This is a genomic window from Paraburkholderia kirstenboschensis, from assembly GCF_032806925.1.
GTDB lineage: Bacteria > Pseudomonadota > Gammaproteobacteria > Burkholderiales > Burkholderiaceae > Paraburkholderia > Paraburkholderia kirstenboschensis.
Genome location: NZ_CP136513.1, coordinates 2,472,134 through 2,529,804 on the forward strand (window position 1 = coordinate 2,472,134; position 57,671 = coordinate 2,529,804).

Sequence of the window (57,671 nt, forward strand, 5' to 3'; positions counted from 1 at the left end):
CCATCGATGCGCCGTGCTTGCCGTGCACTTCGTGTTGCAGAGTACCGTTCTTCAGCGGCACCTTGAACATGTTGCGGCGGGCTTGTTCCATCGCCTTCTGAACAGCGACAGGCACTTCCTTCGCCTTGCCCTTGCCCATACCGACGCGGCCATCACCGTCGCCGACCACGGTCAGTGCGGCGAAACCGAGAATACGGCCACCCTTCACAACCTTGGTCACGCGGTTGACCGAAATCATCTTTTCGCGCAGGCCGTCGTCGCGTTCGTCAGCCTGAACTTTCGCTTGCATCTTTGCCATGACGAATTCTTCCCTTAGAACTTGAGTCCGGCTTCGCGCGCCGCATCAGCCAGCGCTTTCACGCGGCCGTGGTAACGGAAACCCGAACGGTCGAAGGCGACGGATTCGATGCCGGCAGCCTTAGCCTTTTCTGCGATGCGCTTACCGATCAGCGTAGCAGCAGCGACATTGCCGCCCTTGCCCGTTTGATCAGCCAGTTGCGCACGCACTTCGGCCTCGAGCGTCGACGCGCTGGCGAGCACCTTGGTGCCGCACGGCGAGAACACTTGCGCATAGATGTGCGTGTTCGTGCGATGCACGGCGAGACGCGCGACCTGCAGCTCAGCGATCTTGATACGCGTCTGACGAGCGCGGCGCAGGCGAGATTGAGTCTTATCCATGATTGCGCACCCTTACTTCTTCTTCGTTTCTTTGAGGATCACGACCTCGTTGGCGTAGCGCACACCCTTGCCCTTATAGGGCTCCGGCGGACGATAGCCGCGCACTTCTGCAGCGACCTGGCCAACTTTCTGCTTGTCGATCCCCTTGATCACGATTTCGGTTTGCGACGGGGTTTCAGCCTTCACGCCTTCCGGCATCTGGTGCACCACGGGGTGCGAGAAACCCAGCGACAGGTTCAGCTTGTCGCCTTGCGCCTGTGCGCGGTAACCGACGCCAACCAGCGTCAGCTTGCGCTCGAAACCCTTCGTCACGCCGTTCACCATGTTCGCCACCAGTGCGCGCATCGTGCCCGACATCGCATTCGCTTCGCGGCTTTCGTCAACCGGCTCGATCTTCAGAATGCCGTTGTCGTTCACCACTTTCACGAGGCGGTTAGCCGCCTGCGTAATGGTACCCAGCGGGCCCTTGACGGTAATGCGATCGTCGCTCAGGGCCACTTCTGCGCCTTGCAGCGCGATCGGGCTTTTACCTACTCGAGACATGTTTCTCTCCTTTCGGCCTTAAGCGACGTAGCAGATGACTTCGCCGCCAACGCCCGTTGCACGCGCCTTGCGGTCCGTCATCACGCCCTTCGGCGTCGACACGATTGCCACGCCGAGGCCATTCATGACCACGGGGATGTCGTTACGGCCGCGGTACACACGCAGACCAGGCTTTGAGACGCGTTCAATGCGCTCAATCACCGGACGGCCAGCGTAGTACTTCAACACGATATTCAATTCAGACTTCGCACCTTCGGACTTCACTGCGAAATCATCGATATAGCCTTCGTCCTTAAGGACCTGCGCGATCGCAACCTTGACTTTCGACGAGGGCATAGTCACCGAGACTTTCTCAACCATCTGCGCGTTGCGGATGCGAGTCAGCATATCGGCGATAGGATCACTCATGCTCATTTACGTTTCTCCTATTACCAGCTCGCCTTGGTCAGGCCAGGGATCTCGCCGCGGAACGCGATTTCGCGAATCTTGTTACGCGCCAGCCCGAATTTACGGAACGTACCGCGCGGACGACCAGTAATCGCGCAACGATTGCGCTTACGGGTCGGGTTAGAGTTGCGCGGCAGTTGTTGCAGTTCCAGACGTGCTGCGTAATGCTCTTCGTCCGACTTGCTCATATCGCCAATGATCGCCTTCAACTCTGCACGCTTGGGCGCGTACTTAGCAGCGAGGCGAGCACGCTTCTTTTCACGTTCGATCAGTGCCAGTTTAGCCACGGTAACCTCAGTTTCTGAACGGGAACTTGAAGCTGGCGAGCAGAGCCTTTGCTTCGTCGTCGGTCTTCGCAGTCGTCGTGATGCTGATGTTCAGCCCACGCAGTGCGTCGATCTTGTCGTAGTCGATTTCGGGGAAAATGATCTGCTCTTTCACACCGATGTTGTAGTTGCCGCGACCGTCGAACGCACGACCTGACACGCCACGGAAGTCGCGCACACGGGGGAGCGCAACCGTCACGAAACGATCCAGAAATTCGTACATTGCTTGACCACGCAGCGTGACCATTGCACCGATCGGGTAGCCCTGACGGATCTTGAAGCCAGCGATTGCCTTGCGTGCCTTCGTGATCACCGGCTTCTGGCCTGCGATCTTCGTTAGGTCGCCAACGGCGTTTTCGATGATCTTCTTGTCAGCAACCGCTTCGCCAAGGCCCATGTTCAGGGTGATCTTGGTGATGCGCGGCACTTCCATCACGGACTTGTAACCCAACTTTTCGATGAGGCCGGGTACAACCTTTTCTTTGTAAAACTCTTGCAAACGAGCCATTTTTTTACTCCGCAGCGTCAGGCGCTCAGCTCGGCACCAGTCGTCTTAAGGAAACGGACTTTCTTGTCTCCTTCGACCTTGATGCCTACACGCGACGCCTTGCCATTCGCGTCGACCAATGCGACGTTCGAAATTTGCAGCGGCATCGTCTTGGCTTCCACACCACCCGTCGTACCCTTCATCGGGTTCGGCTTGACGTGTTTCTTGACGAGGTTGATACCCTCGACAATGACCTTGCCTTCGCCAACGGACAGCACGACGCCGCGCTTGCCTTTATCTTTGCCGGTGATGACGATAACTTCGTCACCTTTGCGAATCTTGTTCATCGCGACTCCTTACAGCACTTCAGGTGCCAACGAAACGATCTTCATAAATCGTTCGCTGCGCAACTCGCGCGTGACAGGCCCGAAAATACGGGTGCCAATAGGTTCGAGCTTGGCATTCAACAACACTGCGGCGTTGCCATCGAACTTGATCAGCGAGCCGTCCTGACGGCGCACGCCCTTGGCGGTGCGAACCACCACGGCGTTATAAATTTCGCCTTTCTTCACGCGCCCGCGCGGCGTTGCTTCTTTGACGGTCACCTTGATGATGTCGCCAATGCTGGCATAACGACGCTTCGAGCCGCCGAGCACCTTGATGCACATGACTTCACGCGCACCCGTGTTGTCGGCCACTTCAAGCCGAGTTTCGGTCTGGATCATGGTTTATCTTTCCCAACTTAATCCGGTCACACCACCATGGCGTACCCGGTCAGTCTTGGTCCCGTCAGCCAATCGGCTGCTTGGGTTAGAACAGCAGCGACGGCAAACGAAACCCGCCATCGCAATCCGGTGAATCCTTCGGGACAGACTGGCGCCTGAACCGCTTCCCCCACCAACTTCGCCCGCGACGGGGCTCCCATAAAGAGGGAAGACCGAAATTATAACAAATAATCTCGGTCTTGCAAGCGAAATCTACTGCGATTTCAACAACTTCTACTACTTAGCGGCGTCAGATGACGCGAGCAGCCTCGACCAGGCGGGCCACAACCCAAGCCTTCGTCTTCGAAATCGGACGAGTTTCGTGAATTTCAACGAGGTCACCCTCGTTGTACGTGTTCGCGTCGTCGTGCGCGTGGTACTTCTTCGAGCGCACAACGTACTTGCCGTAGATCGGGTGCTTCACGCGGTGCTCAACCAGCACGGTGACCGTCTTGTCCATCTTGTTGCTGACGACCTTGCCGACCAGCGTCCGCTTGAGCGAGGTTTTTACGCTATCGTTCATTTCTGGTTCGCCTTCTCAGTCAGGACGGTCCGCACACGTGCGATGTCGCGACGAACCTTCTTCAGCTGGCTCGTGTTCGTGAGCTGCTGGGTCGCGAGTTGCATGCGCAGGCCGAATTGCGCCTTCAGCAGGTCCGACAGCTCCTTGTTGAGCGCGGCCTGGTCTTTCTGGTGAAGTTCGGAAGCCTTCATCATTTGCTCCTTAGGCGCCGAGCTGACGCACGATGAAGGTCGTCTTGAGCGGCAGCTTAGCTGCAGCCAGACGGAACGCTTCGCGTGCCAGCTCTTCGGTTACGCCGTCCATTTCGTACAGCATCTTGCCCGGTTGAATCTCTGCGACGTAGTACTCAGGGTTACCTTTACCGTTACCCATACGTACTTCAGCCGGCTTGTGCGAGATCGGCTTGTCCGGGAAGATGCGGATCCAGATGCGGCCACCACGCTTGATGTGACGCGTCATTGCACGACGTGCCGCTTCAATCTGGCGCGCGGTCAGGCGACCACGACCGATAGCCTTCAGGCCGAACTCACCGAACGACACCGCGTTACCGCGGGTAGCGACACCGGTGTTACGACCTTTCTGCTCTTTGCGATACTTTCTGCGTTTCGGTTGCAGCATCGTTATTCTCCAGTCTTCCCGTCGCCGCCGGCACCGCCAGCACGACGAGGAGCGCCACGGCGTGCACCTGCCGGGCCACCACCTTCACCATCGCGACGCGGACGGCGATCGCCACCCGGACGTGCGTTGCGGCGCGGACGCTTTTCTTCGGCGACTTCTTCAACCACCGGTGCGTCGTTGCGGCCGAGTGTATCGCCCTTGTAGACCCACACCTTCACGCCGATGATGCCGTACGTCGTCTTCGCTTCCGAAGTTGCGTAGTCGATATCTGCACGCAGCGTATGAAGCGGAACGCGACCTTCGCGATACCATTCCGTACGGGCGATTTCGATACCGTTCAGACGGCCAGCGCTCATGATCTTGATGCCTTGAGCACCCAGACGCATTGCGTTTTGCATCGCACGCTTCATCGCGCGGCGGAACATGATCCGGCGCTCGAGCTGTTGCGTGATCGAGTCGGCGATGAGTTGCGCATCGGTTTCCGGCTTGCGGATTTCTTCAATGTTGACGTGGACCGGAACGCCCATGCGGCGTTGCAGTTCCGACTTCAGCAGTTCGATATCCTCGCCCTTCTTACCGATGACCACACCCGGACGCGAGCTATAAATCGTGATTCGCGCGTTTTTCGCCGGACGCTCGATAACGACGCGACCAACCGAAGCGTTCTTCAGCTTCTTCTTCAGGTATTCACGAACACCGATGTCTTCCTGCAACATCGCCGCGAAATTGTTGTTGTTCGCGTACCAACGCGACGCCCAATTGCGGCTGACGGCCAAACGGAAGCCAGTCGGATGAATTTTCTGTCCCATCGTATGACCCCTTAATTCCCGACCGTCACAGTGATGTGACAGGATTGCTTCTCGATGCGGTTACCGCGGCCTTTAGCGCGCGCAGTAAAACGCTTGAGCGACGCAGCCTTGTCGATGTAGATGCTCGTGATCTTGAGCTCATCGATATCGGCGCCTTCGTTATGCTCCGCATTCGCGATCGCCGACAGCACGACCTTTTTCACGATTCCCGCAGCCTTCTTCGGCGAGAACGTCAGAACGTTCAGCGCCTTGTCGACCGGCAAACCGCGGATCTGGTCAGCCACAAGGCGCGTTTTCTGCGCCGAGATGCGGGCACCGCGATGAATTGCTTTCACTTCCATCTTGAGCCCCTTATTTCTTAGCCTTCTTGTCGGCTGCGTGACCCTTGAACGTACGGGTCAGTGCGAACTCGCCAAGCTTGTGGCCGACCATGTTTTCCGAGATGTACACCGGAACGTGTTGACGGCCGTTATGAACGGCGATCGTCAGACCGATGAAATCCGGGAGGATCGTCGAGCGACGCGACCAGGTTTTGATCGGCTTCTTATCCCGCGAAGCTGCTGCCGCCTCAACTTTCTTCAGCAAATGGGCGTCGCAGAACGGACCTTTTTTTACAGAACGTGCCATTGCCTACTCCTTAACGCTTGTGACGGCGCTGGACGATCATGCTCGTCGTGCGCTTGTTGCTGCGGGTGCGATAACCCTTAGCAGGCGTGCCCCACGGGCTCACCGGATCGCGACCTGCAGCCGTCTTGCCTTCACCACCACCGTGCGGGTGATCGACCGGGTTCATTGCAACGCCGCGCACCGTCGGGCGGATACCGCGCCAGCGGTTTGCGCCAGCCTTACCGATTTGACGGAGGCTATGCTCTTCGTTGCCAACTTCACCGATCGTCGCGCGGCACTCAACGTGAACGCGGCGGATTTCACCTGAGCGCAGGCGGACCTGTGCGTAGATGCCTTCACGAGCCAGCAACATCGCCGACGTACCAGCCGAACGCGCCATTTGCGCACCCTTGCCCGGCAGCATTTCGATGCAGTGAATCGTCGTACCGACCGGAATGTTGCGGATCGGCAGCGTGTTGCCTGCGCGGATCGGCGCTTCAGAACCGGACATCAGCTGCTGGCCGACGGTAAGACCCTTCGGAGCGATGATGTAACGGCGCTCGCCGTCTGCATACAGAACCAGCGCGATGTTCGCGCTACGGTTCGGATCGTATTCGAGACGTTCGACCTTCGCTGGGATACCGTCCTTGTTGCGACGGAAATCGACGACACGGTAGTGATGCTTGTGACCACCACCCTTGTGACGCGTGGTGATGTGGCCGTTGTTGTTGCGGCCGGCGGTCGAGGATTGCGAGTCGAGCAGCGGTGCGAACGGCTTGCCCTTGTACAGATCCTTGTTGACCACCTTGACCATCGCGCGGCGACCCGGCGAAGTCGGCTTAACTTTAACGATTGCCATGATTACTTGGCCTCCGCTTCAAAGTTGATTTCCTGGCCGGGCTTCAGGCAGACATACGCCTTCTTCACGTCTTTGCGCTTGCCCATGAAGCGGCCAAAGCGCTTGGCTTTGCCCTTCGAGACCAGCACGTTGACGGAATTGACCTCCACCTTGAACAGCAGCTCGACTGCAGCTTTCACTTCCTGCTTCGTGGCATCGGGCGCGACTTCGAACACGACTTGCTCGTTCTTGTCGGCCACCAGCGTCGCCTTTTCGGAGATCACCGGCGCGAGCAGGACCTGCATCAAACGATGATCGTTTTTGCGAATCTCGCTCATGACAGCAACTCCTCGATCTGGGCGACCGCAGCCTTCGTGATCAGGATCTTCTTGAAGTAGATCAGCGACAGCGGGTCGGCGTAACGCGGCTCGACAACCGCCACATGGGCGAGGTTGCGCGACGCGAGGTACAGGTTTTCGTCAACCGTGTCGGTAATCACCAGCACGGAGTCGAGACCCATCGCCTTGAATTTTTCGGCCAGCAGCTTGGTCTTCGGCGCTTCGAGCGTCAGCTCGTCGACAACCGAGATACGGCCTTCGCGGGCCAGCTGCGAGAAGATCGAGCAGAGACCTGCGCGATGCATCTTCTTGTTGACCTTGTGCGAAAAGTTTTCTTCCGGCGAATTCGGGAAGATCCGGCCACCGCCGCGCCACAACGGGCTCGACGACATACCGGCACGGGCGCGGCCCGTACCCTTCTGGCGCCACGGCTTCTTGGTCGTGTGCTTGACTTGCTCACGATCCTTCTGCGCGCGGTTGCCGCTGCGGGCATTCGCTTGATACGCAACCACCACCTGGTGAATCAGGGCTTCGTTGTAATCGCGGCCGAACACGACGTCCGACGCGCTAACGCCTGCACCTTCCTGACCATTGGCATTCAGGAGCTTAAGTTCCATTATCTCGCTCCTTTCACGGCACGCGTCTTCACGGCCGGCGTAACGAATACCTTGCCACCCTTCGCACCCGGAACGGCGCCCTTGACCAGCAACAGCTTGCGGTCAGCGTCGATACGAGCGATTTCGAGGTTTTGCACCGTTACCGTGTCGTCACCCATGTGACCGGTCATGCGCTTACCCGGGAAAACACGACCCGGATCCTGCGCCATGCCGATCGAACCCGGCACGTTGTGCGAGCGCGAGTTACCGTGCGATGCACGGCCGGATGCGAAGTTGTAACGCTTGATGGTACCGGCGTAGCCCTTACCGATCGACACGCCTTGCACGTCGACCTTCTGGCCCACTTCGAACAGGTCAGGACCAACCACGGTGCCGTTGGACAACTCGGCAGCCTTAGCGGCGTCGATCTGGAATTCTTTGAGGATTTCACCGGCTTGAACACCGGCTTTGGCGAGATGACCGGCCAACGGCTTCGTCACACGCGATGCACGGCGCGTACCGAATGCAACCTGCACGGCCGTGTAGCCGTCGGTTTCAACAGTCTTGATCTGCGTCACGCGGTTGTCGGACACGTCCAGCACGGTAACGGGAATCGAATCCCCTTCTGCCGTGAAGATACGGGTCATGCCAACCTTGCGACCTACGAGTCCAAGGCTCATCGTTTTCTCCATTCCCGACTGCGATTGGTCGGGGCTAATTTACAAAATGCCGGTGCCGTTTCGGGCATGAATCCATGCTGCAGCACACCGACTTTTTTGCGCAAATGCGCGAAAAGCCTTGCATTATAGCGAGGCTTTTCGTTTTCTGCAAGCAATCAATGACTTAGCGTTGCCTGTTACGCCGGGCAACGCTTGGAGGCCTTATTGCAGCTTGATTTCGACGTCCACGCCAGCCGGCAAGTCCAGCTTCATCAGTGCGTCGACGGTCTTGTCCGTCGGATCGACGATGTCCATCAGGCGCTGGTGCGTGCGGATTTCGAGCTGATCACGCGACGTCTTGTTGACGTGCGGCGAACGCAGGATGTCGAAGCGTTGAATGCGGGTCGGCAGGGGCACCGGACCACGAACGATTGCGCCAGTCCGCTTTGCCGTGTCGACGATTTCAGCAGCCGATTGGTCGATCAAGCGATAGTCGAAAGCCTTCAGGCGAATGCGGATTTTCTGGTTCTGCATGACAATTCCTTGGAAAAGAGCGAGGCGGTATTGCGCCGCCAGATAGCAAAAGAACGTAGAGCCGGGCGCCCACTCAGAGCTGGCGCCCGGCTCCGGGCACCACGTACTTCAAAGTCAATCCGCGATTTTACTCGAGAATCTTGGCAACGACACCTGCGCCGACGGTACGGCCGCCTTCGCGGATAGCGAAACGCAGACCTTCTTCCATCGCGATCGGGTTGATCAGCTTCACCGTGATCGACACGTTGTCGCCCGGCATGACCATTTCCTTGTCCTTCGGCAACTCGATCGAGCCCGTCACGTCCGTCGTACGGAAGTAGAACTGCGGACGATAGTTGTTGAAGAACGGCGTGTGACGGCCGCCTTCGTCCTTGCTCAGCACGTACACCTCAGCCGTGAAGTGCGTGTGCGGGTTGATCGAACCCGGCTTGGCCAGCACCTGGCCACGCTCCACGTCTTCGCGCTTCGTGCCGCGCAGCAGGATACCGACGTTGTCGCCCGCCTGACCCTGGTCGAGCAGCTTGCGGAACATTTCCACGCCCGTGCACGTCGTCTTCACCGTCGGCTTGATACCGACGATTTCGATTTCCTCGCCCACCTTCACGACGCCACGCTCCACGCGACCCGTCACCACCGTGCCGCGACCCGAGATCGAGAACACGTCTTCCACCGGCATCAGGAACGCGCCGTCCACTGCGCGCTCCGGCGTCGGGATGTACGTGTCCAGCGCGTCGGCCAGATTCATGATCGCCACTTCGCCCAGCTCGCCCTTGTCGCCCTCGAGCGCCAGCTTGGCCGAACCCTTGATGATCGGCGTGTCGTCGCCCGGGAAGTCGTACTTCGACAGAAGCTCGCGCACTTCCATCTCGACCAGCTCCAGCAACTCAGCGTCGTCCACCATGTCGCACTTGTTCAGGAACACGATGATGTACGGCACACCGACCTGACGCGCCAGCAGGATGTGCTCACGCGTTTGCGGCATCGGGCCGTCAGCGGCCGAGCACACCAGGATCGCGCCGTCCATCTGCGCGGCGCCCGTGATCATGTTCTTCACATAGTCAGCGTGGCCCGGGCAGTCAACGTGTGCGTAGTGGCGGTTAGCCGTTTCGTACTCGACGTGCGCCGTGTTGATCGTGATACCACGTGCCTTTTCTTCCGGCGCCGCGTCGATCTGGTCGTATGCCTTCGCTTCGCCGCCGAACTTCTGCGTCAGAACCGTCGTGATCGCTGCCGTCAGCGTGGTCTTGCCGTGGTCAACGTGACCGATCGTGCCGACGTTCACGTGCGGCTTGGTCCGTTCGAATTTACCTTTAGCCATGTTTCTCTTCTTTCAAAAAGTTAATCGTTGAATGACTTGCCGCGCAATTACTTCGACTTCGCGTTGATGATCGCTTCGGACACGTTACGCGGTGCTTCGGAGTAGTGCTTGAACTCCATCGTATACGTTGCGCGACCTTGGGTCAGCGAACGCAGCGACGTCGAGTAGCCGAACATTTCCGACAGCGGCACTTCGGCGCGAACAATCTTGCCACCGCCGACCATATCGTCCATACCCTGGACGATACCGCGACGGCCCGACAGGTCGCCCATCACGTTGCCCATGTAGTCTTCCGGCGTTTCGACTTCCACAGCCATCATCGGTTCGAGGATGACCGGTTGCGCCTTGCGCATTGCTTCCTTGAACGCCATCGAGCCGGCCATGCGGAACGCATTTTCGTTCGAGTCAACGTCGTGGTACGAACCGAACGTCAGGTGAACCTTGACGTCGACAACCGGGAAGCCTGCCAGCACGCCTGCCTTCAGCGTTTCCTGAATACCCTTGTCCACCGCCGGAATGTATTCGCGCGGAATCACGCCGCCCTTGATCTCGTCGAGGAACTCGTAACCCTTGCCTTGCTCGTTCGGCTCGAGCGTGATGACCGCGTGGCCGTACTGGCCGCGACCACCCGACTGCTTGACGAACTTGCCGTCAACGTCTTCTGCCTTGCCACGAATCGTTTCACGGTAAGCAACCTGCGGCTTGCCGACGGTCGCTTCCACGCCGAATTCGCGCTTCATACGGTCAACCAGAATTTCCAGGTGGAGTTCGCCCATGCCCGAAATAATGGTTTGGCCCGATTCTTCGTCCGTTTGAACGCGGAACGACGGATCTTCTTGTGCCAGACGGTTCAGCGCCAGACCCATTTTTTCCTGGTCAGGCTTCGTCTTCGGCTCAACCGCCTGCGAAATCACCGGCTCCGGGAAAATCATGCGCTCGAGCACGATCGGGTTTTGCGGATCGCACAAGGTGTCGCCGGTCGTCGCGTCCTTCAGGCCGACTGCTGCTGCGATGTCGCCCGCGCGAACTTCCTTGATTTCTTCGCGCTGGTTCGCGTGCATCTGCAGAATACGACCCAGACGTTCCTTCTTGTCTTTGGTCGCGTTCAGCACGGTGTCGCCCGAATTCACCACGCCCGAGTACACGCGAAAGAAAATCAGCTGGCCGACGAACGGGTCGGTCATGATCTTGAATGCCAGGGCCGAGAACTTTTCGTCGTCAGCAGCGCGGCGCTCGCCTTGCTCACCGTTTTCCAGCTCGCCGGTAACCGGCGGGATGTCGATCGGCGACGGCAGGAAATCGAGCACGGCGTCCAGCATGCGTTGCACGCCCTTGTTCTTGAACGCGGTGCCGCACAACATCGGCTGGATTTCACAAGCGATCGTACGGTCACGCAGACCCTTGATGATTTCCTCTTCCGTCAGTTCGCCCGACTCGAGGTACTTGTTCATCAGATCTTCGCTCGATTCAGCCGCAGCTTCGACCATCTTTTCACGCCATTCATTGCACGTGTCGGCGAGTTCAGCCGGAATTTCTTCGTACGAAAATTTGGTGCCTTGGGACGCGTCGTCCCAAATGATCGCCTTCATCTTCATCAGGTCGACGACGCCCGTGAAGTTTTCTTCCGCGCCGATAGGCACCACGACTGGAACCGGGTTTGCCTTCAGACGCAGCTTCAGCTGGTCGTAGACCTTGAAGAAGTTCGCGCCGGTACGGTCCATCTTGTTGATGAACGCGAGACGGGGAACCTTGTACTTGTTAGCCTGACGCCACACGGTTTCCGACTGGGGCTGCACGCCGCCCACAGCGCAGTACACCATGCACGCGCCGTCGAGCACGCGCATCGAGCGCTCAACTTCAATCGTGAAGTCGACGTGGCCCGGGGTGTCGATGATGTTGATGCGGTGCTCAGCGCGGTCGCCGGCCATGCCTTTCCAGAACGCCGTCGTAGCAGCCGACGTAATCGTGATGCCGCGTTCCTGCTCCTGCTCCATCCAGTCCATGGTGGCAGCGCCGTCGTGAACTTCACCAATCTTGTGGTTCACGCCCGTGTAAAACAGGATGCGCTCGGTCGTCGTCGTTTTGCCGGCGTCGATGTGAGCGCTAATACCGATGTTACGGTAGCGCTCGATAGGTGTCTTGCGAGCCACTTTGATCCTCTATTGGGATGACGCGATGCGAGAAAATACCCATCGCGCTGTAACACAAACGGGCGAGGCGCTTTGTAAGCGCACCCGCCCGGAATTTCTTTCCGTTTTGTCTGCTAAACCCGGATTCGGGAAGCTTAGAAACGGAAATGCGAGAACGCCTTGTTGGCTTCTGCCATCCGGTGAACTTCGTCGCGCTTCTTCATTGCGCCGCCACGGCCTTCGGCCGCTTCGGAAAGCTCACCTGCCAGACGCAGGGCCATCGACTTCTCGCTGCGCTTCTTCGCGGCTTCACGCAGCCAACGCATCGCCAATGCCATACGACGCGACGGGCGCACTTCGACCGGAACCTGATAGTTCGCACCACCAACGCGGCGGCTCTTGACTTCGACCACCGGCTTGACGTTGTTGAGCGCTACCGTGAACACTTCCAGCGGGTCCTTGCCACCCTTGGTCTGGATCTGTTCGAAAGCGCCGTACACAATGCGCTCGGCAACCGACTTCTTGCCGGAGAGCATCAGCACGTTCATGAACTTAGCTACATCAACGTTACCGAACTTCGGATCCGGCAACACTTCCCGCTTGGGGACTTCGCGACGACGCGGCATGTTTCTTCCTTTAACTTTTCAGTTGGAGCTGTTTTAGCCCCGCGGCCACCAACTAACCCGATTCATCTCTAACGACTTACCAGCCCGGTCGGGTGACCACTTACTCGACAGCACCGGCGATTCCGGCACCACCGCTATTACCGCCCTTGCAGGCGACCTGAACTACCTGACCGGCCAATTACTTGCCAGCTTTTGCACGCTTCGCGCCGTACTTCGAGCGAGCCTGCTTACGATCCTTGACGCCCTGGGTATCCAGCGAGCCGCGAACCATGTGGTAACGCACACCCGGCAAGTCCTTCACACGGCCGCCGCGAATCAGCACGACCGAGTGTTCCTGCAGGTTGTGGCCTTCACCACCGATGTACGAAATGACTTCGAAACCGTTCGTGAGGCGCACCTTCGCAACCTTACGCAGTGCCGAGTTCGGCTTTTTCGGCGTCGTGGTGTACACACGGGTGCACACGCCGCGACGCTGGGGGCAGTCCTGCAAGGCCGGGCTCTTGCTCTTCGTCGTTTCCGACGCGCGGCCTTTGCGAACCAGTTGATTGATGGTTGGCATTGTCTATTCCTGAAATTGAACAAAATCGACGCATGTGTTTCCGGGCAAAGCAGAAACGATTGCGCATCGAACTTCCGGCTTCGATTGCAAGTACGTGGACGGAGTCCGCGCGCGAGCATCCCAAAGACCGGAACCTAGCATAATATTCCGAAAAGGCTAAAGGAGTCAACACGTTGCAATGTTTCGCAGACCTGCGCACCTTAGCTGGCGACGGCGCTTGACTTAATCAGCGGCAACGACTTCCAGCAGTTCGTCCCCGAAACGATCGAGCTTGCGCGCGCCCATGCCCGGAATGCCGCGCAAATCCTCAATGGAATCGGGACCGTTGCGAGCAATCTCCGCGAGCGTCGCGTCGTGGAAAATCACATAGGCGGGTACACCGTCGCTCTTCGCGGTTTCTGTGCGCCAAGCGCGTAACCGATCCCAGCGCGCGCGTTCCCGCGGACCCATGCCGATCGTCGGATCCGCTCGTTCGCTGGTTCGACCGGACGACTGGCGGGTACGCGTGGGCTTCACATAGCGGCGCATCGTGACATTCTGCTCGCCTTTCAGAACGGGCTTACTAGCCTCGGTGAGAACCAGCGAGCCGAACCCCTCGTGATCGACTGTCAGATAGCCGAACGCCACCAGCTGACGAAACACCGCGCGCCACTCCGGTTCGCCGAGCGCCGCGCCGATACCGAATGTGGTCAGCTTTTCATGCCCGCGCTGCAGGATCTTCTCACTGCGATTGCCGCGCAGAATGTCTATGAGATGACCTGCGCCGAAGTGAAAACCGCTCGCCCGCTGCGCGCGAAACACACACGACAGCGCCATCTGCGACTCGCGCGTCGCGTCCCACGTATCGGGTGGCTCAAGGCAGTTGTCGCAATTACCGCAAGGCTTGCTCGATTCGCCGAAATACGCGAGAAGGCGCACGCGCCGGCACGTCGCCGCTTCGCACAGGCCGAGCAGCGCATCCAGCTTGCCGGTCTGGACGCGCTTGTGCGCGTCGTCCGCGTCAGACTCGTCGATCATCTTGCGCTGCTGGACGACGTCGCCGAGACCATAGGCCATCCATGCATTGGCCGGCATGCCGTCGCGGCCGGCTCGACCGGTTTCCTGGTAGTACCCTTCGACGCTCTTCGGCAAATCGAGGTGAGCGACAAAACGCACGTCCGGCTTGTCGATGCCCATGCCGAACGCGATGGTCGCGCACATCACAATGCCTTCCTCGCGTTGAAACATCTCCTGATGTTTCTGGCGCGTCTCGAATTCCATGCCCGCGTGATACGGCAATGCGCGCATACCCTTTTCCTTCAGCCATTCGGCCGTCTCTTCGACCTTGCGCCGGGACAGGCAATACACCACCCCAGCGTCGGTCGTACCATCCGCCCGCGTGTGTTCGGCGCGAATAAAGTCGAGCAACTGCGTGCGCGCGTTGTCCTTTTCGACGATGCGATAACGGATATTCGGCCGGTCGAAACTCGAGACGAAAATGCGCGCGTCGTCGAGCGCAAGGCGGTGAATAATCTCGTCGCGCGTGATGGCGTCCGCGGTGGCCGTCAGCGCGATGCGCGGCACATTCGGAAAGCGCTCGTGCAGTACCGAGAGCTGAATATATTCAGGGCGGAAGTCGTGCCCCCATTGCGACACGCAATGCGCTTCGTCGATCGCGAAAAGTCCGATGCGAGTACGCTCCAGCAATTCCTGGAATCGCGGCGTCATCAAACGTTCGGGCGCCACATAGAGGAGATCTATGTCGCCGTCGCGCAAGGCGCGCTCGGTGGCCATTGCTTCGGCGCTCGAAAGCGTGGAGTTCAGGTAAGCGGCGCGCACGCCGACTTCCGTGAGCGCGGCCACTTGATCCTGCATCAGGGCGATCAACGGCGAGACGACGATACCTGTGCCGAAGCCGCCCTCGCGTCGCACCAGCGACGGGATCTGATAACACAGCGATTTGCCGCCGCCCGTCGGCATCAACACGAGACAGTCGCCGCCGCCGGCGACGTGTTCGACAATTTCGCCTTGCTGTCCTCTGAACGCGGGGTAACCAAAAACTTCGTTGAGGATTTCGAGCGGACGGGACATGAATTTGAGAGAAGCAGCGTAAAGCGGGTGACACGAATTTTACCAACGCATTCGCGCTGCGCCCGCGCTTTGCAAGAACGTTAGCCATCTGGCCTACGAATGGACAAGAACGCGTAACAAAGCGGCGCAAAAAAAAGCCGCTCAGTCGAAACTGAGCGGCTTCGCTGGCTAGAGCCCCAAGCGGCTTGCGCCGCCGGGACTTACTCGCCTGAGTGCTGTTGTTCGGCGGCCGGGGTTTCCGGCGTACCGAATTCGAACGACTCTTCCGCTGCGATCTGATCGAAACGCTCGCGGTCGGACAGTTCCTTGCTCTTGCGTGCCTTGTGGAACGCGAGACCCGTACCGGCCGGAATCAGACGGCCGACGATCACGTTTTCCTTCAGACCACGCAGGTCGTCGCGCTTGCCCATGATCGCCGCTTCGGTCAGCACGCGGGTCGTTTCCTGGAACGACGCCGCGGAGATGAACGAATCGGTCGACAGCGACGCCTTCGTGATACCGAGCAACACGTTTTCGTACGTTGCCGGACGCTTGTCTTCCGCGATCATACGGTCGTTTTCGTCGAGCATATCCGACCGCTCGACCTGTTCGCCCGGGATGAAACGCGTATCGCCGTTGTCCGTAATCTGCACGCGACGCAGCATCTGACGAACAATCACTTCAATGTGCTTGTCGTTGATCTTCACGCCTTGCAGACGGTACACGTCCTGCACTTCGTCCACGATGTAACGCGACAGCGCCTCGACGCCCTGCAAACGCAGGATGTCGTGCGGATCCGCCGGCCCGTCCACGATCATTTCGCCCTTGTTGACGACCTGACCATCGTGAACCAGAACCTGCTTTTCCTTCGCGATCAGGAACTCGTGCTGATTGCCTTCGAGGTCCGTGATAACGAGACGCTGCTTGCCCTTCGTGTCCTTACCGAACGACGTCGTACCCGTGACTTCCGCCAGGATACCTGCGTCCTTCGGCGAACGTGCTTCGAACAGTTCCGCCACACGCGGCAGACCGCCGGTAATGTCACGCGTCTTCTGCGATTCAGTCGGGATACGTGCGAGCACTTCACCGACCTGCACTTGCTGACCGTCCTTCACGGTGATCAGAGCGCCGACCTGGAAGCCGATCTGCACCGAGTGCTCGGTGTTCGGGATCTTCACTTCCTCGCCGTTCGCGTCGAGCAGCTTGACCTGCGGACGCACCGTCTTCGAAGCTTGCGAACCACGACGCTTCACGTCGATCACGACCAGAGTCGAAAGACCCGTCACGTCGTCGATCTGCTTCGCAACGGTCACCCCTTCTTCGACGTTCTCGAACTTCACCGTACCACCGTACTCGGTGATGATCGGACGCGTCATCGGGTCCCACGTCGCCAGTTGCGTGCCGGCCTTGATCTGCGCGCCGTCCAGCTGCAACAGCGTCGCGCCGTACGGCACCTTGTGGCGTTCGCGCTCGCGACCGTGGTCGTCGGTGATCATTGCTTCGCCCGAACGCGAGATGACGATCTGCTCGCCCTTCGCGTTGGTGACGTAACGCATCGTCGACGTGAAACGCACCGTACCGTTCGACTTGGCTTCAACCGACGAAGCCACTGCCGCACGCGACGCCGCACCACCGATGTGGAACGTACGCATGGTCAGCTGCGTGCCCGGTTCACCGATCGACTGAGCGGCGATCACACCGACTGCCTCACCGACGTTCACGAGCGAGCCACGGCCCAGGTCGCGGCCGTAGCAGGCTGCGCACAGACCGTAACGCGTTTCGCAAGTCAGCGGCGTACGCACGCGCACCTCGTCGATGCCGAGGCGTTCGATTTCCTCGACCGCATCTTCGTCGAGCAGGCTGCCCGCTTCGTACAGCGTTTCCTGCGATTCCGGATTGACGACGTCAGCCACCGCCACGCGACCGAGAATACGATCACGCAGTGCTTCGACGACTTCACCGCCTTCGACCAACGCCTTCATGGCAACGCCGTTGGACGTACCGCAATCGTCCTCGACCACCACCAGATCCTGCGTCACGTCGACGAGACGTCGCGTCAGGTAACCGGAGTTTGCCGTCTTCAGTGCCGTATCAGCCAGACCCTTACGTGCACCGTGGGTCGAGATGAAGTACTGCAACACGTTCAGACCTTCGCGGAAGTTCGCCGTAATCGGCGTCTCGATGATCGAGCCGTCCGGCTTCGCCATCAGGCCACGCATACCGGCCAGCTGACGAATCTGAACCGCGGAACCACGAGCACCCGAGTCCGCCATCATGTAGATGGAGTTGAACGATTCCTGACGCGTTTCGTTGCCGTCGCGATCGACCACCGGTTCCGTCGAGAGCTGCTCCATCATCGCCTTGCCGACCGCTTCCGACGTTGCCGACCAGATGTCGACCACGTTGTTGTAGCGCTCTTGCGACGTGACGAGACCCGACATGTACTGACGGTCGTATTCCTTCACCTTCTTCGCGGCGTCGCCGACGATGGTTTCCTTCTGCGGCGGCACGAGCATGTCGTCGACGCAGATCGAGATACCTGCGCGCGTGGCGAGACGGAAACCCGACTGCATCAACTGGTCGGCGAAAATCACCGTTTCACGCAGACCGCACTTGCGGAATGCGGTGTTGATCAGACGCGAGATTTCCTTCTTCTTCAGCGGCTTGTTCAGCACCGAGAACGGCAGGCCCGGCGGTAAAATTTCCGACAGGATTGCACGGCCGACGGTCGTCGCGTACAGCGAGATCTTCGGCACGAACGCCGGCGCACCTTCCGACTTGTCTTCGTTGTGGACCATTTCGGTGATCCGCACGTTGACGCGCGAGGCGAGCTCGACTTCCTTGTTCTCGTATGCACGCAGCGCTTCCGAGACGCCCGTGAACGTCAGGCCTTCGCCCTTCGCGTTCACAGCTTCACGGGTCGCGTAGTACAGACCGAGCACGATATCCTGCGACGGCACGATCGACGGATCGCCGTTAGCCGGGAACAGGACGTTGTTCGACGCCAGCATCAGCGTGCGTGCTTCCATCTGCGCTTCGAGCGACAGCGGAACGTGAACAGCCATCTGGTCACCGTCGAAGTCGGCGTTGAACGCCGCGCAAACGAGCGGGTGCAGCTGGATTGCCTTACCTTCGATCAGCACCGGCTCGAAAGCCTGAATGCCAAGACGGTGCAGCGTAGGCGCGCGGTTCAGCATGACCGGATGCTCGCGGATCACCTCTTCAAGGATGTCCCACACCACCGGCGTCTGATTCTCGACTTCCTTCTTCGCAGCCTTAATGGTGGTAGCAACACCCATCACTTCGAGCTTGTTGAAGATGAACGGCTTGAACAGTTCGAGCGCCATCAGCTTGGGCAGACCGCACTGATGCAGCTTGAGCGTCGGGCCCACCACGATCACCGAACGGCCCGAATAGTCAACACGCTTGCCGAGCAAGTTCTGACGGAAACGACCGCCCTTACCCTTGATCATGTCAGCGAGCGACTTCAGCGGACGCTTGTTCGCGCCGGTCATTGCCTTACCGCGACGACCGTTGTCGAGCAGCGAATCGACGGCTTCCTGCAGCATCCGCTTTTCGTTGCGGACGATGATTTCAGGCGCCTTCAGTTCGAGCAGACGCTTCAACCGGTTGTTACGGTTGATCACGCGGCGATACAGGTCGTTAAGGTCCGACGTCGCGAAGCGGCCGCCGTCCAGCGGCACCAGAGGACGCAGTTCCGGCGGGAGCACCGGCAGCACTTCGAGCACCATCCAGTCAGGCTTGATGCCCGAACGCTGGAAAGCCTCGAGCACCTTCAGGCGCTTCGCGTACTTCTTGATCTTCGCTTCCGAACCCGTGTTCTTGAGTTCGGTACGGAGCATTTCGACCTGTTCGTCGATGTTGATCGCGCGCAGCAGCTCGCGAACGCCTTCCGCGCCCATTTCGGCACGGAATTCGTCACCGTACTCTTCGACCTTGTTGTAGTAATCCTCTTCGGTCATGATCTGCCGCGCTTTCAGCGGCGTCATGCCGGGATCGATCACCACGTATGCTTCGAAGTACAGCACGCGTTCGATGTCGCGCAGCGTCATGTCGAGCACCATGCCCAGACGCGACGGCAGCGACTTCAGGAACCAGATGTGCGCAACCGGCGAGGCCAGTTCAATGTGGCCCATCCGTTCGCGACGCACCTTCGCCAGCGTCACTTCGACGCCGCACTTCTCGCAGATCACGCCACGGTGCTTCAGGCGCTTGTACTTGCCGCAAAGGCATTCGTAGTCTTTGATTGGTCCGAAAATCTTCGCGCAGAACAAACCATCGCGTTCCGGCTTGAACGTCCGGTAGTTGATGGTTTCCGGCTTCTTCACTTCACCGAACGACCACGAACGGATCTTGTCCGGCGAGGCCAGACCGATCTTGATCGCGTCAAAAACTTCAGGTTGTTGGACTTGCTTGAATAGATCGAGCAAAGCTTTCATCGCTTCTCTCCAGTAGTCCGATTAGTTGCGGTCGAGGTCGATGTCGATACCCAGCGAGCGGATTTCCTTCACCAACACGTTGAAGGATTCCGGCATGCCTGCATCGATCACGTGATCGCCCTTGACCAGGTTCTCGTACACCTTGGTCCGGCCGGTCACGTCGTCCGACTTCACCGTCAGCATTTCCTGCAGCACGTACGATGCGCCGTACGCTTCGAGCGCCCACACTTCCATTTCACCGAAACGCTGGCCACCGAACTGCGCCTTACCGCCCAACGGCTGCTGCGTAACGAGCGAGTACGGGCCCGTGGAACGCGCGTGCATCTTGTCGTCGACCAGGTGGTGCAGTTTCAGGTAGTGCATGTAGCCGACAGTCACCGTACGTTCGAACATTTCGCCGGTGCGGCCGTCGTATAGACGAACCTGATTCTTCGACGGCGTCATGCCGAGGTTCTTCGCGATGTCGTCCGGGAATGCCAGATCCAGCGCGCGCGACATTTCTTCTTCCGTCGCACCGTCGAACACCGGCGTTGCGAACGGCACGCCTTCGCGCAGGTTCTTCGCCAGTTCGACGATTTCCTCGTCGGTGAAGCTGTCCAGCTCTTCGGCACGGCCCGACTCGTTGTAGATCTTGGTCAGGAATTCGCGCAGTTCAGCGATCTTCGCCTGACGCTGCAGCATTTCGCCGATACGCCAGCCGAGACCCTTCGCGGCCCAACCCAGATGCACTTCGAGAACCTGACCCACGTTCATCCGCGACGGCACGCCGAGCGGGTTCAGAACGACGTCAGCCGGACGGCCGTCGGCCATGTACGGCATGTCTTCGATCGGCACGATCTTCGACACGACACCCTTGTTACCGTGACGGCCGGCCATCTTGTCGCCAGGCTGCAGGCGGCGCTTGACTGCCAGATACACCTTGACCATCTTCAGCACGCCCGGCGGCAGTTCGTCGCCTTGCGTGAGCTTCTTGCGCTTTTCTTCGAACGCCAGATCGAACTGGTGACGCTTCTGTTCGATCGAGTCCTTGATAGCTTCGAGCTGTGCCGCTGCTTCTTCGTCCGCGAGGCGGATGTCGAACCAGTGGTAATGATCCAGATCTTGCAGGTAGGCCTGTTCGATCTTCGTGCCCTTTGCCAGCTTCTTCGGACCGCCGTTCGCGACCTTGCCGTCGAGCATACGTGCGAGACGCTGGAACGCGTCGCCTTCCACGATGCGCAGCTGGTCGTTCAGGTCGAGGCGATAACGCTTCAGCTCATCGTCGATGATCTGTTGCGCACGCTTGTCGCGCTGAATGCCTTCACGCGTGAACACCTGGACGTCGATCACCGTGCCGCTCATGCCCGACGGCACGCGCAGCGACGTGTCCTTCACGTCCGAAGCCTTTTCACCGAAGATCGCGCGCAGCAGCTTTTCTTCCGGCGTCAGCTGGGTTTCGCCCTTCGGCGTGACCTTACCGACCAGCACGTCGCCTGCTTCGACTTCCGCGCCGATGTAGACGATGCCCGACTCGTCCAGACGGCCGAGTTGCACTTCGGCCAGGTTCGAGATGTCGCGCGTGATTTCTTCCGGTCCGAGCTTCGTGTCGCGAGCCACGACGTTCAGTTCTTCGATGTGGATCGACGTGTAACGGTCGTCGGCAACCACCTTCTCCGAGATCAGAATCGAGTCTTCGAAGTTGTAGCCGTTCCACGGCATGAACGCGACCAGCATGTTCTGGCCGAGAGCCAGTTCACCCAGATCGGTCGATGCACCGTCAGCCAGCACGTCGCCACGCGACACGATGTCGCCGACCTTCACGATCGGGCGCTGGTTGATGTTCGTGTTCTGGTTCGAACGCGTGTACTTGATCAGGTTGTAGATGTCCACGCCGACGTCGCCAGCAACGGCTTCGTCGTCATTCACGCGGATCACCATACGGCCGGCGTCGACGTAATCGACCACACCGCCGCGGAACGCCTGAACCGTCGTACCCGAGTCGACCGCCACCGTGCGCTCGATACCCGTACCCACCACGGCCTTTTCAGGACGCAGACACGGCACAGCCTGACGCTGCATGTTCGAGCCCATCAACGCGCGGTTCGCGTCGTCGTGCTCGAGGAACGGAATCAGCGATGCTGCCACCGACACGATCTGCGACGGCGCCACGTCCATGTACTGGATGCGGTCCGGCGTGACCATCAGCGTTTCGCCCGCTTCACGCGACGACACGAGTTCGTCGGTCAGCGTGCCGTCTTCAGCCACTGCCGCGTTCGCCTGAGCGATCACGTAACGGCCTTCTTCGATCGCCGACAGGTAATCGATCTGGTCGGTCACCTTGCCGTCCACAACCTTGCGATACGGCGTTTCGAGGAAGCCGTATTCGTTCAGGTGCGCGTACAGAGCGAGCGAGTTGATCAGGCCGATGTTCGGACCTTCAGGCGTTTCGATCGGACAGACACGACCATAGTGCGTCGGGTGGACGTCGCGGACTTCAAAGCCTGCGCGCTCACGCGTCAAACCGCCCGGGCCAAGTGCCGAGACACGGCGCTTGTGGGTGATTTCCGACAGCGGATTCGTCTGGTCCATGAACTGCGACAGCTGCGACGAACCGAAGAACTCGCGAATCGCCGACGAAATCGGCTTCGAGTTGATCAGGTCGTGCGGCATCAGGTTTTCGCTTTCGGCCTGGCCGAGGCGTTCCTTCACAGCACGTTCGACACGCACGAGACCGGCGCGGAACTGGTTTTCCGCCAGTTCGCCGACGCAACGCACACGGCGATTGCCCAAGTGGTCGATGTCGTCGACTTCGCCCTTGCCGTTACGCAGTTCGACCAGGATCTTGATCGTGGCGAGGATGTCGTCGTCTTGCAGCGTCATCGGTCCGACGATCTCGTCGCGGCCCACGCGACGATTGAACTTCATACGGCCCACCTTGGACAGGTCGTATGCGTCTTCGCTATAGAACAGGCGGTTGAACAGCGCCTCGACCGCTTCTTCGGTCGGCGGTTCGCCCGGGCGCATCATGCGGTAGATTGCGATGCGAGCGGCCATCTTGTCCGCGGTTTCGTCGATACGCAGCGTCGACGAGATGTACGGACCCTGGTCCAGATCGTTCGTGTAGAGCGTCTGGATGTCTTTGATCTTCGACTCGCGCAGCTTCTCGAGGACGGTTTCCGTGATTTCGTCGTTCGCGTTGGCGATGACTTCACCGGTGTCGCCGTCGACGACGTTTTTCGCCAGCACGCGGCCAAGCAGATAGTCTTCCGGGACCGAGATGAACTTGGTCTTCGCGTTGTCCAGATCGCGAATGTGCTTCGCGTTGATCCGCTTGTCCTTCTGGACGATCACGTTGCCATCACGGTCCGTGATGTCGAAACGCGCGACTTCGCCACGCAGACGCTCCGGCACGAACTCCATTTGCGCGCCTTCCGGCATCAGCGTGAAGTTATCGAACACGAAGAAGTTTGCGAGGATCTGTTCCGGCGTGAGGCCGATTGCCTTCAACAGGATCGTGACCGGCATCTTGCGGCGACGGTCGACGCGGAAGTACAGCACGTCCTTCGGGTCGAACTCGAAATCGAGCCACGAACCGCGGTAGGGAATGATACGTGCCGAAAACAGGAGCTTGCCCGAGCTGTGCGTCTTGCCCTTGTCGTGTTCGAAGAACACGCCAGGCGAACGGTGCAGCTGCGATACGATCACACGCTCCGTGCCATTGATGACGAACGAACCCGTCGGCGTCATGAGCGGAATTTCGCCCATGTACACTTCCTGTTCCTTCACTTCCTTGACGACCGGCTTGCTCGGCGATTCCTTGTCGAGCAGCACCAGGCGCACTTTAGCGCGCAGTGCCGAACAGTACGTCAAACCGCGCTGCTGACATTCCTTGATGTTGAATGCCGGCGGCGACAGCATGTAGCTGACGAACTCGAGACGTGCGAACCCGTTGTGCGAAACAATCGGGAAAACGGATGTGAACGCGGCCTGCAGGCCTTCCGGCTTGCGTTGCGTGGAGGACGTGTCTGCTTGCAGAAACGTGCTGAATGATTCAAGCTGGGTAGCCAGCAGGAAAGGTACTTGGTGAACGATGGGGCGCTTCGCAAAACTCTTGCGAATACGCTTCTTCTCGGTGAAGGAATATTGCATACGATCTCCGAATCACGGCGGGCATTGTTGTCGAGGCAGGATACCTTGATGAGACAACCCGAGTGTTCACCGACTGAGACCCGATGGCCGTCCGATGGCTTGAACGAGCCTAGAAGCTTGGTGGTTGGCCTCTACCAACCGCTGGCTGACGGCAGCGGATGCCTGTCGCATATGGAACCTTAACCGCTACCCGACCAAACTTGCCTTCTGCAGTCGCTTCAGAAGACAAAGAGAAGCGCCGGTCGATGTTGCCGATAGGCGGTTTTCTTTGGCTTCTGGGAGTCGCATTATTGCCAAACATCGATGCAAAGACGCGTCCCCCACAAAGCACAAAAAGGCCGGCGGTGGAAAACCGCCAGCCTTCGCACAGCGCGCTGAAACTTACTTGATTTCAGCCTTCGCGCCGGCTTCTTCCAGCTTCTTCTTGGCTTCTTCAGCAGCAGCCTTCGGTACCGCTTCCTTCACAGGCTTCGGTGCACCGTCGACCAGATCCTTCGCTTCCTTCAGGCCGAGACCCGTCAGTTCACGAACTGCCTTAATGACAGAAACCTTGTTCGCGCCAACTTCCACCAGGTTGACCGTGAATTCGGTTTGCTCTTCAGCTGCAGCAGCGCCGCCGCCTGCACCTGCGGGGCCTGCCACTGCAACAGCAGCTGCCGACACGCCAAACTTTTCTTCGAACGCCTTAACCAGCTCGTTCAGTTCCAGAACCGACATCGAGCCTACGGCTTCGAGGATGTCTTCTTTTGCGATTGCCATTTGAAATACTCCTAAATTGAATTCGGATACAGCTAGCGATCAATTACGCTCGGCTGAAGTGCATTACGCAGCGGATTCTTCGCCTTGTTTCTTTTCTGCCAGCGCGGCCAGAGCGCGCGCGAAGCCAGAAACAGGTGCTTGCATAACGAACAACAGCTTGGAGAGCAGCTCCTCGCGGCTCGGGATGTTGGCCAGCGCTTGCACGCCCGCCTTGTCCATCACGTTGCCTTCGTAGGCGCCAGCCTTGATGACCAACTTGTCATTGCTCTTGCTGAAGTCATTGACGACCTTAGCAGCAGCAATTGCATCTTCCGAGATGCCGTAGATCAGGGGGCCAGTCATCTGCTCTGCCAGCGGAGCGAACGGGGTCCCTTCGACAGCGCGACGCGCCAGCGTGTTTTTCAACACGCGAAGGTAAACCTGTTGCTCACGCGCTTTCGCGCGCAGCTTGGTCAGATCGCCAACCGTGATCCCACGATACTCAGCCAGAACCACGGTCTGGGCTTTCGCGACTTGCGCGGCAACCTCAGCGACGACGGCCTGCTTGCTTTCTTTGTTGAGTGGCACGGTTAACCTCCAGATTCGATACACGCGGCGTGCGCCTTGTGTACCGCGTTCAATAACGGCGTCCGACCAGTCAGGAGTATTTCGACCGCTCGACACCCGCACTGCTGCAAGCATCTAACGGCTTCATCACTGCAAAACCTTTTCGGGTTCGCCATCTGCGTTGGCTTTGCATTAAGAGTCCGCCTACCTGCTGCGAACCCGCCAACGGTCTTTGACAACCGGTTGCGCGATGCCAACTACTGTCATCTCGCAACCGCCCAAAGCCCATAAACGCCCCGACTTTCATCGAGGCGATGAATTACTTACTGTGCAGCGAGCGACGTCTGATCGACGCGAACGCCGACACCCATCGTGCTCGACAGTGCAACCTTACGCAGGTAAACACCCTTGCTCGTCGCCGGCTTAGCCTTCTGCAGCGCGTCGATGAGAGCGCTCAGATTGCTACGCAGAGCCGTCGGCTCGAACGAAGCACGACCGATGGTGGCGTGAATGATACCGGCCTTGTCGACACGGAATTGCACTTGACCAGCCTTGGCATTCTTCACCGCCGTTGCGACGTCCGGCGTGACCGTGCCAACCTTCGGGTTCGGCATCAGGCCGCGCGGGCCGAGGATCTGACCGAGCGTACCGACCACACGCATCGTGTCCGGCGAAGCGATCACGATGTCGAAGTCCAGCTTGCCAGCCTTGACCTGTTCAGCCAGGTCTTCCATACCGACGACTTCAGCGCCGGCTGCGCGAGCCTGTTCGGCCTTTTCGCCCTGTGCGAACACGGCGACGCGAACCGACTTGCCCGTACCTGCCGGGAGCACGACCGAACCGCGAACTACCTGGTCCGATTTCTTCGCGTCGATGCCGAGCTGCACTGCCACGTCGATCGATTCGTCGAACTTCGCGCTTGCGCACTCCTTAACCAGCGACAGAGCGTCGTCGATCGGGTACAGCTTCTGACGGTCAACCTTTGCTGCAAAAGCCTGCAGACGCTTAGAAAGCTTAGCCATTTACACGCCCTCCACGGTGATGCCCATCGAGCGGGCGCTACCAGCGATAGTACGAACCGCTGCGTCCAGATCAGCTGCCGTCAGATCGGGCATCTTGGTCTTGGCGATGTCTTCAGCTTGAGCGCGGGTGATCTTGCCGACCTTGTCGGTGTGCGGCTTGCTCGAACCCTTGTCGATCTTCGCTGCCTTCTTGATCAGAACCGTTGCCGGCGGCGTCTTCAGGACGAATGTGAAGCTCTTGTCAGCAAACGCGGTAATCACGACCGGAATCGGCAGACCCGGTTCCAGTGCTTGAGTCTGCGCGTTAAACGCCTTGCAGAACTCCATGATGTTCAGACCGCGCTGACCCAGTGCCGGACCGACCGGCGGCGACGGGTTGGCTTTACCTGCAGGAATCTGCAGCTTGATAAAGCCGATGATTTTCTTTGCCATGTTGAAAACCTCTTTGGAACGTCACATTGCAAGCGAACGTTCAGTGAGTAGTAGCGCGCGTTCGCCGGAAACCCGGCTACTTGCGCTCCTCAACGGCCATTGCGCGGGCCGTAAGCGCGAAATACGAAACGCGCCGACCGGCGCGCTGCGTAGAATCTGGATTACAACTTCTCGACTTGGCCGAATTCCAGCTCGACCGGCGTAGCGCGGCCGAAGATTGTAACGGAAACACGGACACGCGACTTTTCGTAGTTCACTTCTTCGACGCTGCCGTTGAAATCGGTGAAAGGACCGTCCTTCACGCGAACCATCTCGCCTACTTCAAACAGGGTTTTCGGACGCGGCTTCTCCACGCCTTCCTGCATCTGCGACATGATCTTCTCGACTTCGCGCGGAGAAATCGGACTCGGCCGATTACGCGCACCACCTACAAAGCCCGTGACCTTCGCCGTGTTCTTCACGAGGTGCCACGTCTCATCCGTCATTTCCATCTCAACCAGCACGTAACCGGGGAAGAACCGACGCTCAGTCACCGATTTGTGACCGCCTTTCACCTCGACAACCTCTTCGGTTGGGACGAGGATCTGACCGAACTGGTCTTGCATGCCAGCGCGTTCAATGCGCTCCTGAAGTGCACGTTGCACGCTCTTCTCCATACCGGAGTAGGCGTGCACGACGTACCAACGTTTGCCGCTCGGAGATGCCGGAGTATCGCTCATATCATTTCCAACCCAGAATCACCGAGAAAATCGCCCATTCGATGGATTTATCACTAACCCATAGAAAGATCGCCATCACGAACACGAAGCCGAACACTACCAACGTCGTTTGAGTCGCCTCTTTGCGAGTCGGCCAGACGACCTTGCGGACTTCCTTGTACGAATCTTTGGCGAAAGCGATGAAACCCTTGCCAGGCGCGGAGAGAAGACCGACTGCAACACCCGCGACTGCACCAACAGCCAAGGCGGCTCCGCGGACGTACCATTCCTGACCATTAAGCCAGAAGAACCCCACGAACCCGGCCAAGACCAGCAATACGCCCGCGACGAGCATCAGCTTGTCGCCGGATGTATTTACAGTTTCGACGGAAGGATTCGCCATAACACCTTAACGAAGCGCCACAGTTGACGCGAGAGTTGGCAGGGGCAGAGGGAATCGAACCCCCAACCTTCGGTTTTGGAGACCGACGCTCTGCCAGTTGAGCTATACCCCTAAACCATTTGGGGTTGACGACACCGCCAACCCCGAAACTACAGATTAACGAGAACTATCTGGCGTTACTCGAGAATCTTGGCAACGACACCTGCGCCGACGGTACGGCCGCCTTCGCGGATAGCGAAACGCAGACCTTCTTCCATCGCGATCGGGTTGATCAGCTTCACCGTGATCGACACGTTGTCGCCCGGCATGACCATTTCCTTGTCCTTCGGCAACTCGATCGAGCCCGTCACGTCCGTCGTACGGAAGTAGAACTGCGGACGATAGTTGTTGAAGAACGGCGTGTGACGGCCGCCTTCGTCCTTGCTCAGCACGTACACCTCAGCCGTGAAGTGCGTGTGCGGGTTGATCGAACCCGGCTTGGCCAGCACCTGGCCACGCTCCACGTCTTCGCGCTTCGTGCCGCGCAGCAGGATACCGACGTTGTCGCCCGCCTGACCCTGGTCGAGCAGCTTGCGGAACATTTCCACGCCCGTGCACGTCGTCTTCACCGTCGGCTTGATACCGACGATTTCGATTTCCTCGCCCACCTTCACGACGCCACGCTCCACGCGACCCGTCACCACCGTGCCGCGACCCGAGATCGAGAACACGTCTTCCACCGGCATCAGGAACGCGCCGTCCACTGCGCGCTCCGGCGTCGGGATGTACGTGTCCAGCGCGTCGGCCAGATTCATGATCGCCACTTCGCCCAGCTCGCCCTTGTCGCCCTCGAGCGCCAGCTTGGCCGAACCCTTGATGATCGGCGTGTCGTCGCCCGGGAAGTCGTACTTCGACAGAAGCTCGCGCACTTCCATCTCGACCAGCTCCAGCAACTCAGCGTCGTCCACCATGTCGCACTTGTTCAGGAACACGATGATGTACGGCACACCGACCTGACGCGCCAGCAGGATGTGCTCACGCGTTTGCGGCATCGGGCCGTCAGCGGCCGAGCACACCAGGATCGCGCCGTCCATCTGCGCGGCGCCCGTGATCATGTTCTTCACATAGTCAGCGTGGCCCGGGCAGTCAACGTGTGCGTAGTGGCGGTTAGCCGTTTCGTACTCGACGTGCGCCGTGTTGATCGTGATACCACGTGCCTTTTCTTCCGGCGCCGCGTCGATCTGGTCGTATGCCTTCGCTTCGCCGCCGAACTTCTGCGTCAGAACCGTCGTGATCGCTGCCGTCAGCGTGGTCTTGCCGTGGTCAACGTGACCGATCGTGCCGACGTTCACGTGCGGCTTGGTCCGCTCAAACTTACCCTTGGCCATTTTCGACTCCTAAGAGGATTTTTCCGTACGTTGCGCCGGGCGCAAACAATCACCGAGTACTTCTGGTGCCCATGGGCAGGATCGAACTGCCGACCTCTCCCTTACCAAGGGAGTGCTCTACCACTGAGCCACATGGGCGCTACTTCTGTATGCTGGAGCGGGTGAAGGGAATCGAACCCTCGTCGTAAGCTTGGAAGGCTTCTGCTCTACCATTGAGCTACACCCGCAAGGATCATGGATTCCCAACAACTACTGCAACTTGCATTCTGGTGGAGGAGGTTGGATTCGAACCAACGTAGGCGTAAGCCAACAGATTTACAGTCTGCCCCCTTTAGCCACTCGGGCACCCCTCCGCAGAGAACTGACGATTATGGGGGAACAACCGCTCAATGTCAAGCCTTGCTTGACTGCTCCAAACCCAAACGCTCTCACTTATATGGTAGCGATCGCAGTGCTGCCGTAAACGCAGAAACCCCACCCTTTTTAGGGGTGGGGTTTCTGATGCTGCTGGGGAGCCTGACGATTACCTACTTTCACACGGGCAATCCGCACTATCATCGGCGTGGAGTCGTTTCACGGTCCTGTTCGGGATGGGAAGGGGTGGTACCGACTCGCTATGGTCATCAGGCATGACGGGTTGCCGTACTGCCGGTGGGGCAGTACAGCCAATCGGGGAAGAAGTAGTGTCTGATGAGTCAACATCAGGTGAGGCGGGTTGTGTTGTTTCAGGCACAACACTGAATCCCAACCGTGTGTGCTGCGACCTCCTGGGGAGGTTCAGCGCATCCCCTTCGGGGATCGGACCCGCGTAAGCGCTCAAGCGCTAACGTGGGTCGAGACACACCTGTTATAGGATCAAGCCTTACGGGCAATTAGTATCAGTTAGCTGAGCACATTACTGCGCTTACACACCTGACCTATCAACGTCCTGGTCTTGAACGACCCTTCAAGGGGCTCGAAGCCCCGGGGATATCTCATCTTAAGGCGAGTTTCCCGCTTAGATGCTTTCAGCGGTTATCTCTTCCGAACATAGCTACCCGGCGATGCCACTGGCGTGACAACCGGTACACCAGAGGTTCGTCCACTCCGGTCCTCTCGTACTAGGAGCAGCCCCCTTCAAATATCCAGCGCCCACGGCAGATAGGGACCAAACTGTCTCACGACGTTTTAAACCCAGCTCACGTACCTCTTTAAATGGCGAACAGCCATACCCTTGGGACCGGCTACAGCCCCAGGATGAGATGAGCCGACATCGAGGTGCCAAACACCGCCGTCGATATGAACTCTTGGGCGGTATCAGCCTGTTATCCCCAGAGTACCTTTTATCCGTTGAGCGATGGCCCTTCCATACAGAACCACCGGATCACTATGACCTGCTTTCGCACCTGCTCGACTTGTCGGTCTCGCAGTTAAGCACGCTTATGCCATTGCACTATCAGCACGATTTCCGACCGTACCTAGCGTACCTTCGTACTCCTCCGTTACACTTTGGGAGGAGACCGCCCCAGTCAAACTGCCTACCATGCACTGTCCCCGATCCGGATTACGGACCAAGGTTAGAACCTCAAACAGATCAGGGTGGTATTTCAAGGATGGCTCCACGCAAACTGGCGTTCACGCTTCACAGCCTCCCACCTATCCTACACAGACCGGTTCAAAGTCCAATGCAAAGCTACAGTAAAGGTTCATGGGGTCTTTCCGTCTAGCCGCGGGGAGATTGCATCATCACAAACACTTCAACTTCGCTGAGTCTCGGGAGGAGACAGTGTGGCCATCGTTACGCCATTCGTGCAGGTCGGAACTTACCCGACAAGGAATTTCGCTACCTTAGGACCGTTATAGTTACGGCCGCCGTTTACCGGGACTTCAATCAGGAGCTTGCACCCCATCATTTAATCTTCCGGCACCGGGCAGGCGTCACACCCTATACGTCCACTTTCGTGTTTGCAGAGTGCTGTGTTTTTATTAAACAGTCGCAGCCACCAGTTTATTGCAACCCCTTCACCCTTCGCCCGCAGGGGCGTCAAGCTACAGGGGCGTACCTTATCCCGAAGTTACGGTACCAATTTGCCGAGTTCCTTCTCCCGAGTTCTCTCAAGCGCCTTAGAATACTCATCTCGCCCACCTGTGTCGGTTTGCGGTACGGTCCTGTTAAACTGAAGCTTAGAGGCTTTTCTTGGAACCACTTCCGATTGCTTCTTCACCGAAGTGAATGGCCTCGCACCCTTGAATTCCGCGCCCGGATTTGCCTGAGCGCCTTCTCCAATGCAAGGACCGGGACTTCCAACACCCGGACAACCTTCCGCGATCCGTCCCCCCATCGCATTTAACAATGGTGCAGGAATATTAACCTGCTTCCCATCAGCTACGCATTTCTGCCTCGCCTTAGGGGCCGACTCACCCTACGCCGATGAACGTTGCGTAGGAAACCTTGGGCTTACGGCGAGGGGGCCTTTCACCCCCTTTATCGCTACTCATGTCAGCATTCGCACTTCCGATACCTCCAGCACACTTTCCAGTGCACCTTCGCAGGCTTACGGAACGCTCTCCTACCATGCACATAAATGTGCATCCGCAGCTTCGGTATATGGCTTAGCCCCGTTACATCTTCCGCGCAGGACGACTCGATCAGTGAGCTATTACGCTTTCTTTAAAGGATGGCTGCTTCTAAGCCAACCTCCTGACTGTTTTAGCCTTCCCACTTCGTTTCCCACTTAGCCATATTTGGGGACCTTAGCTGGCGGTCTGGGTTGTTTCCCTCTTGACACCGGACGTTAGCACCCGATGTCTGTCTCCCGTGATTGCACTCTTCGGTATTCGGAGTTTGCTATGGCGTAGTAATCCGCAATGGACCCCACAACCATGACAGTGCTCTACCCCCGAAGGTGATACACGAGGCACTACCTAAATAGTTTTCGGAGAGAACCAGCTATTTCCAGGTTTGTTTAGCCTTTCACCCCTATCCACAGCTCATCCCCTAACTTTTCAACGTTAGTGGGTTCGGACCTCCAGTACGTGTTACCGCACCTTCATCCTGGCCATGGATAGATCACCTGGTTTCGGGTCTACACCCAGCGACTGAACGCCCTGTTCGGACTCGCTTTCGCTACGCCTGCCCTAATCGGTTAAGCTTGCCACTGAATGTAAGTCGCTGACCCATTATACAAAAGGTACGCCGTCACCCCCTTGCGAAGGCTCCGACTGTTTGTATGCATGCGGTTTCAGGATCTGTTTCACTCCCCTCCCGGGGTTCTTTTCGCCTTTCCCTCACGGTACTGGTTCACTATCGGTCGATCACGAGTATTTAGCCTTGGAGGATGGTCCCCCCATCTTCAGACAGGATTTCACGTGTCCCGCCCTACTTGTCGTACACCTAGTTCTTTCCAGCTGTTTTCGTCTACAGGGCTATCACCTGCTATGGCGGCACTTTCCAGAGCCTTCGACTAACAGCAAGAATAAAGAGTACAGGCTGGTCCCATTTCGCTCGCCACTACTCTGGGAATCTCGGTTGATTTCTTTTCCTGCGGTTACTTAGATGTTTCAGTTCACCGCGTTCGCTTCACGTAGCCTATGTATTCAGCTACGGATACCTCAAAAGAGGTGGGTTTCCCCATTCGGACATCTTCGGATCAAAGCTCGTTTGCCAGCTCCCCGAAGCTTTTCGCAGGCTACCGCGTCCTTCATCGCCTGTGATCGCCAAGGCATCCACCACATGCACTTGTTCGCTTGACCCTATAACGGGTGTGTCTCTCCCGATGCGAGTTGGCGCTTTAGCGCCTACTCCCATCCGATCCCCGCAGGGGATGGAACCTTCACTGGGAAGGCCGGGCAGCTTGCACAACCGTTACAGGTTGAGTATTCGTGTTGCGCCGTATTCCAAAGCAATCTTTCGATCACTTAAAAAATACATTGATACAATCACAACCCTGATTCACCTACTCATGTACCCATCTCCAGGTACACTTTCGTGAATCTCTTTACTACTTCTTCCTGATTGTTAAAGAACGTTCAGCCGATCGCACGGTTGCTATAACCATGCATCTTTCTGACTGGCTCAATCGCCAATGCACAACGCTCTGGGTCTTTCACACAGAACGCTACGCATTGAGGATTGGTGGAGGATGACGGGATCGAACCGACGACCCCCTGCTTGCAAAGCAGGTGCTCTCCCAGCTGAGCTAATCCCCCAGTCATACAGATATCCCAGAGGTTTTTAGACGGTCAGCTCACCAGACAAGACAGTGGTGGGTCTGGATGGATTCGAACCATCGACCCCCGCCTTATCAAGACGGTGCTCTAACCGACTGAGCTACAGACCCCTGAGTCTGTCTGCGTTTCTTCACTACTACAGCCGATAAGCGTGAGCGCTCAACACCTTGACGCGTCTAGCTCGAGAAAGGAGGTGATCCAGCCGCACCTTCCGATACGGCTACCTTGTTACGACTTCACCCCAGTCATGAATCCCACCGTGGTAAGCGCCCTCCTTCGCAGGTTAGGCTACCTACTTCTGGTGAAACCCACTCCCATGGTGTGACGGGCGGTGTGTACAAGACCCGGGAACGTATTCACCGCGGCATGCTGATCCGCGATTACTAGCGATTCCAGCTTCACGCACTCGAGTTGCAGAGTGCGATCCGGACTACGATCGGTTTTCTGGGATTGGCTCCCCCTCGCGGGTTGGCGACCCTCTGTTCCGACCATTGTATGACGTGTGAAGCCCTACCCATAAGGGCCATGAGGACTTGACGTCATCCCCACCTTCCTCCGGTTTGTCACCGGCAGTCTCCCTGGAGTGCTCTTGCGTAGCAACTAGGGACAAGGGTTGCGCTCGTTGCGGGACTTAACCCAACATCTCACGACACGAGCTGACGACAGCCATGCAGCACCTGTGTTATGGCTCCCTTTCGGGCACTCCCACCTCTCAGCAGGATTCCATACATGTCAAGGGTAGGTAAGGTTTTTCGCGTTGCATCGAATTAATCCACATCATCCACCGCTTGTGCGGGTCCCCGTCAATTCCTTTGAGTTTTAATCTTGCGACCGTACTCCCCAGGCGGTCAACTTCACGCGTTAGCTACGCTACCAAGTCAATGAAGACCCGACAACTAGTTGACATCGTTTAGGGCGTGGACTACCAGGGTATCTAATCCTGTTTGCTCCCCACGCTTTCGTGCATGAGCGTCAGTATTGGCCCAGGGGGCTGCCTTCGCCATCGGTATTCCTCCACATCTCTACGCATTTCACTGCTACACGTGGAATTCTACCCCCCTCTGCCATACTCTAGCCCGCCAGTCACAAATGCAGTTCCCAGGTTAAGCCCGGGGATTTCACATCTGTCTTAGCGAACCGCCTGCGCACGCTTTACGCCCAGTAATTCCGATTAACGCTTGCACCCTACGTATTACCGCGGCTGCTGGCACGTAGTTAGCCGGTGCTTATTCTTCCGGTACCGTCATCCTCCCAGGGTATTAACCCAGAAGTTTTCTTTCCGGACAAAAGTGCTTTACAACCCGAAGGCCTTCTTCACACACGCGGCATTGCTGGATCAGGCTTGCGCCCATTGTCCAAAATTCCCCACTGCTGCCTCCCGTAGGAGTCTGGGCCGTGTCTCAGTCCCAGTGTGGCTGGTCGTCCTCTCAGACCAGCTACAGATCGTCGCCTTGGTAGGCCTTTACCCCACCAACTAGCTAATCTGCCATCGGCCGCCCCTGTAGCGCGAGGTCCCGAAGGATCCCCCGCTTTCCTCCGCAGAGCGTATGCGGTATTAATCCGGCTTTCGCCGGGCTATCCCCCACTACAGGACACGTTCCGATGTATTACTCACCCGTTCGCCACTCGCCACCAGGATTGCTCCCGTGCTGCCGTTCGACTTGCATGTGTAAGGCATGCCGCCAGCGTTCAATCTGAGCCAGGATCAAACTCTTCAGTTCAAACCTGTTACTGTTTTCGGTTGTTTTACCAACCGGTCGCTCACTCAACGTACTGACGAAGTGTTCAACCATCTTTCAACGGCCAAACCTTCCTTTCATTACTGTGTGAGACTTGATACTTTCGCTTTAACGCCCCACCCCGCAGAATACTCCGCAAAGGCAGGACTCGCGTCGCGCATCAAGCGCCCACACTTATCGGCTGTTAGTTTTTAAAGATCGGTACGCTTCACGCTGCGCTGCCCTTACCACCACCACCCGGCACCGCTTCGTTCTGCGTCGCTGCATCAGCAGCAGAGAAACGAGATTATGAAGACTCTCTTCTGTTTCGTCAACTACATTTTTTCGCTTTCGCTTAAAACCTCGTTGACGTTACCGCTGCTGGTTTCCGCCGCGGCCCTCGTTCGCAAACGAGGAGGCGAATAATAGGTCACCCACCGCCTCATGACAAGGGTTTGACGATAACTTTTTGGCGATTCATCTGCGCACCGAACTTAGTAACGCCTCGACGGGCACCGCTCCGGCCATGGCGGCGTAACCGGCATCGCCTGGATGGATGTGATCGCCGCTATCGAACTTGCCCTGAAGACGATCCGGTTGCGCCGGATCGCGCAGCGCGGCGTCGAAATCAACAACGCCGTCGAAAGCGTGGCTCGACCGAATCCACTCGTTAACCGCAAAACGAATATCTTCGCGCTGCGGCGGAAGCGACGCGGGCGTCAACGTTCCTCCGAACACCTTTACGCCCGCGTGTCGCGCCGCTGCAATCACCCGCTGATAGCCCGCGATCAGGTCGGCCGCCGTCACCGAAGCATGGGGGTAGTCGCAATCAAGACCGCTGCGTGCCGGCATCGCCGCGAAATTGATATCGTTGATGCCGATCAGCACAACGACTGCCTTGACGCCGGGCCGCTCGAGCACGTCGCGTCCGAAACGCGTCATCAGCGCGTCGCCATAGCAGGGGGAATCGTTCAGCAGCCGGTTGCCGCTGATCCCTAAATTGACCACCGCCGTCGACCGGTTCCCCGAAGCGGCCAACCGCCGGGCGAGGGCGTCGGGCCATCGGCGATTCTGGTTCATGCTGGAGCGCATGCCGTCTGTGATCGAATCGCCGATCGCCGCAATTGCCGTCGCTTCGGGCGCCGCGTCCACCGACAACGCAGTCGTCCATACATATTGAGTGAAGCGTCCGCGAAACGCCTCTGCGCCCGAGTCGGCCGTATGGTTGCCGGGCCCCGAAACGTAGCTGAGCTGGTTCGCGACGCGATGCCATGCCGCGATCCGCTGTTCCGGGCCCATGAATGCGCTAATTGCGTATGGGGCGCCCTCGTTGATGTCCATCGCGATCGGATCGCTGTCCAACTCGCGGCCCGGCTGTACGCTCACGGCGCTCTTCCCATTGAACGTCACCCGCGCGCCGCCGCTGGCTGAAGCCGCCGCGCCGCCCGCGGACCGCGCGATGCGCAGATCCTCGATCACCAGTGGCGTCTTGCCATATTCGTTGCTGAGGTGGATTCGTGCCGACCTTCCGGACAGCGTCGGATAAACAATCTGACGGACAGTGCGTCCAGCCACTTCCGGTGCGCGGTACAACGGCGGCAAGTCGGACCGCTGTGGAATGGGCTGCAGCGCCGTAGCCCACGCGGTGACCCAATGCGCCGGGGCATCGGCGGCAGCGGCGGTTGATGAAACGGCGAATTGGCAAAGCAGCGCCGCGCCGCATGCGGCGGCTAAAGAGCGAATGGTCATTCCAGTGTCTGGCTCGAAGCAAAACGGGCATTGTGCACGATCGGACCCGGCGACGCGGCGAGCAGTGTCGCCACGGCAACCCCGCGGCGCGCGCGCCGCAGCCAGCTGCTGCCCAGCTCATTCACGAGGCCGCTGTCGCCCCGGTCATCTTCAAAGCGAGCGCCTCGGCGACTTCGATCCCGTCGATCGCGGCCGAATAGATGCCGCCGGCGTAACCCGCGCCCTCTCCGGCCGGATAAAGACCTTCGACGTTCATGCTCTGATAGTCGTCCCGGCGGCGCACCCGGATCGGCGACGAGGTCCGCGTCTCCACCCCGGTCAACACAGCGTCATGCATCGCAAAACCGGCGATCTTCTTGTCCATTTGCGGCAGCGCTTCGCGAATTGCCTCGATCACGTAGTCCGGCAGGGCCGTGCTGAGATCCGTGGGATGCACGCCCGGCTTATAAGACGGCACCACAGAACCGAGCGACGTGGACGGCCGCCCAGCAATGAAGTCGCCGACCAGTTGTCCCGGCGCCATGTAGTCGCCGCCGCCGAGTTCGAAAGCCCGCTCTTCCCATTTACGCTGAAACGCAATCCCGGCAAGCGGCCCGCCGGGGTAATCGTCCGGTGTGATGCCCACGACGATCCCCGCGTTCGCATTGCGCTCAGCGCGCGAGTACTGGCTCATGCCGTTAGTGACCACGCGCCCGGGCTCGGACGTCGCCGCGACCACGGTACCGCCCGGGCACATGCAGAAGCTGTACACCGCACGCCCGTTGCTGCAGTGGTGCACCACCTTATAGTCCGCGGCGCCCAACTGCTTGTGGCCCGCAAACTTGCCGAACCGGCTACGGTCGATCAAACCTTGAGGATGCTCGATCCGGAATCCCAGTGAGAACGGCTTTGCTTCTATATAGACGCCGCGTTCGTGCAGCATCTCGAACGTGTCGCGCGCGCTGTGGCCAACGGCCAGTACGACGTGATCGCAGCGCAGCGTTTCGCCAGTCGACAGCTTCAGCCCTCGCACTTTCCCCTGGTCTATGTCGATATCGTCCACGCGTGTTTCGAAACGCACTTCGCCGCCCAGTTCATGAATGGTCGCGCGCATCTTCTCGACCATGCTGACCAGGCGAAACGTGCCGATATGGGGCCGGCTCAGGTACAGGATGTCTTCTGGCGCGCCGGCGCGCACGAACTCGTCCAGCACTTTGCGGCCGTAGTGTTTCGGGTCCTTGATCTGGCTGTAGAGCTTGCCGTCCGAAAAAGTGCCAGCGCCGCCCTCACCGAACTGGACGTTCGATTCCGGGTTCAGCACCGACTTGCGCCACAGCCCGAAAGTGTCCTTGGTGCGCTCGCGCACGGCCTTGCCGCGTTCGAGAATGATCGGCCGGAAGCCCATTTGCGCGAGGATCAGCCCTGCGAACAGTCCGCAGGGCCCCATGCCGATCACCACCGGACGCGGCGTCGCGAGTTGCGCCGGCGCCTTCGCGACGAACCGGTACGTCATGTCGGGCGTCAGCCCGCAGTGCGGCACGTCGGCGATTCGCTTGAGCGCGGCCACTTCGTCCGCGACCTCTACGTCGACAATATAGGTGAGCTTGATGTCTGCGCGCTTGCGGGCATCGTGAGCACGCCGGAACACCGTGTATCGGACGAGCCCGTCGTCAGGCACGCCGAGTTCCGCGAGGCGCGCGCGGACGGCGGCTTCGAGAGCACTCTCGGGATGATCAAGCGGGAGTTTGATTTCGCTGAGACGTAACATGAGTACCGAGGGATGCAGGAAGGCCGCGAATCGCGGCCAATTCGCAATTTTATAGGTTAAGCGTGGGGCCGGGGACCCGGCGGCGACGAAACAGCTTTCGGCGATTGCGCCCGTCGCTATTGCGACGATCGGTTGTCATTTAAGCTGAGCGCTGACTCCTATAAGAATCAACGATTTAGTGCTCGCTTTGCCATGAGCGCTCGACGCGAGCTTGTCAGCCAATGCGAGCAATTCCGGGCCACTTGACAACGAAGTTGAGGATTTGCGGACGCGCACCAAGCCGGTCCGCCATCGTTAGAGGTCCGTACGTCTTGCAGACCGGAAGCCGTGACCTGTTGGTTGTCCCGCCGGCAGCCATCAGAGCGCGTTCCGCGGGTATCAGCTTGCGGCTATACAGAATCAGGTCACGCCATCGTCTCAGATCGACCCTCTACCGCCGACCTCTCCGCAGACCTTCCCAGCATTGCAACGCGCTCAACTTAGCTGTCAATCCGCTCCCCTTACGTGGCAACCGACAGATACGCAGCCCGTCTCAAAAATATTTATTAACCGACCGGTCGGTTGGTTTATACTGTTTGCACTAGACAACTCCGGCAAAGAGCGTCCCCATGTACACGCAATCCTTGGATATTCCCGGCAACGTAGCTCCGCTGGACTCCGGCGCGACGTCGCCCGAGCAGACGCAGTTCGACGCCGTGATGGCCGCCGACGGCAAGATCGAGCCGCAAGACTGGATGCCCGACGCTTACCGCAAGACTCTGGTGCGTCAGATTTCGCAGCATGCGCATTCGGAGATCGTCGGCATGCTGCCGGAAGGCAACTGGATCACACGCGCACCGAGCCTCAAGCGCAAGGCGATTCTGCTCGCCAAAGTGCAGGACGAAGCGGGCCACGGTCTCTATCTATATAGCGCGGCGGAAACCCTCGGCGTCTCGCGCGACCAGTTGGTTGCGGCGCTGCATTCCGGCAAAGCGAAGTATTCGAGCATCTTCAATTACCCGACGCCCACGTGGGCCGACGTCGGCGTGATCGGCTGGCTGGTAGACGGCGCGGCAATCATGAACCAGATTCCGCTGTGCCGTTGCACATACGGGCCGTACGCCCGCGCGATGATCCGCATCTGCAAGGAAGAGTCGTTCCACCAGCGCCAGGGTTTCGACGCGTTGATTTCGATGATGTCGGGCACCGAAGCCCAGCGCGAGCTCGTCCAGCAGGCGGTGAACCGTTGGTGGTGGCCGGTGCTGATGATGTTCGGGCCGAGCGACAAGGACTCGATCCATAGCAATCAGTCGTCGAAATGGGGCATCAAGCGTATTTCGAACGACGACCTTCGTCAGAAATTCGTCGACGCCACCGTCGATCAGGCAAAAGTCCTCGGCGTCACGCTGCCCGACCGGGACCTCAAATGGAACGAGGCTCGCGGCCATTACGACTACGGCGACATTGACTGGGAAGAATTCTGGCGCGTCGTGAACGGCGACGGCCCGTGCAATCGCGAGCGTCTCAGCACCCGCGTCAAAGCTCATAACGACGGCGCCTGGGTCCGCGAAGCCGCCCTCGCCCACGCCGAAAAGCAGCGCCTGCGCGCACAACAGCACGCCGCCTGACAAGCGCGGCACGCCCGGCAAAGAATCAGGAGATCAGAAATGAACAAGGAATGGCCAATCTGGGAAGTCTTCGTGCGCAGCAAGCAGGGACTCGACCATAAACACTGCGGCAGCCTGCACGCCGCCGACGCGCAAATGGCGCTGCGCATGGCGCGCGACGTCTACACGCGCCGGCAGGAAGGCGTGAGCATCTGGGTCGTGCCGTCGTCGGCAATTACGGCGTCCGCGCCGCAAGACAAGCCCGAACTGTTCGACCCGGCCGGCGACAAGATCTATCGCCATCCGACGTTCTACACGCTTCCCGACGAAGTCAACCACATGTAAGCGCGGCCATGAACATCACGCCTGAACATCTGCAATACGTGCTGCGCCTCGCTGATACCTCGCTGATACTCGGTCAGCGCAATAGCGAGTGGTGCGGCCACGGCCCGATTCTCGAAGAAGACATCGCGCTGTCTAACATGAGCCTTGATCTTGTCGGCCAGGCGCGCCTGCTTTATACGCACGCGGCCTCGCTGGAGCAGCAACTCACCGGCAAGACGCGCACGGAAGACGATTACGCGTACTTTCGCGCCGAGCGTGAATTCGCGAATTACACGCTGGCCGAACTGCCGCACTGCGGTCCGCTGTCCGCTACCGCCCAAGCCGAGAAGGACTATGCGGTCACGATCGTCCGCAACTTTCTTTACTCCACGTTGATGGCGCATCTGTGGACGGCGCTCATGCAATCGGCGGACGCGCAGCTTGCGGCGATCGCGTCGAAGTCGATCAAGGAAGCGAGCTACCACGTGCATCACGCGAGCGAATGGCTGATCCGCTTCGGCGACGGCACCGAGGAATCGCATCGACGCGCGCAGGCTGCGCTGGACTACCTGCTGCCGTACACGCGCGAGTTCTTCAGCACCGATCCGGTCGAAGAGACCATCGCTGCCTCAGGCATCGGACCGCTGACCGCAGATCTCGAAGCCGCCTGGCTCGACGACGTTCGCGCGACGCTCGAGCAAGCCACGCTCACGCTGCCCGAAGCGGTCAAGCACGTCACGACTGGTAAACACGGCGAGCATTCCGAGCACATGGGCTTCGTGCTGGCCGAAATGCAAAGCCTTGCGCGCCAGCATCCCGGCGCCACCTGGTAATACGGGCCATTCGACGATGACGACCTCGATTACGACGCAAAGAGCCGACGCCACGCTCGAACGTGCGTGGGCAGTGCTCGAAGCGGTGCCCGATCCGGAGATTCCGGTGGTGTCGATTCGTGAACTCGGCATATTGCGCGACGTCCGGCGCGCCGAGGACGGCGCACTCGAAGTCGTGATCACGCCGACCTATTCCGGTTGCCCGGCAATGTCGCAGATCGCGGAAGACGTCGCGCATGCGCTCGACGTCGCGGAACTCAAACCGTACCGGATCTCCACCGTCCTCGCGCCGGCGTGGACCACCGACTGGATGACCGCCGACGCCCGCGAAAAGCTGCGCGCTTACGGCATTGCGCCGCCCACGGGCAATTGCGGGTCGGCGGCCGGTTCTGCCGGTGTGCCGCAGGAAAAGGTGCTGCGCTTCGTGCCGCGCGCTCTACCCGCGCCGTCCTGCCCCAGGTGCGGCTCGGCGCATACAGAACGACTCGCGCAGTTCGGCTCGACCGCTTGCAAAGCCTTGTACCGCTGCATTGACTGCCGCGAACCCTTCGACTATTTCAAACCATACTGATATGGCCACTCCGCAATTTCATCCGCTCCGTATCCGCGAAGTGCGGCCAGAAACCGCCGACGCCGTCTCGGTCGCGTTCGAAGTTCCCGTGGAACTGCGCGAGCTCTATCGCTTCACGCAGGGCCAGTTCGTCACGCTGAAAACGCACATCCACGGAGAGGAAACGCGCCGCTCGTATTCGATTTGCGTGGGCGTGACCGACTACGACCGCGACGGCGAACTGCGCATCGGCATCAAGCGTGTGCGCGGCGGGCGCTTCTCGAACTTCGCTTTCGACACGCTGCAGCCGGGCCATACGATCGACGTCATGACGCCCGACGGCCGCTTCTTCACGCATCTGAACGTGGATCACGGCCAGCAGTACGTCGCCTTCGCGGGCGGCTCGGGTATCACGCCGGTGCTCGCGATCATCAAGACGACGCTCGAGGTTGAACCGCGCAGCACCTTCACGTTGATCTACGGCAACCGCAGCGTCGACCAGATCATGTTCGCCGAAGAGCTCGAAGACGTGAAGAACCGCTTCATGAACCGCTTCGTGCTCTATCACGTGCTGTCGGACGACTTGCAGGATGTCGAACTGTTCAATGGCGTGCTGGACCAGCAAAAGTGCGCTGCCTTCCTCGACAGCCTCGTGCCGGCCGGTTTCATCGACGAAGCGTTTATCTGCGGCCCGGCGCCGATGATGGACGCCGCCGAGGCCGCGTTGAAAGCCGCCGGCGTGCCGTCCGAAAAGGTGCACGTGGAGCGCTTTGGCTCGCCGCTGCCCCAGGCGGGCGTGCCGCCCGTCGAAATCACTGAAGATACGCCCGCTGCGGACCTCGAAATCGTGCTCGATGGAAAGCGCCGCAAGCTGCGTCTGCCGTATCAGGGCGTGAGCGTGCTCGACGTCGGTCTGCGCGCCGGCCTTGCGCTGCCGTATGCATGCAAAGGCGGCGTGTGCTGCACCTGCCGCGCCAAAGTGGTTGAAGGCGAAGTGAAGATGGAAAAGAACTACACGCTCGAAGAGCATGAAATCCGCGACGGTTTTGTGCTGACGTGTCAGTGCCATCCGATCAGCGACCGCGTGGTGGTGAGCTACGACGAACGTTGAGCGTGCTTAGGACTCGATGCCGCGAAGCTTTGAGCCGTTCCGCGATCCGCTTACACTAGGGGCCGCTCGCAATCGGACCGTTGAGTCCGTCTCGCGAGCGGCCCCTTTTGGCAATCGCCCAACAAGAATCCACTCACGGCCAATGAGCTCGATCCATCTCACCAACGGCGATGTCGCCGCAAAATCATTGCGCACCGCGTTGCGCGAAGTGGAACGCAACGATCGCGTGCACGCACTGCGCGACGATCTGGCGGTCGGCCCACTGCGCGGCATCGACGATGGTCCCGAAGTGCGCGCCGCATTCTGGGACCGCGTGAGCGCCGACACGAAGCGCGATTTCCTTCGCGAGTTCCGTGAGCAGGCTGCAGCGCTGGAAGCCATTGCGCGCGACGACGCGAATCTGGTGGTCTGGCATGGCGAAAGCGCATCCGATCAATTGATGCTTCGCCGGGTGTGCTATTACCTGCGCAACAATCCACAGCGTCTGAACGAAGTGCGTCTGTCGATTCGCGATCTCACCGATACCGGCGCCTGGGCGCATAGCCGCAGGGACCGCGCGACGTCCGTCGGCATGTTCGCGCCGGCCGTGTTGCAGGCACGTTTGCCAGACGCCGCACCTATCTCGGTCTTGCGCATCAGCCGGCTCGCACTCGAATGGCAGGAAGCCAAACATGCGAACGGCGAAACGCGGCGCTGGCGCGACAACACGTTCACGAGCGGAAGCTTCGCCGATCTCGACACGCTGATACTCGAGCACGTCACGGCCGACTGGCAGCCCGCCTCGCGCGTGGCCGCCGAGGTGATGACCGCTGAGTTGTGGTTCCTCGTCAGCGACAGCATTGTGCTCTGGCGCTTCCGCGAACTGGCCGCTACCCGCCGCATCAGGCTGCGCGGCGACGCCACCGCATGGCGCACGCTGGAATTGTGCGCAGCGCTCGCACCTTGCCCACACCAATAAACAGACCACCATGGCCCGTACCCGAGCCCCCGACCACGAAACCCAGCGCGAACAGATTCTCGAACTAGCGGCAGCGAAGTTCGCGCAGACGAGCTATCCGAGCACGTCGATGTCAGATCTCGCCGCCGCGAGCGGCACCTCGAAAGCGCGCCTGTATCACTACTACGCGAGCAAGGAAGCGATCCTGTTCGATCTACTCGACCGTTACACCAAACGGCTGATGTTGATCATTGCGGAGGTCGAGGGCGCGAGCCAGCGCCGCGGCCTGACCGAGCGCGAGACGTTCGCGGAACTGATCCGCGCCTTCCTTTCCGAATACGAAACCTCGCATAGCCGGCACGTGGCGCTTCTGAACGACGTGAAATATCTCGTCGACGCCCAGCGCGAGGTCATCCTCAACCGCCAGCGCGATGTCGTGGCCGCGTTCGCGCGGCAACTGGCGCGCGCTTATCCGGAGCGCACCACGCGCGAAAACCAGACCGCGCTAACCATGATGGTGTTCGGCATGATCAACTGGACGTTCACCTGGCTCAAGCCAGGCGGGCGCATGGGCTACCGGGAATTTGCCGAGCAGGTTGTAGCCATGGTGGACCACGGGCTGGGCTCGGCGGCCGCGTAATTGCGGGACAGCAATATCCAGACTGGGTATTCGTGCAAGTTGCATGGGCGCGACAACTTGCCTTGAACGCTCGTTCTTTTTATTTTACTAAATCAATTCAATTACTTACCAGCATGGCACTCTGAGATTAGACAACCGCCTCCATATTTGATACGGGTTTTCCCTAGTGATGAATTCGCATATCCGTTACAATCGTTTTTGCGGTGCAGCAACGCCGCACGATCACAAGGAGAACCTGACCATGAACCTGATTACACCCCGCGCCGCCCAGCCGATCGTCGCGCACGATCGCGCGTCGCAGCCAGCCGGTCGTGCACCTGCTCTGGTTCGTGAACTCACTGCGATCGACCGTGAACGGCTGCTGGCCCACTTTCTCGCGCTAGACGAAGACGACCGCCTGCTGCGCTTCGGGCAAATCGTGCCGGACCACGTCATCGAAAATTACGTGCGCGCTATCGATTTCACGCGCGACACCGTATTCGGCGTGTTCGACGATCAATTGCAGCTCACCGGCGTCGGTCACCTCGCCTACCTGCCGGCCGAAGGCGACAAGCGCACGGCGGAGTTCGGCGTGTCCGTGCTCGAAAGTGTGCGCGGCCAAGGTATCGGTTCCAAGCTGTTCGAGCGCGCTGCGATTCGCAGCCGCAACACTCATGTCACCATGCTGTACATGCACTGCCTGTCGCGCAATTCGACCATGATGCACATCGCGAAGAAAGCGGGCATGAAGATCGAGTACGCGTACGGTGAAGCAGACGCCTATCTGACGCTGCCGCCGGCCGATCAAACCAGCATCATTACGGAGATGCTGCAGGAACAGGCCGCTGTGTTTGACTACGCGCTCAAACGTCAAGCGCGCCGTGCTTCAAAACTGTTCGAAAGCTTTATACCGACAGCCGCCGCAGCCTGAACATCCGGCCGCACCAAGCGAACATCAGAAAGGGCAGCCTCATGGCTGCCCTTTCTGTTTGCTGCGTGGATCTTCGCTCGCGCGCCTCATAAGATCGGCAACGCGGTCGTCTCCTTGATCTTTTCGAGCGAAAAGCTCGTCTTCACGTCGATCACCGACGGGTGATGCAACAGCTGGTCCTGCACGAAGCGCGAAAAGTGCGCCATGTCTTCCACTTGAACGCGCAGCAGATAGTCCATCTCGCCGGTCATTGCGTGACATGCCACGACCTCCGGCCAAGCCTGAACGGCGGCACGGAAAAGGTCGGCATGAGTCGCGTCGCCGCGCGGACTCAGCGCCGGCCCGCCGCGTTTTTCCAACCGCACATTGACGTACGCGAGCAAATCGAGCCCCAGGCGCTGGGCATCCAGCAACGCGACGTAGCCGCGGATCACGCCGCTCTCTTCGAGCCGCCGTATGCGTCGCAAACAGGGACTCGGCGAGAGATTGATCCGTTCGGCGATTTCCTGATTCGACAGCCGGCCGTTCTCCTGAAGAATCGCCAGGATACGCCGGTCGATTGCGTCTATCTCTATATTGGCCATTTCCTGCCTTTCGTTCCGAAACCGAGCTAGAAAATAGCGCGAGCCTAGCTCGACGTGATTAAGTTCGCAAGCTTTCGCCGCGGATCGGCCTTTACACTTGCGTCATTCGGTCGCGGTCGATCATCGTAACCGCGACTCCGGCGCAACGCGCCCTTCGACATGGAGACAGACAATGCAGGTTGCAACTTGGGAAAATCCCGTCGGCACAGACGGCTTCGAGTTCATCGAATACACCGCGCCCGATCCGAAGGCGCTGGGCAAGCTTTTCGAGCAGATGGGCTTTACCGCGGTTGCGCGGCATCGTCATAAGGATGTGACGCTATACCGGCAGGGCGAAGTCAACTTCATCGTCAACGGTGAGCCGGATTCGTTCGCGCAACGCTTTGCGCGCTTGCACGGCCCGTCAATCTGCGCGATCGCTTTCCGCGTCCAGGACGCGGGGAAGGCCTACCGGCAGGCGGTCGAAAAAGGCGCGTGGGGCTTCGACAACAAAACCGGCCCCATGGAACTGAACATTCCCGCGATCAAAGGCATTGGCGATTCGCTGATCTATTTCGTCGACCGTTGGCGCGGCAAGAACGGCGCAGCGCCGGGCAGCGTGGGCGATATCGATATTTACGACGTCGACTTCGAGCCGGTTCCGGGCGCGAATCCCAACCCCGTTGGTCACGGCCTCACGTACATCGACCACCTCACGCACAATGTGCACCGTGGCCGCATGCAGGAATGGGCTGAGTTCTACGAACGCCTGTTCAACTTCCGCGAAGTGCGTTACTTCGACATCGAAGGCAAGGTGACGGGCGTGAAGTCCAAAGCGATGACGTCGCCGTGCGGCAAGATCCGCATTCCGATCAACGAGGAAGGTTCGGAAACGTCCGGTCAGATCCAGGAATACCTCGACGCGTACCACGGCGAAGGCATCCAGCACATTGCGCTTGGTAGCAGCGACATTTACCGCACGGTCGACGGTCTGCGGGCAGCGAACATTTCGCTGCTCGACACGATCGACACGTATTACGAACTGGTCGACCGTCGCGTGCCGAATCACGGTGAGCCGCTCGACGAGCTGCGCAAGCGCAAAATCCTGATCGACGGCGCGCCGGACGACCTGCTGCTGCAAATTTTCACCGAGAACCAGATCGGCCCGATCTTCTTCGAGATCATCCAGCGCAAGGGCAATCAGGGTTTCGGGGAGGGCAACTTCAAGGCGCTGTTCGAATCCATCGAACTGGATCAGATCCGCCGCGGCGTGGTGCAGGACAAAGCGTGAATTCCTGCCGCCGACGGCCGTAACCCGGAATAAGCACCGATAAAACGACAAGGGCGAGGATCGTATGATCGTCGCCCTTGTCGTTTGCGCCGCTGCTCGACTTCGAGCGACGGCGGGTTAGCCAGTGATACGCCGCATTGGCAGCGCGTCAGGAGTTCTGGTCTTCCTTGTCAGACGTGCTCTCGCGCGCGGTCCGATTGATGGCGATGCGCGCAGGCGCAACGAGCGCCGTACGGCTAATCACGCTTGACGGCGCCCCCGTGCCCGCATTCGAGCGAACCGGCGCGCTGATTGCGAAAAATGCGGCCGAAACCATCAGGAAGGTCTGGATATTTCTAGTGTTCATGCGTACTCCTTTTCTAACTGCCCTGTTGTCCTGAAGCGCCACAACATGCAGCGCGTTATACAGACATTGCTCACAGGTGCGCTATTAGACAGACATGTCCGCTGCGGTTCCGTGAAATTGTAGCCTTTACAGCTTGTTACACCGATGGCCTCAAGCGTCTGGCGAAGTTTGCACAAGCGGGCGCGATAGCACGAGGTGCGGCACGGTGATCAGATCGCACGTTTCCAGCATGGTGCGGCGGGTTTTTACCAGTGCTACCATCACTTAAAACACGTCAATATGGCGACCCCGGCCATACGCATTCACAAGATGCCGCGGCCCATAAGTTTTGGCGATCCCAAACTGGGTGGAGGAGTACACATAATGAATGCCCCGCTAGACGCAGGTCAGCGAGCCTCGCTCGAAGCCGCTCTATCTTCCGTCACGCTCGACGACAAATACACCCTCGAACGCGGCCGCGCGTATATGAGCGGCATCCAGGCGCTGGTGCGTCTGCCGATGCTGCAGCAGGAACGCGACCGCGCCGCCGGACTCAATACGGCCGGCTTCATCTCCGGCTACCGTGGATCGCCGCTCGGCGGGCTCGACCAATCTTTGTGGAAGGCGAAACAGCATCTCGCCTCACATCAGGTCGTGTTCCAGCCCGGCGTCAACGAAGACCTCGCGGCAACCGCCGTGTGGGGTTCGCAGCAGGTCAATCTGTACCCCAGCGCCAAATACGACGGCGTCTTTTCGATGTGGTACGGCAAAGGCCCGGGCGTCGACCGCTCGGGTGACGTCTTCAAGCACGGCAACTCGGCGGGATCGTCGCGGCACGGCGGTGTGCTGGTGCTCGCCGGCGACGATCACGCGGCCAAATCTTCCACGCTCGCGCATCAGTCGGAACACATCTTCAAGGCCTGCGGCCTGCCGGTGCTGTTCCCGTCGAACGTTCAGGAATACCTGGACTTCGGCCTGCATGGCTGGGCGATGAGCCGCTACTCCGGTCTGTGGGTTGCGATGAAGTGCGTGACCGACGTCGTCGAGTCGTCGGCTTCGGTCGACATAGATCCGCACTGCACGCAGATCGTTCTGCCAGACGACTTCGCGGTGCCCGAGGGCGGTCTGAACATCCGCTGGCCCGATCCGCCGCTCGTGCAGGAAGCGCGTCTGCTCGACTACAAGTGGTATGCGGCGCTCGCCTACGTGCGCGCAAACAAACTGGACCGCGTCGAAATTGATTCGCCGCATGCGCGCTTTGGCATCATGACCGGCGGCAAGGCTTATCTGGACGTGCGTCAAGCGCTGACTGACCTCGGTCTCGACGACGAAACGTGCTCGCGCATCGGCATACGCCTATACAAAGTCGGTTGCGTGTGGCCGCTCGAAGCGCAAGGCGCGCAAGCCTTTGCTCGCGGCCTCGATGAAATCCTCGTGGTCGAGGAGAAGCGCCAGATTCTCGAATACGCGATCAAGGAAGAGCTCTACAACTGGCCCGACGCGCAGCGTCCGCGTGTGTTCGGCAAGTTCGACGAGAAAGACGGCGCGGGCGGCGAATGGTCAGTGCCTATGGGCAACTGGCTGCTGCCGGCGCATTACGAGCTATCGCCGGCGATCATCGCCAAGGCGATCGCCACGCGGCTCGACAAGTTCGACCTGCCCTCCGACGTCCGCGCCCGGATTGCCGCGCGCATCGCCGTGATCGAAGCGAAGGAAAAAGCGCTCGCGCGCCCGCGTGTCGAAGTCGAGCGCAAGCCGTGGTTCTGCTCTGGCTGCCCGCACAACACGTCGACCAATGTGCCGGAAGGCTCGCGCGCAATGGCCGGCATCGGCTGCCACTACATGACGGTCTGGATGGACCGCAGCACGAGCACCTTCAGTCAGATGGGCGGCGAAGGCGTCGCGTGGATCGGCCAGGCGCCGTTCACGAACGACAAGCACGTGTTCGCCAATCTCGGCGACGGAACCTATTTCCACTCGGGCCTGCTGGCGATTCGCGCGGCGATCGCGTCGAAAGCGAACATCACTTACAAGCTGCTCTACAACGACGCCGTAGCGATGACGGGTGGTCAACCGGTCGACGGCGTGCTGACCGTGCCGCAGATCACGCATCAGCTGGCGGCCGAAGGCGCGACGAAAATCGCGATCGTGACCGACGAGCCCGAAAAGTACTCGGGGAACGTGGGCCTTGCGCCGGGCATCGACATCCACCATCGCGACCAGCTCGACGAAGTGCAGCGCCAGCTGCGCGAGATTCCGGGCACCACGATTCTGATCTACGACCAGACCTGCGCAACCGAGAAACGCCGGCGCAGGAAACGCGGCGCGTATCCGGACCCGGCACGCCGCGTCGTGATCAACGAAGCGGTGTGCGAAGGTTGCGGCGACTGCTCGGTGAAGTCGAACTGCCTGTCGGTCGAGCCGCTCGACACCGAATATGGCACGAAGCGCCAGATCAACCAGTCCACGTGCAACAAGGACTTCTCCTGCGTGAACGGCTTTTGTCCGAGCTTCGTGTCGGTCGAAGGCGGTCAGTTGCGTAAGCCGAAAGCGGCGTCGGGCATTGTCGCTGACGCTATGCCGCCAGTGCCGGAGCCCGAACTCCCGTCGATCGCGCGGCCGTACGGCGTGCTCGTGACAGGCGTGGGCGGCACGGGCGTCGTGACAATCGGCGCACTTCTCGGCATGGCCGCGCATCTGGAGAACAAGGGCGTCACGGTGCTCGACGTCACCGGCCTCGCGCAGAAAGGCGGCGCCGTGATGAGCCACGTGCAGATCGCGAACAACCCCGCCGACATCCACGCCACGCGAATTGCAATGGGCGAAGCGAGTCTCGTGATCGGTTGCGATGCAATCGTCACCGCCAGCGACGAATGCGTATCGCGGATGCAAGCGGGCCGAACGCGCGTCGTGCTGAACAGCGCGCACACGCCGACCGCCGAACTCATCAAGAACCCGAACTGGCGCTTTCCGGGCAGCAGCACTGAAGCCGACGTTCGCGCGGGCGCGGGCGACGAATGCGTCGATACCGTAGACGCCAATCACTTTGCAGTGGCCTTGCTCGGCGACGCGATCTACACGAATCCGTTCGTACTCGGCTATGCATGGCAACGTGGCTGGGTGCCGTTGACCTATCAGTCGCTGATGCGCGCAATCGAGCTGAACAACGTGCAGGTCGAGAAAAACCGCGCGGCATTTGAATGGGGCCGTCGCGCGGCGCACGATCCGGTGGCCGTGCGCAAGTTCGCCCAATCGCAAGGCCAGGCGGCCACGGCCGATACGCCGAGCGGCAAGATTATTTCGCTGCACACGCCGAAGGCGCTCGATACGCTGATCGACAAACGCGCGGCTTACCTCGCGGCATGGCAAAACGACGCGTACGCCGACCGTTACCGCGCGCTGGTATCGCAGGTGCGGGTGGCCGAGTCGGCGCTCGATTCGATCGACGGCCAGTTGCCTCTCACCGAAACAGTCGCTAAGAATCTGCACAAGCTGATGGCCTACAAGGACGAGTACGAGGTCGCGCGCCTGTACAGCGATCCTTCGTTCATCGAAAAACTGAAAGCGGGCTTCGAAGGTGACTGGAAGCTGCATATTCACCTCGCGCCGCCGATGTTCTCCAGGAAGGACGCCCAAGGCCACCTGATCAAGAAGAAGTACGGCCCCTGGGTGTTCAGCGCAATGCACGTGCTGGCGAAGTTCAAGTTCCTGCGGGGCACCGCGCTCGACGTGTTCGGCAAGACAGAGGAGCGCCGCACCGAGCGCGCGCTGATCGGCGAATACGAAGCATTGGTGCGGGAATTGATCAGCGGGCTGACCGTGCAGAACCGCGAACTGGCTGTGGAACTCGCGAATCTGCCGGACGGCATCCGCGGCTTCGGGCACATCAAGGAAAACAACCTGAAGGGTGTGCGCGTGAAGTGGAACGAGTTGCTGACGCGCTGGCGCTCGCCGCAAGCCGGAACGACGCAGCACGCGGCTTGATCATCGCATTGACCGCGGCGGCCGCCGCGGTTGCGCTGCACGTATAAAAAAACGCCACGGAATCTCTTTCCGTGGCGTTTTTGTTTTCGCGGCGCTAGTCACCCACACGCTCGCGAGAAGAGAGCGCCCCAACGGGCGCCGCTTCGCTTACTTGCTGTTCACTGACTTGCGCGCGTTTGCCGAAGCCACCGCCGTCATGTTGATGATCCGACGCACGGTTGCAGCCGGCGTCAGCACATGCACCGGCTTTTCAGCGCCCAGCAGGAACGGGCCGACCGTCACGCCTTCGCCGCCGACCATCTTCAGCAGGTTGTACGCAATGTTCGCCGCTTCCACGTTCGGCATGATCAGCAGGTTGGCTTCGCCCGAGAGCGTCGTGCCGGGGAACGCGGCCTTGCGGACCATTTCCGACAACGCCGCGTCGCCGTGCATCTCGCCGTCGATTTCGAGCGTCGGCGCACGTTCCGCGATCAGCTTGCGAGCCGCGGCCATGCGTTGCGACGACGAAGACGGCGCGCTGCCGAAGTTCGAGTTCGACAGCAGCGCGACCTTCGGCGTGATGCCGAACTTCTCGATTTCGCGCGACGCCAGCATGGTCATGTCGGTGAGTTGCTCGGCCGTGGGCGTTTCGTTCACATACGTATCGCAGATGAACAGATTACGGCCCGGCAGCATCAGCAGGTTCATGGCGGCGAAGTTCTGCACGTTATCCGCCTTGCCTAGCACCTGTTCGATGAACTTCAGATGCGTGTGGTACTGGCCGATCATCCCGCAGATCATGCCGTCGGCTTCGCCGAGGCGCACGAGGATCGCGCCGATCAGCGTATTGAACTTGCGCATCGCGGCTTTCGCGACGTCCGGCGTCACGCCTTCGCGCGCGCCCAGTTCGTGGTACGCCTGCCAGCATTGCTGATAGCGCGGATCGTCTTCCGGATCGACGATCTCGAAGTCTTCGCCGCACTTGAGCTTCGAGCCGATCTTCTTCAGACGCATCTCGATTACCGACGGACGGCCGACCAGGATCGGCTTGGCGATCTTTTCCAGCAGCACGAATTGCGCGGCGCGCAGCACGCGCTCGTCCTCACCCTCGGCGAACACGATGCGAGCCGGCTCCGACTTGGCCGCCGCGAACACCGGACGCATCACCATGCCCGTGCGATAAACCGTGGTGCCGAGTTCTTCGCGATATGCGTCCATGTCCTTAATCGGACGGGTCGCGACGCCCGAATCCATTGCCGCTTGCGCGACGGCCGGCGCGATCTTGATGATCAGACGCGGATCGAACGGCTTGGGAATCAGATACTCGGGACCGAATTCGAGCGAGTGGCCTTCGTACGCCTTTGCGACTTCATCGCCCTGATCGGTTTCTTCGGCGAGTTCGGCAATCGCGCGCACGCACGCGAGCTTCATTTCTTCCGTGATCGTGGTCGCGCCCACGTCGAGCGCGCCGCGGAAAATGAACGGGAAGCACAGCACGTTGTTGACCTGGTTCGGATAGTCCGACCGGCCCGTCGCGATGATGCAGTCCGGACGCACTTTCTTCGCCTCTTCCGGGCGGATTTCCGGCTCCGGATTGGCCAGCGCGAGAATCAGCGGCTGCGTGCCCATTTCAGCGACCATCTCCGGCTTAAGCACGCCCGCGCTCGAGCAGCCGAGGAACACGTCGGCGCCGCGGATCGCGTCAGCCAGCGTGCGTGCCTCGGTGTTCGCCGCATATCGTTCCTTCGACGGATCAAGATTGCCACGGCCTTCGCAGATCACGCCCTTCGAGTCGACAACGAGAATGTTCTGCTTCGACAAACCGAGGTTCACCAGCAGATCCAGACACGCGATCGCCGCGGCGCCCGCACCCGAGCAGACCAGTTTCACTTGGTCGAGCTTTTTGCCGACCACCTTCAGGCCGTTCAGAATCGCCGCCGACGCGATGATCGCCGTGCCGTGCTGATCGTCGTGGAAGACCGGAATCTTCATGCGCTCGCGCAGCTTCTTCTCGATGTAGAAGCACTCGGGCGCCTTGATGTCTTCCAGGTTGATGCCGCCGAGCGTCGGCTCGAGCATTGCGATGGCTTCCACTAGCTTGTCCGGATCGGACTCGGCGAGTTCGATGTCGAACACGTCAATGCCGGCGAACTTCTTGAAGAGGCAGCCCTTGCCTTCCATCACCGGCTTCGCGGCGAGCGGACCGATGTTGCCGAGACCGAGCACGGCCGTGCCGTTCGTGATGACACCGACCAGGTTGCCGCGCGAGGTGTACTTCTGCGCGTCGAGCGGCTCGTCGTAGATCGCCATACAGGCCGCGGCCACGCCCGGCGAGTACGCGAGCGACAAGTCGAGCTGATTCGATAGCGGCTTGGTCGGCGTGACCGAAATCTTGCCGGGCTTCGGGTTCTGGTGATATGCGAGGGCGCTTTGCTTCAGTTGTTCATCCATTTTTTGCCTGCGAGACGTAAGAAATTTGGGCCGGCACACCGCAACGTTGGCGTCGCTTGGATCTATCGAATGGATAATCGACCGAGGCGATTTTCGCGTGCGCCGGTTAGGCGCGGCGTCGGACCTCGGCGGAGGGCAGGACGGTGCGGAGTGCTATGCGGGTCGGTTAGTGTACACCGCGCAGGAGTCGATGCACTGACTGGTTAACGCTGCTCTCCATCGGCGAAACGCCCCGCCAGTTATGCTGCGGCGCCGCATTTGCGTTGGCGCAGCAGCAGGCTCATTCAAGCTCGGCGCCGCGCCGTTCCGGGATCAGGAAGAGCGTTGCCAGCACATCGAGCAGATAGATCGACGCGAGCGCCAGCAGCGCGGCCCCAAACGAATAGCGCGCGGCCAGCGCGCCCACCGCCACGGGCCCAAAGCCGCCCACCGCCCGGCCGATATTGAAGAGCACGTTCTGCGCGGTCGCGCGCGCATCGGTGGGATAAAGCTCGGAGATCAACGCGCCGTAGCCGCCAATCATTCCGTTGACAAACACGCCCATCGCCGCGCCGCCGATCAACAGCGCCGCTGGGCTAGTGAGATGCGCGTAGACGAAAACCATTACGACCGCGCCCACCTGATAGAACAGAAACGCCGGCTTGCGGCCGAAACGGTCGGCGGCGATGCCGAACAGCCAGATGCCGCACGCCATGCCGACGACCGTGGCCGCCGTCCAGACTCCCGATTTCGTCAGCGAATAGCCAAAGGTCTTCGACAGGTAGCTCGGCAGCCAGATCATCAGCCCGTAGTAGCCGAAGTTCTGCACCGAGCACAGTATCGCCACACCGAGGCTCGCGCGCGCCGTGCGTGCGTCGGCTATCAGCAGTTTCAGCGGTAGCTTGCGCATACCGCGCGCGACGCGCTCGGTGAAGAGCGCGGGCTCCTCGACGCGCCGCCGCACGAAGAACGACACCACGGCAGGCAGCAGCCCCAGCGCGAACATGCCGCGCCAGCCGATGAGCGGCAACAGAAGCGGCGTCAGCAACGCGGCCGCCAGTACGCCCAGTTGCCACCCGAGGCCCACATACGACGACACTCGCGCGCGCTGCGACGCCGGCCAAGCTTCGGCCACGAGCGTCATGCCGATGCCGAACTCCCCGCCAAGCCCGATACCCGCAATGGTCCGGTACGCGAGCAGGTCGGTATAGCCCTGCGCGAGCGCACACAGACCGGTGAAAACCGCGAACACCAGGATGGTCCACGTGAGCATGCGCACACGGCCGAAATAGTCGCTCAGCACGCCGAAGATCAAACCGCCAGCTACCGCGCCGATCAACGTCCACGTGACGAGTGAGCCGGCCTGCGCAGAACTGAGGTGGAGGTCCGCGGCGATCACAGGCAGCATGAAACCGAGGATCAGCAGATCGAAGCCGTCCATCGCATAGCCGAGCACCGATGCAATCAACGCACGGGCGGCGTAACCGTTCCGGGCGGTAGCGGGACTGTCGGCGGCGGAGGAAGCGGGCGTCATGGGAAGCAATCCGTAGTTCGGCGGGAGGGCGGCGGCGGCCGGCGCCCGAGAAATTCGCGTGAGTGTAAACGCGGGCAAAGCCGCTCACAAGCTAGCCAAAAAGCTAATTCGTCAAGCGCGAGAGCATGCCGCGACGTCAGGCGAATGCCGCGCCAAGCCTTGCCGCCCAACGCCTGCCGGGCGCTTCCAGGGCAGCAGCGGCTGCTGCAGTTCACGGCGGCCGCGCGCGACAGCCTCCTCGGAAGGGTCCGTTTCGGGTAAAATGTCGGCCTACGCGCGCAGCAAAAACCGGCCGGCATCCACTGGCCGGCTGCATATTCCGCCCAGTACGGCGCGGCATATCCCGCTTGCTGCGCCACCGGGCTTAGCGCCCGCTTCTCCCGCTCATACCCAAGGATCCGCCCATGACAGGCTTCGATCGCCAGACGATCTCCGACACCACCGCCAAGATGTTGCTCGAAGTACAGGCAGTGCACTTCAACGCGGAGAAACCGTACATTTTCACGTCCGGCTGGGCGAGCCCGGTTTATATCGATTGCCGCAAGCTCATCTCCTACCCGCGTGTTCGCCGCGGCCTGATGGAAATGGCGGAAAGCACCATTCTGCGCGACGTGGGTTACGAGCAGATCGACGCGGTGGCGGGCGGCGAAACCGCCGGCATTCCGTTCGCGGCATGGCTGTCCGACCGCCTCATGGTGCCGATGCAATATGTGCGCAAGAAGCCGAAGGGCTTTGGCCGCAATGCGCAGATCGAAGGTCTGTTGACCGAAGGTCAGCGTGTACTGCTCGTCGAAGACCTGACTACCGACAGCCGCAGCAAGATCAACTTCATCAACGCGCTGCGCACCGCGGGCGCGACGGTGAATCACTGCTTCGTGCTGTTCCACTACAACATCTTCAAAGAAAGCGTCTCAGTGCTGAAAGACATCGACGTCGATCTGCACGCGCTGGCTACGTGGTGGGACGTGCTACGCGTCGCCAAGGAAAACAAGTACTTCGACACGAAGACGCTCGACGAAGTCGAAAAATTCCTGCACGCGCCGGCTGAATGGTCGGCAGCGCACGGCGGCGCAACGTCGACGCCCCAGTAAGCGTCACTGCGAAATACCGCACGAATAAAAAGGCCGCCTGTTTTGCACAGGCGGCCTTTTAACTTTTTGCGGCAAAAAATAGCTGCGAACAGTTAAGGCGGGTCGCCGTTATTTTCCACCGAATGCGACGACAAATTCAACAAGCCGTTGCTTTGCGCGTACTGGAACAACTCGGAATCGCGGTCAATGCCGAGCTTGCGCATCGCCGTGTTCTTCTGTGTGCTGATCGTCTTGATGCTGCGATTCAGCTGCTCGGAGATTTCCTTGATGGTCATTCCCGACACGAAGAGCCGCACGACTTCCAGCTCGCGCCTCGATAACATCACCTCGTCGCTCTTGCCGCCGGCATTCATGCGCAACGCGTCGAGCGACGCCTTGACCGACGGGCTCATGTATTCGAGGCTGCGGGCCACGTGCTGCACCGCGAGCCCGATGTGGCTCAGGTCGTCCGACTTGTTCACAACCGACGTCACGCCGAGCTCTCGCAAGCGTTGCAGCAGCGCGGCGTTCTCCAGCATCGTCAGAACGACGATGGGAACCTTGGCAAAGTTGCGCCGCAGGTAGCCGATCAACGGCAAACCGTCGCCGAACTGGCCGCCCGGCATTGCGAGGTCGGTCACGAGCACGTCGCACTCAACCGTTTGCAGCACTTTGATCAGTTCCGTCGACTGCCGCGCACGCGCGACCACCTGCATTCCGGGAAACTTGAGCAAAGCCTGTTCTGCGCCGAATAGGATTACTGGATGATCGTCGGCGATGACGACCTTGACTACGTCTTGCATTGCCCGTACCTCGACAGGAAAACCCCTCTCCAAAACTTCAGACATTCTTTTTATTCTTAATGTTTAACGCTACCGAATAGGAACACGGGCCAGCGCACGCGAAAATTCTTCCGACT

General features: G+C 59.7%; 51 protein-coding genes, 6 tRNA genes and 3 rRNA genes (1 of these 60 cut by a window edge). 11 read left to right on the plus strand and 49 right to left on the minus strand.

The window, feature by feature from the left end:
* From rpsE to RW095_RS33975, 44 genes are all read right to left on the minus strand, one after another.
* Positions 1-298 carry the 5' portion of a 30S ribosomal protein S5 gene (gene rpsE / locus RW095_RS33760; protein WP_006052219.1) on the minus strand. The gene continues 221 nt to the left of window position 1, outside the view, so 298 of the gene's 519 nt are visible here — the first part of the coding sequence; it begins with the start codon at positions 296-298; its stop codon lies off the left edge, out of view.
* A 14-nt stretch (positions 299-312) separates the two neighbouring features.
* Positions 313-678 (minus strand): 50S ribosomal protein L18, encoded by a 366-nt coding sequence (gene rplR / locus RW095_RS33765; protein ID WP_006052218.1) that lies wholly within the window; start codon positions 676-678, stop codon positions 313-315.
* 12 nt (positions 679-690) lie between these two features.
* Entirely contained in the window at positions 691-1,221 is a 531-nt protein-coding gene (gene rplF / locus RW095_RS33770; protein ID WP_006052217.1) for a 50S ribosomal protein L6, read from the minus strand.
* A gap of 18 nt (positions 1,222-1,239) precedes the next feature.
* A complete protein-coding gene (gene rpsH, locus RW095_RS33775) occupies positions 1,240-1,635 on the minus strand; it encodes a 30S ribosomal protein S8 (protein WP_006052216.1) in 396 nt (131 codons plus the stop codon).
* 14 nt (positions 1,636-1,649) lie between these two features.
* Positions 1,650-1,955 (minus strand): 30S ribosomal protein S14, encoded by a 306-nt coding sequence (gene rpsN / locus RW095_RS33780; RefSeq protein WP_006052215.1) that lies wholly within the window; start codon positions 1,953-1,955, stop codon positions 1,650-1,652.
* 7 nt (positions 1,956-1,962) lie between these two features.
* The gene (rplE, locus tag RW095_RS33785; RefSeq protein ID WP_317020197.1) at positions 1,963-2,502 is read right to left on the minus strand and encodes a 50S ribosomal protein L5; all 540 of its coding nucleotides are present in this window, start codon (positions 2,500-2,502) and stop codon (positions 1,963-1,965) included.
* A gap of 17 nt (positions 2,503-2,519) precedes the next feature.
* Positions 2,520-2,828 (minus strand): 50S ribosomal protein L24, encoded by a 309-nt coding sequence (gene rplX / locus RW095_RS33790; RefSeq protein ID WP_006052213.1) that lies wholly within the window; start codon positions 2,826-2,828, stop codon positions 2,520-2,522.
* Positions 2,829-2,837: 9 nt separating this feature from the next.
* Positions 2,838-3,206: a 50S ribosomal protein L14 gene (gene rplN / locus RW095_RS33795; protein ID WP_006052212.1), complete on the minus strand. Its 369-nt coding sequence runs from the start codon at positions 3,204-3,206 to the stop codon at positions 2,838-2,840.
* 289 nt (positions 3,207-3,495) lie between these two features.
* On the minus strand, positions 3,496-3,768 hold the full coding sequence (gene rpsQ / locus RW095_RS33800) for a 30S ribosomal protein S17 (protein WP_317020198.1): 273 nt from the start codon (positions 3,766-3,768) through the stop codon (positions 3,496-3,498).
* The gene (rpmC, locus tag RW095_RS33805) at positions 3,765-3,959 is read right to left on the minus strand and encodes a 50S ribosomal protein L29 (protein WP_007180130.1); all 195 of its coding nucleotides are present in this window, start codon (positions 3,957-3,959) and stop codon (positions 3,765-3,767) included. Before rpmC ends, rpsQ begins: the two co-directional genes overlap by 4 nt.
* A 10-nt stretch (positions 3,960-3,969) precedes the next feature.
* Positions 3,970-4,386, minus strand: a complete 417-nt coding sequence (gene rplP, locus RW095_RS33810; protein WP_013340739.1) for a 50S ribosomal protein L16 — start codon at positions 4,384-4,386, stop codon at positions 3,970-3,972.
* Positions 4,387-4,388: 2 nt separating this feature from the next.
* Positions 4,389-5,195, minus strand: a complete 807-nt coding sequence (gene rpsC / locus RW095_RS33815) for a 30S ribosomal protein S3 (RefSeq protein ID WP_020070582.1) — start codon at positions 5,193-5,195, stop codon at positions 4,389-4,391.
* 11 nt (positions 5,196-5,206) lie between these two features.
* Positions 5,207-5,536, minus strand: a complete 330-nt coding sequence (gene rplV / locus RW095_RS33820; RefSeq protein WP_011490054.1) for a 50S ribosomal protein L22 — start codon at positions 5,534-5,536, stop codon at positions 5,207-5,209.
* Positions 5,537-5,546: 10 nt separating this feature from the next.
* Positions 5,547-5,822, minus strand: coding sequence for a 30S ribosomal protein S19 (gene rpsS / locus RW095_RS33825; RefSeq protein WP_004199273.1), 276 nt, complete (start codon positions 5,820-5,822; stop codon positions 5,547-5,549).
* Between the two features lie 10 nt (positions 5,823-5,832).
* The gene (rplB, locus tag RW095_RS33830; RefSeq protein WP_317020199.1) at positions 5,833-6,660 is read right to left on the minus strand and encodes a 50S ribosomal protein L2; all 828 of its coding nucleotides are present in this window, start codon (positions 6,658-6,660) and stop codon (positions 5,833-5,835) included.
* Between the two features lie 2 nt (positions 6,661-6,662).
* Positions 6,663-6,977, minus strand: a complete 315-nt coding sequence (rplW, locus tag RW095_RS33835; RefSeq protein ID WP_007180135.1) for a 50S ribosomal protein L23 — start codon at positions 6,975-6,977, stop codon at positions 6,663-6,665.
* Complete coding sequence (rplD, locus tag RW095_RS33840) at positions 6,974-7,594, minus strand: 50S ribosomal protein L4 (RefSeq protein ID WP_007180136.1); 621 nt, start codon at positions 7,592-7,594, stop codon at positions 6,974-6,976. The genes rplW and rplD overlap by 4 nt, the downstream gene beginning before the upstream one ends.
* Positions 7,594-8,253, minus strand: coding sequence for a 50S ribosomal protein L3 (gene rplC, locus RW095_RS33845; protein ID WP_317020200.1), 660 nt, complete (start codon positions 8,251-8,253; stop codon positions 7,594-7,596). The genes rplD and rplC overlap by 1 nt, the downstream gene beginning before the upstream one ends.
* Before the next feature lie 201 nt (positions 8,254-8,454).
* On the minus strand, positions 8,455-8,766 hold the full coding sequence (gene rpsJ, locus RW095_RS33850) for a 30S ribosomal protein S10 (protein WP_006998489.1): 312 nt from the start codon (positions 8,764-8,766) through the stop codon (positions 8,455-8,457).
* Between the two features lie 127 nt (positions 8,767-8,893).
* Positions 8,894-10,084 (minus strand): elongation factor Tu, encoded by a 1,191-nt coding sequence (gene tuf, locus RW095_RS33855; protein WP_012434572.1) that lies wholly within the window; start codon positions 10,082-10,084, stop codon positions 8,894-8,896.
* A 47-nt stretch (positions 10,085-10,131) separates the two neighbouring features.
* The gene (gene fusA / locus RW095_RS33860) at positions 10,132-12,234 is read right to left on the minus strand and encodes an elongation factor G (protein WP_317020201.1); all 2,103 of its coding nucleotides are present in this window, start codon (positions 12,232-12,234) and stop codon (positions 10,132-10,134) included.
* Positions 12,235-12,368: 134 nt separating this feature from the next.
* Positions 12,369-12,839 (minus strand): 30S ribosomal protein S7, encoded by a 471-nt coding sequence (gene rpsG / locus RW095_RS33865; RefSeq protein ID WP_006053291.1) that lies wholly within the window; start codon positions 12,837-12,839, stop codon positions 12,369-12,371.
* A gap of 178 nt (positions 12,840-13,017) precedes the next feature.
* Positions 13,018-13,398, minus strand: a complete 381-nt coding sequence (gene rpsL / locus RW095_RS33870) for a 30S ribosomal protein S12 (RefSeq protein WP_006998493.1) — start codon at positions 13,396-13,398, stop codon at positions 13,018-13,020.
* Positions 13,399-13,620: 222 nt separating this feature from the next.
* A complete protein-coding gene (gene recQ, locus RW095_RS33875; protein ID WP_087751799.1) occupies positions 13,621-15,468 on the minus strand; it encodes a DNA helicase RecQ in 1,848 nt (615 codons plus the stop codon).
* Positions 15,469-15,668: 200 nt separating this feature from the next.
* Positions 15,669-19,907, minus strand: a complete 4,239-nt coding sequence (gene rpoC / locus RW095_RS33880; protein ID WP_020071565.1) for a DNA-directed RNA polymerase subunit beta' — start codon at positions 19,905-19,907, stop codon at positions 15,669-15,671.
* Between the two features lie 21 nt (positions 19,908-19,928).
* Positions 19,929-24,035 (minus strand): DNA-directed RNA polymerase subunit beta, encoded by a 4,107-nt coding sequence (gene rpoB / locus RW095_RS33885; RefSeq protein WP_317020202.1) that lies wholly within the window; start codon positions 24,033-24,035, stop codon positions 19,929-19,931.
* Between the two features lie 381 nt (positions 24,036-24,416).
* Positions 24,417-24,794 (minus strand): 50S ribosomal protein L7/L12, encoded by a 378-nt coding sequence (gene rplL, locus RW095_RS33890; RefSeq protein WP_094781735.1) that lies wholly within the window; start codon positions 24,792-24,794, stop codon positions 24,417-24,419.
* A 63-nt stretch (positions 24,795-24,857) separates the two neighbouring features.
* Positions 24,858-25,361 (minus strand): 50S ribosomal protein L10, encoded by a 504-nt coding sequence (gene rplJ / locus RW095_RS33895; RefSeq protein ID WP_013340748.1) that lies wholly within the window; start codon positions 25,359-25,361, stop codon positions 24,858-24,860.
* Between the two features lie 302 nt (positions 25,362-25,663).
* Entirely contained in the window at positions 25,664-26,362 is a 699-nt protein-coding gene (rplA, locus tag RW095_RS33900; RefSeq protein WP_128595945.1) for a 50S ribosomal protein L1, read from the minus strand.
* Positions 26,363-26,794 (minus strand): 50S ribosomal protein L11, encoded by a 432-nt coding sequence (gene rplK / locus RW095_RS33905; RefSeq protein ID WP_007180146.1) that lies wholly within the window; start codon positions 26,792-26,794, stop codon positions 26,363-26,365.
* 161 nt (positions 26,795-26,955) lie between these two features.
* The gene (gene nusG, locus RW095_RS33910; RefSeq protein ID WP_007180147.1) at positions 26,956-27,513 is read right to left on the minus strand and encodes a transcription termination/antitermination protein NusG; all 558 of its coding nucleotides are present in this window, start codon (positions 27,511-27,513) and stop codon (positions 26,956-26,958) included.
* Position 27,514: 1 nt separating this feature from the next.
* Positions 27,515-27,895: a preprotein translocase subunit SecE gene (secE, locus tag RW095_RS33915; protein ID WP_317020203.1), complete on the minus strand. Its 381-nt coding sequence runs from the start codon at positions 27,893-27,895 to the stop codon at positions 27,515-27,517.
* A gap of 36 nt (positions 27,896-27,931) precedes the next feature.
* Positions 27,932-28,007 (minus strand) — tRNA-Trp (locus tag RW095_RS33920).
* Between the two features lie 64 nt (positions 28,008-28,071).
* A complete protein-coding gene (tuf, locus tag RW095_RS33925; RefSeq protein WP_012434572.1) occupies positions 28,072-29,262 on the minus strand; it encodes an elongation factor Tu in 1,191 nt (396 codons plus the stop codon).
* Positions 29,263-29,325: 63 nt separating this feature from the next.
* Positions 29,326-29,400, minus strand: a tRNA-Thr gene (locus tag RW095_RS33930).
* Positions 29,401-29,415: 15 nt separating this feature from the next.
* A tRNA-Gly gene (locus RW095_RS33935) sits at positions 29,416-29,489 on the minus strand.
* Between the two features lie 40 nt (positions 29,490-29,529).
* Positions 29,530-29,615 (minus strand) — tRNA-Tyr (locus RW095_RS33940).
* 161 nt (positions 29,616-29,776) lie between these two features.
* Positions 29,777-29,890, minus strand: a 5S ribosomal RNA gene (gene rrf / locus RW095_RS33945).
* A gap of 223 nt (positions 29,891-30,113) precedes the next feature.
* Positions 30,114-32,994: ribosomal RNA gene (locus tag RW095_RS33950) — 23S ribosomal RNA — on the minus strand.
* Between the two features lie 380 nt (positions 32,995-33,374).
* Positions 33,375-33,450 (minus strand) — tRNA-Ala (locus RW095_RS33955).
* 54 nt (positions 33,451-33,504) lie between these two features.
* Positions 33,505-33,581: transfer RNA gene (locus tag RW095_RS33960), tRNA-Ile, on the minus strand.
* Positions 33,582-33,657: 76 nt separating this feature from the next.
* A 16S ribosomal RNA gene (locus tag RW095_RS33965) occupies positions 33,658-35,192 on the minus strand.
* The 16S, 23S and 5S rRNA genes sit together here with 5 tRNA genes alongside, the layout of an rRNA operon.
* A gap of 474 nt (positions 35,193-35,666) precedes the next feature.
* Positions 35,667-36,938, minus strand: coding sequence for an SGNH/GDSL hydrolase family protein (locus RW095_RS33970; protein ID WP_317020204.1), 1,272 nt, complete (start codon positions 36,936-36,938; stop codon positions 35,667-35,669).
* 121 nt (positions 36,939-37,059) lie between these two features.
* Positions 37,060-38,685, minus strand: a complete 1,626-nt coding sequence (locus RW095_RS33975; RefSeq protein ID WP_317020205.1) for an NAD(P)/FAD-dependent oxidoreductase — start codon at positions 38,683-38,685, stop codon at positions 37,060-37,062.
* 608 nt (positions 38,686-39,293) lie between these two features.
* Between RW095_RS33975 and paaA the strand changes: the two genes are divergently transcribed.
* The 8 genes from paaA (at position 39,294) to RW095_RS34015 (ending at position 45,576) form a co-directional block, all read left to right on the plus strand.
* On the plus strand, positions 39,294-40,292 hold the full coding sequence (gene paaA / locus RW095_RS33980) for a 1,2-phenylacetyl-CoA epoxidase subunit PaaA (protein WP_317020206.1): 999 nt from the start codon (positions 39,294-39,296) through the stop codon (positions 40,290-40,292).
* Positions 40,293-40,331: 39 nt separating this feature from the next.
* Entirely contained in the window at positions 40,332-40,616 is a 285-nt protein-coding gene (gene paaB / locus RW095_RS33985; RefSeq protein ID WP_020070840.1) for a 1,2-phenylacetyl-CoA epoxidase subunit PaaB, read from the plus strand.
* Positions 40,617-40,624: 8 nt separating this feature from the next.
* Positions 40,625-41,428, plus strand: a complete 804-nt coding sequence (paaC, locus tag RW095_RS33990; protein WP_317020207.1) for a 1,2-phenylacetyl-CoA epoxidase subunit PaaC — start codon at positions 40,625-40,627, stop codon at positions 41,426-41,428.
* Between the two features lie 16 nt (positions 41,429-41,444).
* Positions 41,445-41,999 carry a 1,2-phenylacetyl-CoA epoxidase subunit PaaD gene (gene paaD / locus RW095_RS33995; RefSeq protein ID WP_317020208.1) on the plus strand — a complete coding sequence of 185 codons (555 nt, stop codon included), beginning with the start codon at positions 41,445-41,447 and terminating at the stop codon, positions 41,997-41,999.
* 1 nt (position 42,000) lies between these two features.
* Positions 42,001-43,089: a 1,2-phenylacetyl-CoA epoxidase subunit PaaE gene (gene paaE / locus RW095_RS34000; RefSeq protein WP_317020209.1), complete on the plus strand. Its 1,089-nt coding sequence runs from the start codon at positions 42,001-42,003 to the stop codon at positions 43,087-43,089.
* Positions 43,090-43,231: 142 nt separating this feature from the next.
* The gene (locus RW095_RS34005; protein ID WP_317020210.1) at positions 43,232-44,047 is read left to right on the plus strand and encodes a DUF1835 domain-containing protein; all 816 of its coding nucleotides are present in this window, start codon (positions 43,232-43,234) and stop codon (positions 44,045-44,047) included.
* 10 nt (positions 44,048-44,057) lie between these two features.
* Positions 44,058-44,666, plus strand: a complete 609-nt coding sequence (locus RW095_RS34010; protein ID WP_317020211.1) for a TetR/AcrR family transcriptional regulator — start codon at positions 44,058-44,060, stop codon at positions 44,664-44,666.
* A 241-nt stretch (positions 44,667-44,907) separates the two neighbouring features.
* Positions 44,908-45,576, plus strand: a complete 669-nt coding sequence (locus RW095_RS34015) for a GNAT family N-acetyltransferase (protein WP_317020212.1) — start codon at positions 44,908-44,910, stop codon at positions 45,574-45,576.
* An 86-nt stretch (positions 45,577-45,662) separates the two neighbouring features.
* Here the strand turns inward: RW095_RS34015 and RW095_RS34020 are convergent, their stop codons facing one another.
* Positions 45,663-46,160, minus strand: coding sequence for an Lrp/AsnC family transcriptional regulator (locus RW095_RS34020; RefSeq protein ID WP_128585324.1), 498 nt, complete (start codon positions 46,158-46,160; stop codon positions 45,663-45,665).
* A gap of 172 nt (positions 46,161-46,332) precedes the next feature.
* On the opposite strand from RW095_RS34020, the gene hppD reads away from it, so the two are divergent.
* Positions 46,333-47,430, plus strand: a complete 1,098-nt coding sequence (gene hppD, locus RW095_RS34025; RefSeq protein WP_317020213.1) for a 4-hydroxyphenylpyruvate dioxygenase — start codon at positions 46,333-46,335, stop codon at positions 47,428-47,430.
* Positions 47,431-47,578: 148 nt separating this feature from the next.
* Here the strand turns inward: hppD and RW095_RS34030 are convergent, their stop codons facing one another.
* The gene (locus RW095_RS34030) at positions 47,579-47,776 is read right to left on the minus strand and encodes a hypothetical protein (protein ID WP_317020214.1); all 198 of its coding nucleotides are present in this window, start codon (positions 47,774-47,776) and stop codon (positions 47,579-47,581) included.
* 363 nt (positions 47,777-48,139) lie between these two features.
* On the opposite strand from RW095_RS34030, the gene RW095_RS34035 reads away from it, so the two are divergent.
* Positions 48,140-51,739 (plus strand): indolepyruvate ferredoxin oxidoreductase family protein, encoded by a 3,600-nt coding sequence (locus tag RW095_RS34035; protein ID WP_317020215.1) that lies wholly within the window; start codon positions 48,140-48,142, stop codon positions 51,737-51,739.
* Between the two features lie 147 nt (positions 51,740-51,886).
* Here RW095_RS34035 and RW095_RS34040 read toward each other — a convergent pair whose 3' ends face one another.
* A complete protein-coding gene (locus RW095_RS34040; protein WP_317020216.1) occupies positions 51,887-54,169 on the minus strand; it encodes an NADP-dependent malic enzyme in 2,283 nt (760 codons plus the stop codon).
* A gap of 280 nt (positions 54,170-54,449) precedes the next feature.
* Positions 54,450-55,682, minus strand: a complete 1,233-nt coding sequence (locus tag RW095_RS34045) for an MFS transporter (RefSeq protein WP_317020217.1) — start codon at positions 55,680-55,682, stop codon at positions 54,450-54,452.
* Between the two features lie 404 nt (positions 55,683-56,086).
* Between RW095_RS34045 and RW095_RS34050 the strand changes: the two genes are divergently transcribed.
* The gene (locus tag RW095_RS34050; protein ID WP_128585320.1) at positions 56,087-56,773 is read left to right on the plus strand and encodes an orotate phosphoribosyltransferase; all 687 of its coding nucleotides are present in this window, start codon (positions 56,087-56,089) and stop codon (positions 56,771-56,773) included.
* 92 nt (positions 56,774-56,865) lie between these two features.
* Here the strand turns inward: RW095_RS34050 and RW095_RS34055 are convergent, their stop codons facing one another.
* Entirely contained in the window at positions 56,866-57,555 is a 690-nt protein-coding gene (locus RW095_RS34055) for a response regulator (RefSeq protein WP_317020218.1), read from the minus strand.
* Positions 57,556-57,671: the final 116 nt, after the last annotated feature.

Bases quoted from the DNA above. Each gene is read 5' to 3' on its own strand.
- rpoC (WP_020071565.1), bottom strand. From the start codon at position 19,907: ATGAAAGCTTTGCTCGATCTATTCAAGCAAGTCCAACAACCTGAAGTT.
- rplW (WP_007180135.1), bottom strand. From the start codon at position 6,977: ATGAGCGAGATTCGCAAAAACGATCATCGTTTGATGCAGGTCCTGCTC.
- RW095_RS34005 (WP_317020210.1), top strand. From the start codon at position 43,232: ATGAGCTCGATCCATCTCACCAACGGCGATGTCGCCGCAAAATCATTG.
- paaA (WP_317020206.1), top strand. From the start codon at position 39,294: ATGTACACGCAATCCTTGGATATTCCCGGCAACGTAGCTCCGCTGGAC.
- recQ (WP_087751799.1), bottom strand. From the start codon at position 15,468: ATGTCCCGTCCGCTCGAAATCCTCAACGAAGTTTTTGGTTACCCCGCG.
- rpmC (WP_007180130.1), bottom strand. From the start codon at position 3,959: ATGAAGGCTTCCGAACTTCACCAGAAAGACCAGGCCGCGCTCAACAAG.
- rplE (WP_317020197.1), bottom strand. From the start codon at position 2,502: ATGGCTCGTTTGCAAGAGTTTTACAAAGAAAAGGTTGTACCCGGCCTC.
- paaC (WP_317020207.1), top strand. From the start codon at position 40,625: ATGAACATCACGCCTGAACATCTGCAATACGTGCTGCGCCTCGCTGAT.
- rplC (WP_317020200.1), bottom strand. From the start codon at position 8,253: ATGAGCCTTGGACTCGTAGGTCGCAAGGTTGGCATGACCCGTATCTTC.
- RW095_RS33970 (WP_317020204.1), bottom strand. From the start codon at position 36,938: ATGACCATTCGCTCTTTAGCCGCCGCATGCGGCGCGGCGCTGCTTTGC.
- RW095_RS34055 (WP_317020218.1), bottom strand. From the start codon at position 57,555: ATGCAAGACGTAGTCAAGGTCGTCATCGCCGACGATCATCCAGTAATC.
- rplL (WP_094781735.1), bottom strand. From the start codon at position 24,794: ATGGCAATCGCAAAAGAAGACATCCTCGAAGCCGTAGGCTCGATGTCG.
- RW095_RS34035 (WP_317020215.1), top strand. From the start codon at position 48,140: ATGAATGCCCCGCTAGACGCAGGTCAGCGAGCCTCGCTCGAAGCCGCT.
- RW095_RS33975 (WP_317020205.1), bottom strand. From the start codon at position 38,685: ATGTTACGTCTCAGCGAAATCAAACTCCCGCTTGATCATCCCGAGAGT.
- rpoB (WP_317020202.1), bottom strand. From the start codon at position 24,035: ATGCAATATTCCTTCACCGAGAAGAAGCGTATTCGCAAGAGTTTTGCG.
- rpsL (WP_006998493.1), bottom strand. From the start codon at position 13,398: ATGCCAACCATCAATCAACTGGTTCGCAAAGGCCGCGCGTCGGAAACG.
- RW095_RS34040 (WP_317020216.1), bottom strand. From the start codon at position 54,169: ATGGATGAACAACTGAAGCAAAGCGCCCTCGCATATCACCAGAACCCG.
- RW095_RS34015 (WP_317020212.1), top strand. From the start codon at position 44,908: ATGAACCTGATTACACCCCGCGCCGCCCAGCCGATCGTCGCGCACGAT.
- paaD (WP_317020208.1), top strand. From the start codon at position 41,445: ATGACGACCTCGATTACGACGCAAAGAGCCGACGCCACGCTCGAACGT.
- rplN (WP_006052212.1), bottom strand. From the start codon at position 3,206: ATGATCCAGACCGAAACTCGGCTTGAAGTGGCCGACAACACGGGTGCG.
- secE (WP_317020203.1), bottom strand. From the start codon at position 27,895: ATGGCGAATCCTTCCGTCGAAACTGTAAATACATCCGGCGACAAGCTG.
- rpsH (WP_006052216.1), bottom strand. From the start codon at position 1,635: ATGAGCATGAGTGATCCTATCGCCGATATGCTGACTCGCATCCGCAAC.
- RW095_RS34010 (WP_317020211.1), top strand. From the start codon at position 44,058: ATGGCCCGTACCCGAGCCCCCGACCACGAAACCCAGCGCGAACAGATT.
- rplV (WP_011490054.1), bottom strand. From the start codon at position 5,536: ATGGAAGTGAAAGCAATTCATCGCGGTGCCCGCATCTCGGCGCAGAAA.
- nusG (WP_007180147.1), bottom strand. From the start codon at position 27,513: ATGAGCGATACTCCGGCATCTCCGAGCGGCAAACGTTGGTACGTCGTG.
- rpsG (WP_006053291.1), bottom strand. From the start codon at position 12,839: ATGCCGCGTCGTCGCGAAGTCCCCAAGCGGGAAGTGTTGCCGGATCCG.
- rplD (WP_007180136.1), bottom strand. From the start codon at position 7,594: ATGGAACTTAAGCTCCTGAATGCCAATGGTCAGGAAGGTGCAGGCGTT.
- rplK (WP_007180146.1), bottom strand. From the start codon at position 26,794: ATGGCAAAGAAAATCATCGGCTTTATCAAGCTGCAGATTCCTGCAGGT.
- hppD (WP_317020213.1), top strand. From the start codon at position 46,333: ATGCAGGTTGCAACTTGGGAAAATCCCGTCGGCACAGACGGCTTCGAG.
- rplP (WP_013340739.1), bottom strand. From the start codon at position 4,386: ATGCTGCAACCGAAACGCAGAAAGTATCGCAAAGAGCAGAAAGGTCGT.
- rpsJ (WP_006998489.1), bottom strand. From the start codon at position 8,766: ATGCAGAACCAGAAAATCCGCATTCGCCTGAAGGCTTTCGACTATCGC.
- RW095_RS34020 (WP_128585324.1), bottom strand. From the start codon at position 46,160: ATGGCCAATATAGAGATAGACGCAATCGACCGGCGTATCCTGGCGATT.
- RW095_RS34050 (WP_128585320.1), top strand. From the start codon at position 56,087: ATGACAGGCTTCGATCGCCAGACGATCTCCGACACCACCGCCAAGATG.
- RW095_RS34045 (WP_317020217.1), bottom strand. From the start codon at position 55,682: ATGACGCCCGCTTCCTCCGCCGCCGACAGTCCCGCTACCGCCCGGAAC.
- rplF (WP_006052217.1), bottom strand. From the start codon at position 1,221: ATGTCTCGAGTAGGTAAAAGCCCGATCGCGCTGCAAGGCGCAGAAGTG.
- rplA (WP_128595945.1), bottom strand. From the start codon at position 26,362: ATGGCTAAGCTTTCTAAGCGTCTGCAGGCTTTTGCAGCAAAGGTTGAC.
- rpsQ (WP_317020198.1), bottom strand. From the start codon at position 3,768: ATGAACGATAGCGTAAAAACCTCGCTCAAGCGGACGCTGGTCGGCAAG.
- paaB (WP_020070840.1), top strand. From the start codon at position 40,332: ATGAACAAGGAATGGCCAATCTGGGAAGTCTTCGTGCGCAGCAAGCAG.
- paaE (WP_317020209.1), top strand. From the start codon at position 42,001: ATGGCCACTCCGCAATTTCATCCGCTCCGTATCCGCGAAGTGCGGCCA.
- RW095_RS34030 (WP_317020214.1), bottom strand. From the start codon at position 47,776: ATGAACACTAGAAATATCCAGACCTTCCTGATGGTTTCGGCCGCATTT.
- rpsS (WP_004199273.1), bottom strand. From the start codon at position 5,822: ATGGCACGTTCTGTAAAAAAAGGTCCGTTCTGCGACGCCCATTTGCTG.
- tuf (WP_012434572.1), bottom strand. From the start codon at position 10,084: ATGGCTAAAGGTAAATTCGAACGGACCAAGCCGCACGTGAACGTCGGC.
- tuf (WP_012434572.1), bottom strand. From the start codon at position 29,262: ATGGCCAAGGGTAAGTTTGAGCGGACCAAGCCGCACGTGAACGTCGGC.
- rplB (WP_317020199.1), bottom strand. From the start codon at position 6,660: ATGGCAATCGTTAAAGTTAAGCCGACTTCGCCGGGTCGCCGCGCGATG.
- rplX (WP_006052213.1), bottom strand. From the start codon at position 2,828: ATGAACAAGATTCGCAAAGGTGACGAAGTTATCGTCATCACCGGCAAA.
- rplR (WP_006052218.1), bottom strand. From the start codon at position 678: ATGGATAAGACTCAATCTCGCCTGCGCCGCGCTCGTCAGACGCGTATC.
- rpsC (WP_020070582.1), bottom strand. From the start codon at position 5,195: ATGGGACAGAAAATTCATCCGACTGGCTTCCGTTTGGCCGTCAGCCGC.